The following is a 55,357-nucleotide window of genomic DNA, read 5'->3' on the forward strand; positions in this document are numbered from 1 at the left end:
TCCCCCCGAGGAGGACGCCCGACCCGGCGACGCGGGCGAGCGGCGTGAAATGGTTCACGACCAGCGGGACGACGCCGACGCCGGTCCAGAGCAGCGTGTACGCCCCGAGGAACGCGCCGACACGCGCCAGTCGCTCGTGTCTGTCCCGGCCGGCCAGCGTGCCGTGGTACATCCTCACCAGCGGAACCGACGACGGGTACATCATCGCGACCATCATGACTCCCCACATGAGGAGGTAGAGCACCCAGCCTGACACTCCCGCTCCCGTCGCCATCATCTCGGGCACGCCCGGATCGGCCATGTCCATCGTCATACCCATGCCGCCGCTCGTGCCGGGCATCGGGAGCAACTGACCGATCATCGCGAGCCAGGCAAGCAGGGCGACCACGTACACGACGAGTCCGACGAGACGCGTCTCGCGGAGGCCGAGCGTGCTTCGCCGTCTGCTGCCGACAGTTTCTCCCGACCCCATGGCCTCAGGCGTTCGTCAGCTCGAAGTCACAGACGAAGGCGTTGTTGCCGCCCAGGTCCCAGTCGAACCGGTCGTTGTACGACACCGTGGCGCTCGTCGACTTGGCGACATTCATCACACCACTCGACGTGAACGGGTGCGGCGAAATAGTCGCCGCTTCCTGGTTGAATCCGACCCTCTCGACTACCTCCATGGCGATGTCGTCGCCGAACGACACGCGGGTGGTGTCGCCGTCGCGCTCGAACTCGACCGGCCCTGTCGCCACCTCGGTCGACCGGAAGTGCGTATCGGCCACGGGGGCGAAGATTCCCCCTGTCCGGCCCAGATAGATATCCTCGAGGGCGGCCCGCTCCTCCTCGCTCGCCTCCTCGTCGACGAGCAATACCACGTCGTACTGCGTCGAAGGGTCGAAAAACACGCCCTCGTCGCTGGAGATGAGAAACGCCGCTTTCCGTCCACTCAGATCCACGTCACCGTACTTCCCGCTCGTGATGTTCCACGCCAGCGCGGCCGTACAGAAATCGTCGTCCGGCGGCTCTAACATGATGCACTGGCAGGCCACGTCGCAGTTGCAGGCCTCTGCGTACTCCCCGCTGAGTTTCCAGGTCTCCATACTTTTGCACCATGTTAGCCCATGACATATTAACTAATAAACATAACTATTATTGTATCTGTTTGTTTGCGGCTGAGAACAACTCCCCGCGGCTGCGTCGATCGGCGCGACCCACCGGCTTATATGCCCCGTGCACCCTCCGTACCGGTATGCGCGGACTCGGTGAACTCGCCGTCGTCTCCGGTCTCTCCCCCGTCGTCGTCGACCTCTTCGGCGTCCTCACCCGGCTCGGCGACCCGTGGCTCCTCCTCGGGGCGCTCGCCCTCCTCTACGCCGTTGCGGACCGTCTCGCCCTCGACCGGCGGCGAGTAGGGCTCGTCTTCGCGGCCGCCTTCCTCGCCCTCGGTGTGACACTGGCGCTGAAGGCGGCCTTCGCCCTCCCCCGCCCGCCCGGTGCCGCCGCCGAGGGGTACGGCTTCCCGAGCGGCCACGCGCTCGGGACGACGGTCGTCTGGGGGACTGCAGCCGTGGTCCTCGACGTCGGTCGCCGTCGCCTCTGGACGGCGGTCGCCGCCGCCGTCGTCCTCCTCGTCGCCGCCTCGCGCGTCGTCATCGGCGTCCACTACCTCGTCGACGTCGTCGTCGGCGTCGGCGTCGGTCTCGCCGTCGTCGGCGTCGCACTCGCCGTCGGCGTCGGTCGACTCCCCCGTCTCACGCGGTCCACACGTCAGGGGGTCGGCGGGGTCGCGGTCGAGCGGGTGTCACACGCGGACGTCGACCGCGTGTTCGCTCTCGCCGCGGGCGTCGGTCTCGTCGCCCTCCTGCTCCGTGCGTCGCCGGACACGCTCCTCACCGCGGGGGCGGCGCTCGGCGGCTGGTCGGGGTGGCGCGTCGCCGAGCCGACGGTCGACGTCGACACGCACAGATCGTCCGTCCCGCTCAGTGGGACTGCCGTCTCTGTCGCCGGCCTCCCGCTCGTTCTGGGTGGACTGCTCACTGCCGACGTCATCGCCGAGGCCGCCGCGACCCCCGGCCTCCTGACGATGGGGGTCGCAGGGGTGTTCGTCGCCCTCCTGTTCGCGTTGCCGCGGCTGGCCGTTCGCGTCGTCGGTTCGGTGTAGTCGTCGGCGTGTGGCCCGCTGGCCAGTGCCCGTGTGATCGCACGGCTTCGGCTGTCGGTGACGAGCCCGTCGAAAAAATTCGGTCGTGGTCGGCGAGCGTCAGAACGTCTCGAGGTACTGGTCGAGCTCCCACTGCGAGACGTCGACGCGGAACTCGTCGTACTCGTGGCTCTTGGCCTCGACGAATTTCTCGTAGACGTGGGCGCCGAGCGCCTCCTGGACGACCTCGTCGGCCTCGAGTGCGTCGAGTGCCTCGCCGAGGTTGCTCGGGAGCGTGGTGATGCCGCGCTCCTCGCGCATGGACTCGTCGAACTCGTAGATGTTCTCGCGGATCGGATCCGGCGCGTCGAGCCCCTGCTCGATGCCGTCGAGCCCGGCGTGGATGAGCGCGGCGAACGCGAGGTACGGGTTACACGACGGGTCGGGGAAGCGCGCTTCGATGCGCGAGGCGGCCGGGACGCGCGCGGCGGGCTTGCGGATGAGCGCCGAGCGGTTCCGGTCGGACCAGGCGACGTAGACGGGTGCCTCGTAACCCGGGACCAGGCGCTTGTAGCTGTTGACCGTCGGGTTCGTGACGGCGGCGAGCGCCGGGGCGTGTTCGAGGATGCCCGCGAGGAACGAGTGAGCGGTGTCACTCAGGTCGAACTCGTCGCTCTCGTCGTGGAACGCGTTCTCGCCGTCCTCCGTGAACAACGACATGTGCGTGTGCATCCCGGAGCCGTTGATGCGTGGGATGGGCTTCGGCATGAACGTCGCGTGGAGGTCGTGCTGGGCTGCGATCGCGCGGACGACCATCCGGAAGGTGGCGACGTTGTCCGCCGTCGAGAGCGCGTCGTCGTACTTGAAGTTGATCTCGTGCTGACCCTCGGCGACCTCGTGGTGGCTGGCTTCCATCTCGAAGCCCATGCTCTCGAGGCCGTAGATGATGTCGCGGCGGACGTCCGACGCGAGGTCCTTGGGGGCGACGTCGAAGTAGCCGCCGTGGTCGGCGGTGTTCGTCGTCGCGCGGCCGTCTTCGTCCTCCTCGAACAGGAAGAACTCGGGCTCGGGGGCCGCGTTGACCTGGTAGCCCATCTCCTCGGCGCGAGCGAGCACCTGCTTGAGGACGTAGCGCGGGTCTCCCGTGAAGGGTTCGCCGGTCGATGTGTCGATGACGTCGCACATGAGCCGCGCGGACCGGCCGTCGCGCCACGGGAGGACCGCGAACGTCGAGGGATCGGGCTTGAGACGCATGTCCGACTCCTGGATGCGGACGAACCCCTCGATCGAGGAGCCGTCGAAGTAGATTCCCTCCGTGAAGGCCTTCTCCGCCTGCGAAGCCGGGATCGCGACGTTCTTTACGGTTCCGAGGATGTCAGTGAACTGTAGTCTGAGGAAATCGACACCTTTCTCGTCGATCTCGTCGAGGACTGCCTGTGCTTCACCACTCAATCCACCGTCTGGTGCTGTATGTTCGTCCGTCATCTTCTGGACACACTACGCCAATACAGCCAGTATAAAGATCTTGTCGATTAACGCAAGGTGATTAATGGTGGGTGCTGAACTGGGCATTCGTAAAGTTCTAAACCCCCGGACGTGTGTTGAACTGTAATGACGTACGAAAACCTCGATGCCAAGCTGATCAACGCACTCCTCGGCGACGGTCGCGCCAGTCTTCGAAGTCTCGCCGAGGATCTCGACGTCTCGGTGACGACCGTCTCGAACCACCTCCGCGACCTCGAGGAGGAGGGTGTCGTCGAGGGGTACACCCCGATCGTCAACTACGACGCCCTCGGCTACGACGTCACCGCGATCATCCAGCTCAAGGTCGAGGGGAGCGCCCTCCCCGAGATCACCGAGCGACTCCAGGACCAACAGCAGATGATCTCCGTCTACGAGGTCACGGGCGACTACGACATCATCGCCATCGGCAAGTTCAAAGACACCGACGGGATGAACCGACAGATCAAGGAGCTCCTCACGGACGTGGACATCCGCGAGTCGAACACGTCCGTCGTGCTGAACGCCGTCGTCGAGAACCAGCAGTTCGAACTCGACATCGACGACTGAGGCGGCTGTCGTCGGTCACTGGCGGATCGATCGCGGAACCACGCGCGACCGAGCGGGAGGCAGTGACGACAGAACTCGTCGGACGCCGGGTCGACGCTCGACGACTCCGCTCCTCGAACCCGTCCTCGAACACGAACGTGCGCGTCCCAGCGTTTCCCTCGCTCGCTCACTCCGTTCGCTCGCTCGGCAAAACCTGGATCAAAACGACCTGGAATCGATCGACAGCAGAGACTACTCGAACCCGTCCTCGAACACGAACGTGCGCGTCCCAGCTTTTCCCTCGCTCGCTCACTCCGTTCGCTCGCTCGGCAAAACCTGGACCAAAACGACCTTGAATCGACCGACAGCAGAGACTACTCGAACCCGTCCTCGAACACGAACGTGCCGTCGCGCTGGACCACCTCACCGTCGACTTCGATCACCGAATCCTCGGCCATGTCGACGATCATGTCGACGTGTTCGGCCGACTCGTTCGCCTCGTTCTCCTCGCCGACGCACTCCTCGTACGCGGCACCGACGGCCATGTGGACCGTGTCGCCCATCTTCTCGTCGAACAGCATGTTGTACGTGAACTGGTCGATGTTGCGGTTCATCCCGATCCCCAGTTCCCCGAGGTAGCGTGCACCGTCGTCGGTGTCGAACACACCGTCGAGGACGTCCTCGTTCCGTTCCGCCGAGTACGACTCGACGCGACCCTCCTCGAACCGGACGCGGACCCCTTCGATCTCCCGGCCCTGGCGGTAGAGCGGCATGTCGAAGTGGACCTCGCCCTCCACGGAGTGTTTGACCGGTGCGGTGAACACTTCGCCGCCGGGCAGGTTCTTCTCGCCGTAGTCGTTCAACGTCGTGTTCCCGGCGATCGACATGGTCACGTCGGTCTCCTCGCCCGACCTGATGCGGACCTCGTCCGCGCCGTCGAGGATCTCGACCATCTCGGCCTGGTGTTCGCGCTGGGCGTCCCAGTCCAGCCCCACGGCGTCCCAGACGAAGTTCTCGTACGCCTCGGTGCTCATCCCCGCCAGCTGGGCGTGCCCGCTCGTGGGGAACTGCGTGAGACACCACCGCTTCGAGAGCCGTTCCTTCAGGACGGGCTGCATCGCCCGCCGGTACGCCGCCGTCGTCGCCGGCGCGACGTCGGACTGTTCGCTCACGTTCGCGCCGCCCCGGGCGACGACGACCACGTCGCTCTCCTCGTACAGCGCCAGCTGGTGCGAGGGCGTTTCGAACGCGCGCTCGTCTTCGCGCTCGCCGTCTGCCGTCTCCGTCTCACTGTCGTCGGCCCGCGCTCGCAGGAACGCCCGCGACGCGCGTTCGGAGTTGTTCAGGTAGACGGGGTTGGCGCCGCGGTCCCCGACCACCTCGTGGAGCGCGACGGCGAGTTCCTCGGCCTCCTTCGGCATCGCGATGACGACGTTCTCGCCCGCCTCGATCCCGGTCGAGTGGTCGGCGACGATCTCCGCGTGCTCGCGGATGCGTGGATCCATACGCCTCCCTGTTCGCCGTGATGTATGCCTCTTTCGACGGTCCTCTCCCCTCTATCGACACACGTTCCGCCTCCCCTGACAGACTCGTGGAGGAGAGAAACTGGTATATCATTATAGAACGTGTATGACCTCGCCCGCTCACGCGAGGCGGAGAGACCAATGGCCACGTACATCACGCTGGTAGACTGGACCGGAGAGGGGATCACGAACGCGAAACGGAGTCCCGAGCGCCTCCAGCAGGCGAAGGAGGTCTTCAGCAGACACGGCGGCGAGATAACCGACTTCTTCATGACGATGGGCGCACACGACATCGTCGTCGTCTCGAAGTTCCCGGACGACGAGTCCTACGCGAGGGCGACGCTACAGGTCGCCAGCGGGGGGTCGATCCGAACGGAGACGCTGAAGGCGTTCACCGAGGACGAATACCGCGACATCATCGACTCGCTCTGAGGCGTCACGGTCGCACGGTTTGCGCCGATTTTTCCGGATCGGGTTCCTCTCGCCGCGAGCCCACGCAACTCGATCGGGTGGCTCTCCCCTTGACCCGCGCCCCGTCGTTCGGCCACCGTCCCCCGCACCCGTCGACCACTACCGCTTTGTCGCTCGACCGATTCGTACGACCATGATCGACCTCCGCTCGGACACCGTCACTCGGCCCTCCGACGCGATGCGCGACGCCGCACGCGACGCCGAGGTGGGCGACGACGTCTACCGCGACGACCCCACAGTGAACGAACTCGAACGCCGTGCTGCCGACCTCCTGGGCATGGAGGCGGCGCTGTTCGTCCCGTCGGGCACCATGGGCAACCAGGTGGCCGTCCGCACCCACACGGACCGCGGACAGGAACTCGTCGTCGACGAACAGGCGCACGTCGTCAAGTGGGAACTCGGCGGCGTCGCCGATCTCTCGGGGGTTCAGGCTCGGATGGTCGACGCGGGGCCGAGCGCAGTCCCCTCGCCCGAGCAGGTCCGCGACGCCTACGTGGCGGAGTCGCTGCACCGCCCCGGAACCGGTCTCCTCTGTCTGGAGAACACCCACAACAGTCGGGGCGGAGTCGCGGTCCCGGCCGAGCGGATCGCGGCCGCGGCCGACGCCGCCCACGACCTCGACGTGCCGGTCCACCTCGACGGCGCGCGGCTGTTCAACGCCTGCGTCGCCCTCGACACCGACCCCTCGGAGATGGTCGCGCCCGTCGACAGCGTGCTGTTCTGTCTGTCGAAGGGGCTCGGCGCGCCCGTCGGCTCCGTGCTCGTCGGAAGTGAGGTGTTCGTCGAACGCGCGCGCCGGCTCCGCAAGCTGTTCGGCGGCGGGATGCGGCAGGCGGGGATGATCGCCGGGCCGGGTCTGCTCGCGCTGGAGAACGTCTCACGGCTCGCGGAAGACCACGCGAACGCCCGCGCGCTCGCAACGGGCCTGAACGACCTCCCGGGGCTCTCAGTCCCGGAGCCGGACACGAACATCGTGCTGCTCTCGACCGACGGGCTGTCGGCTCCCGGCCTCGAAGCGGCCGCGGGCGAGCGGGGCGTCGCGTTCAACGCGCGGGACGCAACCTCGGCCCGCCTCTGCACCCACCTCGACGTCTCCCGCGCCGACGTCGAGGAGGCGGTCCAGCGGATCGCGGCTGCTGCCGATTCGCTCGCCTGACACTGTCCCAGCGTGGTCCCGCACTGCTCGGCCTGTGGGCGGCTTTCGGCCGAAGACGTATCACGGATGCGACCCACCCGTCCGTGTGAACACGGCTCTCGTCGGCGTCGGTGTGCTGATGATCCTGCTCGGACTCTCCGGCGTCCTGCGGCCGATGAATCCGTACCTCCGGAACTTCTCGTCCGCCCGGTCGTGGCGGGAGAACCCCGCCGAGGCCGAACGGCGGCACCGACGACGCGCGAGGCGCTGGGGTGGGGTCATCGTCCTCTTGGGGATCGGGGTCGTCGTCGGCGTGGGCGACTGACCGGTCGTGGGCGACTGACCGGTCGTGGGTGACTAACTGCTCGTGGGCAGCGGACTGTTCGTGGATGAGGGATCGTCGCGCCGGACGTGTCCGGCGGAAGCGAGGACGCCCGAGCGACGGCACGCTCCGACCGCGGGTCGCTTCCCCGACGGGTCCCTGGCGACTCCCTGGTACCCGGCACCCCTCGGCACTCCCACCGCGTCCGTCACACCTCGGGTTCGATGAACACCATCCCGACCCGGCTGTCGAGGCCGCGGATCGTCTCCTCGATGGCCGAGATGTCGTCGTCGATGGTGCTCGTGTCGCGGTCGTCGGCGAAGCTCACGTCGGCCGTCACGACGACGTTCCCCGGGCCGAAGAACACCGTCCCGAAGCGGTCGACGTGGGTGACCCCTTCGTGACTCCGGATCGCCTCTCGTAGCCGTTCTTCGACCTCTTTCGGGAGGGATTCGCCGATGAGGAGGCGCTTGTTCTCCCACGCCAGTGCGAGAGCAAAGCCCATCAGGAGGAGCCCGATGATGACCGCCGAGACCGAGTCGTAGATGGGGTTGCCCGTCACTCGCGTGAGGACGATCCCCACGAGCGCGATCGCCGCACCGCCGAGGGCGATGGCGTCCTCGGTGAACGCCGTCAGGGTGGTGATGTCGCTGGTCTTCCTGAACGCCTCGGGGATCCCCGACCAGCCGTACTCCGTGATCTGTCGCTGGAGCTCCGCGTTGGCCTTCGCGAGCGCGTACGTCTCGAAGCCGATCGCGCCGACGAGGACGACGACGTTGACGAAGAACGGGTCGATCGTGGCTCCGAACAGGGTGAAGGGGTCGCCGCCACCGCCGTGAGCCGGGTGTAACACCGCGTCGTAGCCGTGTTTGAGCGACTCCCACCCCGCGATCCCGAACAGGAGGACGGCGACGAGGAACGCGTAGAAGAACTGCGCCTTGCCGTAGCCGAACGGGTGTCTGCGGTCGGCGTCCTGGCCGCTGTACTTGATGCCGACGAGCAGGAACACCTGGTTGCCCGTGTCGGAGACCGAGTGGTACGTCTCCGAGAGCATCGACGGGCTGCCCGTGAGGAGGAAGCCGACGAACTTCATGATCGCGATGGCACCGTTCGCGACGAGCGCGGCGAGGACGACGGAGGTGCTACTGCCCATACGATCCGGAGTCGCGGGCGCGTGTTACCTGTTTTGGGTCCCGGCCCTCCCGGTCGTGCCGACGACGCGGCTCAGGCCGGGCCCACTTTCGGCTCTCGCTCCGGTATCTTCCTGTACCGCCCACCCCTACCCCCGGTATGCTCGTCGTCGTCTCCGACACGCACGCCCGGACCGACCACCGACTCGCGGGGCGTACCCTGGAGGCCGTCCGCGCTGCCGACCTGGTCGTCCACGCCGGCGACTTCAACCGCGAGCCCGTCCTCGACGCCTTCCGGGACGTCTCGGCGGAGTTCCTGGGCGTGTACGGGAACACGGACGACGAGGCCATCCGCGACCGACTCCCACCCGCGCGGAACTTCACCTACCGCGGGGTCGAGTTCGCCGTCACTCACACCCGCGAGGGTGGACCGACCGCGCTGTCGCTGTTCGGTCGCGAACGTGACGCCGACGTCGTCGTCTTCGGTCACTCGCACCGACCGACGCTCGACGTCTCCGGCCCCGTGACGTTGCTCAACCCGGGGAGCCACGCGCAGCCGCGAGGGAACCGACCCGGCCACGCCGAGATCGACGCCGTCGCCGACGGCCTGCGCTGTCGACTCGTGACGCCGGACGGTGAGGTGTTCGAGGAGGCGACGCTGGGCGGCGATCGACGGTGAGCGGCGAGAACAGCGGCGGCGACGGAGACGACCCCACCGTCCGGGCGAGAGACAGGAGCTCGCACCCGGCCGGTCGTTGTGGAGCGTGAGCGCACGGGAGGGCTGAGCCGAACGGGCAGAGTTTGGGGGACCGGACCGGGCGCACCTTCGGATAGGGCGGCCGGGAACAAGAAGACACCCAATCCTCAAAGAAGCGTTTGAGCCTCCCGAGGACCGGGACCACGCGCGTGGACGACGGTGGTCCCGACGTGCCGTCGGCTGCCCGCGGCGGGCGACTCCCGGAATGATCAGTGCCAGTCGGAGGAGCCGGTCGGCCCGGTCGGACTCGTGGTGACGAGTCGCGGCGGTCGAGGGGGGATCGATGCGGCCCGGTCGGAGGCCACGAGGCCGAGGAGAGAGATCAGTACCGGTCGAGGTCGCGACTGGTGCGAATCGTGGTGACGACGGAGACGGACGTTCGCACCCGGTCGGTCGTCGACAGCGGTGGGGAGGGCACGTGGTGGAGGGCGGAATCGTCAGCGGGGACCGAACCGGGCGCACTCCCTACTACGACCTTCCGTCTCAAGAGGGCATCTAAGACTCAAACAGTCGTTTTACTCTCCGCTCCACGACACGTGCTACCGCGTGACCCACCAGACGGCGAACCCGCCGAGCAGCACTGTCGTCCCACCGAGGAAGAAGAGCAGCCCCGGAGACGTCGCCATGCCGTCGAGGAGCGACGGCTGTGTCGCGGCCACCGTCTCGACCGTCTCCACGGTGAGGTCGGCGGTCGGTGACGGCTCGGTCGGTGTCGACGCCGGCGTGGACGTCGGCGCCACCGCCGAGGTCGGCTCTTCGGTCGGGACCGCCGTCGGTGCCGGGGTCGCCGTCTCGGTCAGCGTTGTAGCCGCGGTCTCCGTCGCGCTCGGTGCCGGCGTCGCGGTCTCGACTGGCGTTCCGGTCCCGCTCGGTGCCGGCGTCGCCGTCGCCGCGTCCGTCGGACCCGTCGTGGTCGTGGTCGCCTCGGCGATGTCGAAGCCGCCGCCGTCCGTCGCGGTCTCGGTCGTCGTCTCGGGTTCGGCCTCGGTCACGATCGCCGTCTCTGTCGGCGTCCGCGTCGCCGCGGCACCCCCGTCCCCTCCCGCTTGCGCCTCGGGCGTCGGCGTGTCCCCGTCGGTCGTGGCCGCGCCACCGCCCGCGCCGCCTCCCTCCGCTGTTTCTCCGCCGGCACCGAGGCCGACCGAGAGCCCGCGCCGGGCGAGCCGGTCGACGACGACGCTCGCGAGACCGAGGACGCCGATCCCGCCGATGAGACGCGAGAGCGCCGCCTTCAGCCCCGTCGTCTCCTCCTCGCGTCCGGCGACGACGACGAGGGCGCGGTCGGCAGGGACGTACACGTTCATCTCCCGTCCCTTCTCGGAGTAGACCGTGTCGCCTACCTCGACGAGACCGGCGTCCTCGAGTTTGCGGAGGTGGTACTGGGCGTTCTGTATCGAGGTGTCGACACGCTCGGCCAGGGCGGAGGCGGAGGCGGGCTCCTCGTGGAGGGCGGCGAGGATCTTCCGAGTGGTCGTCGACGAGAGGGCGTCGATCAGTTCGTCGGCGGCGTCCGAGTCGAGGCCGACGACCCGCGGTTCTTCGTTCGGGTCGATGTCGGGTTTGGAGGGCAACAGACCGGCCATCGTCGACACCGTTTCGACCCCGCACCTATGAGTTTTGTCTCTCCCCTGCAGTCGATCGATTTCGCCGCTCTCGGGGCCGTTCCCCGGAGCGCCCCTCGGCCGGTCTTCCGTCCGGTGCCCGGTCCCCCGTGAGTCCCGGCGGAGTCCCGAAACGGCTTTACCTCCGCCGAGGAAAGCGCCGTACATGCTCCCCGTCGCGCCTGCGGCTGGAGTCGTCGACACGATCACGGGAGACCCCGTTCTGGCCGTTCTCGTGGTTTCGCTCCTCCTGATCGTGCTCTTCGGCTACCTCTACCTCCGCCGGACGCTCATGAACCTGCGCGACGGTTACGAAGACGCCTACCGCGGGAAGTAGATGGTCGCGACAGCGACCCTCGCGACGTTCCTGCTCGCCGCGCTGGCTTCGCTGTTCATGGCGTGGGCCATCGGCGCGGGATCGTCGGGCTCGACCCCGTTCGCCGCCGCCGTCGGCGCGAACGCCATCTCCGTGATGCGGGCGGGTTTCGTCGTCGGCGTCCTCGGCTTTCTCGGGGCCGTCCTCCAGGGTGCGAACGTCACGGAGGCGGTCGGCACCCAGCTCGTCGCGAACGCGACGCTCACCGCGACCGCCGCGATCGTCGCGCTCCTCGTCGCCGCCGCGCTCGTCGCTCTCGGCGTCTTCGCCGGCTACCCCATCGCCACCGCCTTCACCGTCACCGGTGCCGTGGTGGGGGTCGGCCTCGCGCTCGGCGGCGACCCCGCGTGGGCCAAGTACCGGGAGATCGGCGCGCTCTGGGTGCTCACGCCGTTCGTCGGCGGTGGCGTCGCCTACGCCACCGCGAGGCTCCTGCGCAACGACGACGTCCCCGAACGTCTCGCCGTTCCGTTCCTCGCCGGCCTCGTCGGAGCCATCGTCGCCAATGTCGAGTTCGCGATCCTCCCCGGACCGGACGGGGCCGGATCCATCGCCGGCACGGTCACGCGTGCCGCCGCTCTCCCGGGGTCGCCGCTCGTCGGCCGGCTCGCCGTCACGCTCGTCCTGTCGGTGCTCGTCGTCGTCGTACTCGCCCGCGAGATGGCCGACAGCCAGGAGCGCGGTCAGCGCCGTTTCCTCCTCGTCCTCGGCGCGCTGGTCGCCTTCTCGGCCGGCGGCTCGCAGGTCGGCCTCGCCATCGGCCCGCTCGTCCCGCTGCTGGACGTCGTCGCCCTCCCCCTCCCCGCCGTGCTGGCCGGCGGCGGACTCGGTCTCCTCGTCGGATCGTGGACGGGCGCACCCCGGATGATCAAGGCGCTCGCGCAGGACTACTCCTCGCTCGGACCGCGGCGGTCGATCGCCGCGATGATCCCCTCGTTCGCGATCGCCCAGGCCGCCGTCGCGTTCGGCATCCCCGTCTCGTTCAACGAGATCATCGTCAGCGCGATCATCGGCTCGGGCTACGCCGCCGCCGACGAGAGCGGTGGCGGCGTCAGCGCGGCCAAGATGGGGTACACCGTGCTGGCGTGGCTCGGCTCGCTCGTACTCGCCTTCGGACTCGGCTACGGCTCGTTCACGATCGTCGACTCACTCCTCGGTTGAGTCGGTCGCTTCGTCGTCTATCGGCGGCGTCCCGGCTGCGGTTCCGCTCCTCGTCTCCGTCCCCCTCCCCGTCGCCTCGGCCGGCTCCCGCCGCCCGGCGGTCGCCATCGTCTCCGCGGCGGCGGCGATCCGTTCGTGTGCGCGGACGAACCGCCAGGCGAGGTAGATGCCGAACACCCACACGAGGAGGGCGACGGCCGCGAGGATCTGCTGGGCGACGACGACGCTGTAGAGGAGGACGAACGCGCCGAGCACGACGGCGACGATTCGCAGGCGGCGGTCACGTCGCTCGTCACTGGCTCTGGCGGTGGAGGACTCCGTCATCGACCGGGGTTGGCCGGGCGAGCGACAAAAACGTTGAGTTTCCGCGCGTTCAGCTCTCGACTTCGGCTTCGGTCTCGTCGTCGACGTCACCCTGGGAGTCGATCTCGTCCCCGGACGGACGGGTGATGCGTGCCTTCATGATGCGGGTGTTGTCGACCTGTTCGATCCGGATGACGACGCCGTCGTACTCGATCTCCTCGCCCTCCTCGACGAGGCGGCCGGCCCGGTTGAAGATGAAGCCGGCGAGCGTCTCGAACTCCTCGCCCTCGGGGAGGTCGAGGTCGAGCACGTCGTTCACCTCGTCGATGTTCACCTCACCGCGGACGAGACAGATACCGTCGTCGAGGAACTCGAACGGCTCCTCCTCGTCGCCCTCGAGGATGTCGCCGACGATCTCCTCGACCATGTCCTCCATGGTGATCAGCCCCTCGGTGGTGCCGAACTCGTCGATGACGACGACCATCTGCATCCGTTCGTTCTGGATCTCCTGGAGCAGTTCGTCGACGTTCTTCGACTCGGGGACGTGCAGCGTCGGCTGGACGATGTCGGTCAGCCGCGCCGTCCCCTCGCCGTAATGTTTCTCGCGGACGAGGTCGCGGATGTTGACGATGCCGATGACGTTGTCGAGGTTGCCGTCGTAGACGGGGACGCGCTCGTGGTCGGACTGGACGCACGTCTCGATGGCCTCGTCGAGGGTGGCGTCCTTCGGGACGGCGGTCATGTCGAGTCGAGGCGTCATCACCTCCTTGGCGATCGTATTGTTGAACCGGAAGATGCGGTCGAGCATCTCGCGTTCGTCCTCCTCGATGACGCCCTCGCGCTCGCCCGTCTGGATCATGTTCTGGATCTCGTCGCGGGTGACGTACGTCGTCTCGATCGCGGACCGTCCCCCGGTAACGCGGTTGATGACCCGCGTGAGGTAGTCGAAGACGACGATGAGCGGGAAGAGGACGTACTCCGAGAGTTTGAGCGGGCGGGCGATGCGGAGCGCCCACGACTCGGTGTTCTCGACGGCGTACGATTTGGGGGCGGACTCGCCGAACAGTAAGACGAGCGCGGTGATGCCGAACGTCGCCGCGACGACGGCCTGTCCCTGCGAGAGATAGAGGGCGAACAGCCCCGTCGCGACCGAGGACATCGCGATGTTGGCGATGTTGTTCCCGACGAGGATCGTCACCAGGAGGCGGTGGGGGTCCTCCTTCAGGTCCTTCACCGCCGCGGCACCCGGCACGCCCTCCTCGACCATGTTGTCGACGCGGTGTTTCGCGAGCGAGAACATCGCGATCTCCGACGAGGAGAAGAACGCCGAGAGTCCGATGAGGAGCACGATAGCCACGACTCCGCCGACGGTGACGGTCGTGTCGTTGATCGGTAGCGCGTCAGCCAGCCCACCGGGGCCGGTCTGTGCGATGATGACCGTTGAGAGCAGCGACAAACCCATGCAACACCTCTCATTGCTCCGGCGTGAAATTAAGAGTTGTCCATCCGGGACCGCCGTGCAGCGGGCCCGTTCGGTTGCGACACGCTTAGGCCGTTCACGTTCGAAACTCGACTCATGAGCGAGCCACAGATCACCCTGTACCGGCTCCAGGCGTGTCCGTTCTGCGAGCGCGTCGTCCGCACACTCGACGAGTACGACCTCGACTACCGGTCGCGATTCGTCGAACCGATGCACGGCGACCGGAACGTCGTCAAGCGCGTCTCGGGCAAACGCACCGTCCCCGCAATCGTCGACGAGCGCACGGGCGTGACGATGTCCGAGTCGGCGAACATCGTCGACTACCTCACGAAGACCTACGGGGAGGGTGCCTGAGATGGTCGACTTCGATGTGGTCGACCTCCCCGAGACCGACCACGTCGACGTCGGCGACACCGCTCCCGACTTCACCCGTCCACTGGTGAACGACGAGTACTGGGAGGACGTCTCGCTCTCGGATCTCACCGCCGAGGGCCCCGTCTGTCTCGTCTTCTACCCGATGGACGGCGCGTTCCCCGCGACGTACATCTGGAACGAGCTCCGCGACCGCGCCTGGGGCGACCGCCTCACGGTCGTCGGCGTCTCGATCTCCACGCCGTACGAACACAAGACGTTCGTCGACGAGCGGGAGATGGACTACCAGCTCTTCTCGGACCCCGCGAACGGCGTCGGGACGGCGTACGGTATCGAGAACCCGCTGGACGGGATGACGGGCGTCGAGGAACCGCGCCCCGCCGTGTTCCTGCTCGACGGCGACTGCATGGTCACGTACGCCTGGGTCGCCAGCGAGTGGCCCGACTTCCCCGACTACGACGCGGTCGAAGACGCCATCGAGGCGCTCGTCTGACCTTCCGCTTCGTTCCCGACCGTGACCCACACTTCAGCCGACGACGACCGACTCGACCGGGCGGCCAGCGCCATCGCCGACGGCGACCTGGTCGTCTATCCGACGGAGACCGTCTACGGTCTCGGTGCCGACGCCACCAGCCCCGCGGCGATCGAGCGCGTCTTCGACTGCAAGGGTCGCTCCCGCGAGAAACCACTCTCGCTCGGCGTCCCCGACGTCGAGACGGCCCGGCGGTACACGCGACTCACCGACCGTGACGAGCGGTTCGTCGACGCGTTCCTCCCCGGCCCCGTGACCGTCGTCGTCGCCGCCGACCCGTCGCTCCCGCGCGAACTCACTGCGGGGCGCGACCGCGTCGGCGTCCGCATCCCGGACCACGACCTCGCGCTCGCGCTCCTCCGGCGGGTCGCCCCGACGCCCGTGACGGCGACCAGTGCCAACGTCTCGGGGAGCGGGAGCGTCCGCCGGGTCGCAGAGCTCTCCCCGCAGGTCCGCGACGCGTGCGCCGTCGTCCTCGACGGCGGCGAGACGCCGGGGACCGAGAGCACCGTCGTCGACCCCTCGCGGGGTATCGTCCACCGGCGCGGGGCCCACGCCGACGCCGTCGAGGCGTGGCTGGCCGAGACGGCCGGCGAACGCGACGTGGAGTGACGGGGCGGCCTCCCACCTCCATCTCCGTCTCGGTCCGCCTCTCGGTCTCGTGTCCTCGTTTCACAGGCCGAGCAGCGATCGCATCGACCGCGTCCGGACGCCGCACTGCGTTCGAAAGTCACAGGCACGGCACTTCGACGTGTCGCGCAGCCGTGGTGGCGGCCCGTCGAGTGCCCGGACCGCGCGGAGTGCTCGGCGGTAGGTCGCCTTCGCGCGCGTCGTCAGCCGGACGGTTCGGACGACCGCGTGTGCCGGATACTCGACGAGTGCGCGGGGGACGGACTCGCCTCGCTCCCACGATAGCGCCTTCGCAGCCGCGACCGCCCGGACCTGCTGCGGTTCCCACACTCCGTGCTCCGGTGGACTGCCGGGCGAGACGAGCGTCGGCACCACGCCGTCGGCCGTGTCGATCAGCTTGTGGACCCGCCCGTGGCAGTCCTTTCCCTCCAGCGCGACGTGTGTCGAACGCGGTTCGCAGAGCGCGCTCCAGTCGTCGCGGCCGGCCAGTCGATCCAGCGCTGTCCGGTAGTCGCTCGGCGCGAGATCGATCGGCTCGGCGCGGAGCCGTGCGTCGCTCGCCTCGCGGAGGCTGGCGTACTCGAACGCGAGCCGCTGCCGTGCTCGCGCCGTCTCCGGGGGGCCGTCGTCCCCGTCGCGCCGGGCGTAGTACAGCTGTCGCGGGCAGAACGCCGCCCGCGAGAGGTCGGTGAACGTCGGCATCCACGGACGGGTGGCCGCCTCTTCACGTTTGAACCCTCGGTCGACCGGAAACGGTCCCGACACGGGTGTGTTCGCACACACCATTCGGTGCACGGGCTGCGTGTTTCGGCCGCTCTCGTCCGAGGTTCGCGGAATCGACGACCCCCTCCTTTCGACTGCACGCCCGCGTCGGTCGACCGACGACGGAGACGGGATCGCACCGACTCGTCGTCTCGCTCCGTCGCTCAGTTCGCGTCGGTCGCGGACGTGGTGGTCGTCCCGCCGTCGGAGAGATCGAAGCGACTCCGGGTCGCGGTCGCCTTCTCGTCCGCCAGGCCGCGCAGGTCGCGCGCGATCGGAGCCAGGGCGTCCGCCGGCGTGTCGAGTCCCTCGGCGAACGCGGCCAACGACTCTTCGGCCGCCTCGAACCGTTCGACCGCCGTCTCGGCCCGGTCCTCGGCCGTCTCCGTCGATCCGTTCTGCGCTAACGCGGCCGCGGCTTCGAGCGTACTCACCGCACCGAGGAACTGGTCGAGCGGTCCGCGCAGGTCGCCGAACGCGCGCATCTCGGCGTCGAACTGTTCGCGCTTCGCGCGGTACGTCGACGCGTCGAGCGCGGAGAGGGCGGCCATCGCCTCGGCGTTCGTCTCCTCGACGAGCGTCGTGTACGGTGCCTGCGCGATCCGTCGCTCCGTGTCCATCCTGGTCAGCGACGCCTCGGCCGCCTCGCTGCTCTCGTTCGCGAGCGCGGCGCGGGTCTCCCGCAGGTGGCGGTGCGCCCCGACGAGCGCGACCTGCGTCTCCGCGGCCGCCCGCAGGAACCGGCGGACCGTCACGAGTCGCTCGAGGGTCCGCTCCTGTCCCTCCGTCACCACCCGATCGCGTGCCCGCTCCGTCTCGCGTTTCGCCTCGGCGGCACCGTCCAGCACGTTCCCCTCCTCGAAGCCGACGGTCGACGCGTCCACCGCGAGCATCGTCTCCGCGTTGCCACGGTACTGTTCGACCACCGCCCCGAGGGTCGACTGCACCTCGTCGATTGCCTCGCGTGCCTCCGCTTCGGCCGCCGTCGGCGTCTCTGTCGGTTCGGGCGTCGCAGTCGGTGTCTCCGTCGGCGTCTCGGTCGGTTCGGGCGTCGCTGTCGCCGTTCGCGTCTCCCGCGATGTCGACATCTCCGTCGGCCGGTCGGTGGCGCTGCACCCGGCGACCGCTGCCGTGAGGAGTGCGAGAAACGGTCGACGTTCCATGGGCGGCGGTCGTGTAGCCCGACATACATATCTTGTGTCTCGATCGGTTCGGAGACCCGCCCAGCCCTGTGCAGGGCCCGAGAGGGAGCAACGAAAGCGCTTTACACCTGCGCAGGCCCACGTACGAACGCGGGACCGTGGGTTAGCCTGGTATACTTCGGGCCTTGGGTGCCCGTGACCCCGGTTCGAATCCGGGCGGTCCCACTTCTACGCGAACTCTCCAGCGAGCGCCGCGAAGCGTGCGCGAGCCCCACGAGTTCGCGGTGCGTGGAAGACCCCGCGATTCGAACCAGACCAGTCGCGCGCAGCGAACGGAGTGAGCGAGCACGTCTGGGCGAGGTTCGAATCCGGGCGGTCCCATCCCACTTTTTGTTCGGTCGCTTCGCTCCCTCGCAAAAACTTGGGGAAAAACCGCAGTGGTGGATTCGAACTCGACGAGGCCGAACGGAGTGAGGTCTCGGCCCAGTTCGAATCCGGGCGGTCTCACTCCATCTTTTTACTTCGTCGGGTCGCGCTCCGCGCGACCGCTCCTCGCAAAAAGCGGGGACAAAAACGTGCCGCGACTCGCGATGCTCGTCGCGGTGCCCACATGATTCACCCATGTGCGCTTAGTTCTCTGCGTCGTTCTGTGAACCCGTTATGTCGGCCCGCGCTCACAACCCGAAGAAGAAGACGATGCCGAGCGTCGTCGTCACGACGAACAGCAACTGCATCGGTCCGCCGACGCGGATGTAGTCCGTGAACTTGTAGCCGCCCGGCCCGTAGACGAAGAGGTTCGTCTGGTAGCCCACGGGCGTCATGAACGCCGTAGAGGCGGCGAACGTCACCGCGAGGACGAACGAGAAGGCGTTGGCGCCGAGCGTCGTGGCGGCCTCGACGGCGACGGGCACCATCAGGACGACCGAGGCGTTGTTGGAGATGACGTTGGTCAACAGCGCCGTCACGACGTAGAAGAGTGCGAGCACGCCGACGAGCGGGAGCAGGGTCGAGCTCAGCACGACGAACTCGGCGAGGAGCGCGGCAGCCCCCGTCCGTTCCATGGCGATGCCCAGGGGGATGACGCCCGCGAGGAGGAAGACGACGTCCCACTGGACGGCGTCGTAGATCTCGGTGGGGCGGAGACAGCGGGTCGCGACCATCGCCACCGCGCCGGCGAGCGCCGAGACGACGATGGGGACGAAGTCGAGCGCCGCGAGCGCGACGACGACGGCGACGATGCCGACCGCGACGGGGATCTTCGACTCGCGGTAGTCGTGGCGTTCGACCTCCTGAGCCACGATGAAGTTGCGGTTCCGGTCGAGCTGTTCGATGCTGTCGGCCGAGGCCTGCACGAGCAGGGTGTCGCCGACGCGGAAGCGGACGTCGTCGAGCCGCCGCCGAACGAGTTCGCCCCCGCGTCGGAGCGCGAGGACGGTCGCGTCGTACCGCTGGCGGAACCGCGAGGTGACGAGCGACTCCCCGACGAGCGTCGAGCCGGGCGCGACGACGACCTCGACGAGGTTCTGGCCGCCCTCTGCCGTCTCGAGCTCGGCCTCGTCGACGGTGACCGGCACGAGATCGAGCCCCTCGGCGTCGAGCAGTTCGACGAGGGTGTCGCGGTCGGTCCTCAGTGCGAAGACGTCGCCGACCTGGATCTCCTTCGGGCCGAGCGGTTCGAGGAACACCTCGTTGTGGCGGACGAGCTGCAAGAGGTCGACGTCGAAGTCGGTCTCGACGAGCGCGTCGCGCACCCGCATCCCCACGAGCGGCGAGTCCTCGCGGACCATCACCTCCGTGAGGTAGTCGGCCATCTCGAACTCCTCGGTCAGGTCGCTCCGCGGCTTGATGCGTTCGGGGGTCAGGTAGCGCCCGAGGGTGAGGAGGTACACCGTGCCGACGACCGAGACGACGATCCCCAGCTGCGTGAACTCGAACATCCCGAACGGCTGCCCCAGCAGACGGTCGGACAGCTCCGACGCGAGGATGTTCGTCGAGGTGCCGATGAGTGTGAGCATCCCGCCGAACATCGACGCGTACGACAGTGGCAAGAGCAGCTTCGACGGCGAGGTGCCGCCGCGCTCGGCGAGGTCGGTCACCATCGGCAGGAGGATCGCGACGGCGGCTGTGTTGTTGATGAAGCCGGAGATCGGCCCGACGACGCTGATCGTCGCCCCGAGCTGTCGGCTCTCGCTGTCGGCGGTGTACTGCGAGATGAACGCGCCGAGTTTCTGGACGATCCCCGTCCGCTGGACGCCCTCCGAGAGGATGAACATCGACAGCACGGTGAGCGTCGCGGCGTTGGCGAACCCCGACAGCCCCTCCTCGGGCGAGACCATGGGGATCGGCGCGCCGAGGACACCGACGTCGACGAAGAGTCCCGACACCGGCTCGACGAGCATCAGCGTCACCATCACGGCGATCGCCGTCACGTCGACCGGGACCGGCTCGGTCGCGAAGAGGACCAGCGCCACGAGGATGAGGACGGAGACGACGACGATGCCGGGCGTGAGCGCGACCACGACCGCACGTTGTAACCGCGGGTCAAAAGCGTGCTGGACTGGTTCGGTCGCAGTGTCTCGGTTCCGTGCGGTGACCTTGATCGGTGAAGCGACCGACCGCTCCGGAGCGCCGAACCCGTCGAAGGGACGAGCGGCGCTCGACAGGTTCGCCACGAAGAAAATCGACGGACGTGTGGGGAGGTGACCAAGCCGAGGTCGACGGTGTGGGCCGGTCCCCGGCCGACCGCGCGTTCAGTTCGTCTCCGATCCCCCCTCGGTGTCGCGCGCCCGGACGGACGCCGGGTCCACCCCGACCGCTGCCGGTCGTCCAGGCGCCGTCGGTCGTCCGCGTGCGTGATGATGCGTCATGCGGTCAGTCGTCGTCGCTCTCGCTCGTCAGCGGATCGCTCTGTTCTCCGGTGAACCCCTCCGATCCCTCGATCCGGTCGCGGGCGAGGGGGTCGAACTCCATCTCGATGTCCTGGTAGCGCGAGACGAACGACAGCTCGTGGTGGGACTCGGTCGGGTGGCCCAGATAGCGCTCTTCGAGGTCGAACTGCGCTCGTTCGTCCATCTCTGCCAGCTCCCTGAAATCCTCGTACACCGCGTGAGCGCCCGAGTGGAGTCCGAAGAGCGTGATGAAGATGTACTTGTACCCCAGCTCGCCCAGTTCGGCGAACGTGAGCGGGTCGTCCTCCTCGGACCACGCGAACGACGACGAGTAGTTGAACGCGAGATCGAGCTCCGGGTGCGTCTCGTGGATGGCCTCGGCGTACCGGCGCGCGTCCTCGCGCGAGGGGTCGGGCATCTCCGGCCAGACGAGGTCGACGCCGGCGTCAGCGTAGATCCGCCCCCGTTCGAGATGCTCTTCCCAGTCGCCGTTCGCGGAACCGTAGGCGTCGGTCCGGGCGATGATCACGGTGTCCTCGGACTGTCTGGCGTCGACGGCGGCCTCGAACCGCGACCGGGCCTCCTCGCGGGAGATGATCTGCTTGCCCGCGATGTGGCCACACCGCTTGGGCGACGTCTGGTCCTCGATGTGCACGGCAGCGACACCCGCCTTCTCGTACTCGCGGACCGCGCGACGGACGTTGTGGACGCCGCCGTAGCCGGTGTCGCAGTCGGCGATCACGGGGATGTTACACGCGTCGACGATCCGCTTGGCGTTCTCGACCATCTCGGTCATCGTCACCATCTCCAGGTCGGGGAAGCCGAACTGGCCGAGTACGGTCGAGTAGCCCGACATATACGCGGCGTCGTGGCCGGTCATCTCGGCGAGGCGGGCGTCGAGCGCGTGGTAGAGCCCGGGCGCGAAGACGAACGGCTCCTCGTCGAATTTCCGACGGAGCTCCCGCCCCATCGGGTTATCGATGTCGCGGGTGACTGTGTCCGACTCCATCGCCGTCGGCTCGAGCGGGGCGTCGGTCATCGCTCCGTCTCCAGCCGCTGTTCGATGCGGTCGAGCTGTTCGCGTATCGTCCGGAGCTCGCGCCGGAGCTGGGCGGTAGAATCCCTTCCGCTCGTCCCCAGATCGGGACAGAGCGGTGCCTCCGTCTCTCGTTCCTCGCGGTCGGTCCGGGCGTCGGTTCGGCGATCGGTGCGTCGAGTCGAGTCGGGTCGTGTGCTCATGTCAGGGTCGTGTGGGCGGTGTCGGTGGGTAGGTCGATCCGGTCGTCGGGCGCTCGGTCGCGTCGGATACGTGTTCGGTCTTCATCGCAGTTCGGCACACTCGAGTCCGGGAGATAAAGTTTATGAATTATAATGATAATATTCTATAATGCGGTTAAATAGTTCGACCGAGTCTTAGGTGTATAAATGTCTGTCATTGTCTATCACGATCTGGACGATAGAACGGTTTTCCCCGGACGTACACCCACGAGATGGATCTTCTCGGGATCTATCGGTGATAAGTGACCAGACGAACACGGCAGACGGAGAGACTGTCGGGGATACCAAGAACTACGTGCCCCGTCCATCCGTGGCTCTCACGCGTGGTCGCGACGGACTGCCCGCGTCGACGGTGCCTGCCGAGCGACGTGTTCACAGTCGACAGCTGTCGATCGATGTCGTCGGTCTTAATCGGCTCGCGCCCCTCCACCGAAGCAGTGACACCTGCCATCGAGGTGGAGAACCTCCAGAAGCAGTACGACGACGTGCAGGCGCTGACGGGCATCGATCTGACCGTCCCCGCGGGCTCGTTCTTCGGTCTCCTCGGGCCGAACGGCGCGGGCAAGACGACGTTCATCAACATCCTCGTCGGGCTCGTCCGGAAGTCGGGCGGGCGCGCCGAGGTGTTCGGCCACGACGTCGAGGCCGACTACCGCGAGGTGCGCGACCGGATCGGACTCGCCCCACAGGAGTTCAACGTCGATCGGTTCTTCCCGATCCGTGAAGTCCTCGAACACAAGGCGGGTTACCACGGTATCCCCCGTTCTGAGGCCCGCGACCGTGCCGAGACGGCGCTGAAACGCGTCGGCATCTGGGAGAAGCGCGACACGCGCTTCGACTGGCTCTCGGGGGGGATGAAGCGCCGGTTCGTCCTCGCCCGCGCACTCGTCACCGAACCCGACCTGCTCATCCTCGACGAGCCCACCGCGGGGGTGGACGTCCAGCTCCGTCGTGACCTCTGGGAGCTCATCACCGAACTCAACGACCGCGGGACGACGATCCTCCTCACCACGCACTACATCGAGGAGGCCGAGCGCCTCTGTGACGAGGTCGCCATCATGGACGAGGGACGGATCGTCGAGGTGGCGACCCCCGACGAACTGATGAACCGCGGCACCGACCGGGTCCGCGTCACGCTCCGCAATCCACCGACCGATGTTCCCGACATCGTCGCCGGCAACGGACAGGTCGAGGCCGTCGAACTCGTCGACTCCGACCTCGTCGTCACGGCCCGACAGGGCGGTCTGCTCGCACCCGATCTGCTCCGCGAACTCGACCGCAAGGGGTTCGAGATCGTCGATATCGACATCTCGCGCACCTCGCTCGAGGAAGTGTTCGTCGAGATGACTCACTCCCAGGAGACGATCCCCGCCGGGGGTGTCGAGTAGATGTCCGCCCTGTCGGTCGTCCTCGCGCTCGTCTCGCGCGTGACGTCGGTCGGCTTTCGGACCGTCGCTCGCCGCGAGATCGAACGCTTCCTCCGCCGACCGAAGAACACCTTCGCCCCGCCGCTGATCACGAACATCCTCTACTTCTCCGTGTTCGGCGTCATCCTCGGCGAGCGCATCGACACGATCAACGGCGTCCCCTACATCCTCTTCATCCTCCCCGGGCTCGTGGTGCTGGGCACTATCTCGAACGCGTTCGAGAACGCCTCCTTCTCCATCTTCCACGGTCGGTGGAACCGCTACATCGAGGAGGCGCTCACCTCGCCGCTGTCGTACTCGACGATGGTCGCCGGCTACACGGTCGCCGGCGCCGTCCGGGGGCTGCTCGTCGGCGTCCTCATCGCGATCGTCGGCGCGGTGTTCACGAGCGTCGGCGTCGCTCGACCGTTCTACCTGCTCTCGTTCGGCCTCGTGATCACGCTGCTGTTCGCCTCGATCGGCATCGTCGGCGGGCTGTGGGCCGACGACTGGGACGACCTCACCATGATGAATCAGTTCATTATCCGACCGCTGGTCTTCTTCGGGGCCGTCTTCTACTCGCTGGCCGAACTCCCGCCGCTCCTGCGGACCGTCTCGCTGTTGAACCCGATGGTGTACATGGTGAACGGGGTCCGCTACGGCTTCCTCGGCCAGGCGGAGGTCGATCCCAACGTCTCCCTCGCCGTGCTGTCGCTGCTGACCGCGGCGCTCGTCGGCGTCAACGTCACGCTGTTCAGGCGGGGCTACGGACTCACCGAGTGACCGCGGCTCCCGGCTCTGCTCGCTCTGTCGTCCCGACACGTGAGAGGGGTTACCCGCCGTGACGACTCTGTCCCCCATGACGACCCCGTTCCTCGGTGTGCGACCTCGACCCCTGTCCGTGACTCCCCGTGACTCCCCGTGTGCGGAGTGACTGAAACCGCTCTTTGACCCAGGCGTGCTCCTTTCCGTCCGGCCTCCCGGGGTCAGCACGCATGGCATCCGACACGGATCCGAAGACGGCCGCGTACGTCGTGGCCGTCGTCGCAGCAGTCCTCCTGAGTGCAGTCCTCGCGCCCGTGATCTGGGACTACGGCACCCGCTCCGACGGGAACGTCGCCGTCGTCTCGATCACCGGCTTCGTCTCCTCCTCCTCGGTCGACCGCGTCGCCGAGGACCTCCGCGAGGCCCGCGAGAACGAGAGTATCGACGCCGTGGTCCTCGAGGTCGACAGCCCCGGGGGCTCGGCTGCCGCGAGCGAACAGCTGTATCTCGCGGTCAGGCGCACGGCGCAGGAACTCCCGGTCGTCGCCAGCGTCCGATCCATGGGCGCCTCCGGCGCGTACTACGGGATGCTCCCGGCCGAGCGCATCTACGTCACGCCCGCGTCGATGGTCGGGAGCGTCGGCGTCCGCGGAACCGTCCCTCCGCCGGCCCCGAACTACGAGGTCCGCTCCGGCCCCGACAAGGCGTCGGGGACGCTGGAGCAGCGCCGCGAACAGATCGGGACGCTCCAGCGCGCGTTCGTCGGGAGCGTGATGGAACACCGCGGTGACGACCTCGCCATCTCCCGCGAAGAGGTCGCCCACGCCAAGGTCTACACCGGCGCCCGGGCAGTCGACAACGGGATGGCCGATCGCATCGGCGACCGGACCGCGGCGATCGACGCCGCCGCCGAGATGGCGGGCCTGTCAGACTACGGCGTCGTCGAGAAGGAGCCGCCCCGACGCCGCGGCATCGTCCTCGCGTCGACGACGAACGGGACGGTCGTGGTCGACCCCGGGGTCGGCTACCGGCACGTCGACACGACCCGGTTCCTGATGGTCCACGGTGAGGTCGACCTCGACGGGGAGGTGATCGCGAATGCGAGCGCGTGACAGCCTCCGCGTCGTCGGCGTCTTCGTCCTCGTCGTCGCGCTCGTCGTCGGTGGCACGGGAATCGCGTCCGTCGTCGCCGATCCCGACGGGCGGACGTACACGTCCGTCGAGGCCGACCAGTTCCAGCCGTCGGCGCTCCTCCCCACCGGGGACGACACTACCGGGACCGTCGAGATGAGTGTTCAGGGCGAGAAGACGGTCGTCGTCGACATGGCCCACGACAACGCCGTCGACGAGTCCGATCTCGAACCGCTGACGTCGGCGCTCGTCCGCAACGGGCACGAGGTGCGAGTCCACAGCCGTGGCGAGTTGAACGCGTCGCTCCGCCGCGCGGACGCCTACGTGATCGCCACGCCGCGGCAGCCGTTCACCGCCGACGAGGTGGCGGGCCTCCGCTCGTTCGTCGACGCCGGCGGTCGCCTTCTGCTCCTCTCGGAGCCGCCGAAGACGACGGTCCAGGGCGGCTTCTTCAGCGTCACGTTCAACACGGTCGGCGACACGCACACGACCGTCTCCTCCGGCTACGGGCTCTCGTTCGGGGACGGCTACCTCTACGAACTCTCCGAGGAACGGCACTTCAAGTCGATCTCCGTCGAACCGACGGGTGAGGCCGACCTCGTCGACGGCGTCGACCGCCTCGTGTTCCGCGAGGCGGTGCCCGTCACCGCCAGCGACGAGGCGACGGTCGTCGCGAGCGACACCGGGGAGACCACTCTCTCGACGACGCGCCGTGCCGGCGACCACGCCGTCGTCGCCCGGAACGACGGCGTCGTCGCCGTCGGTGACACCGACTTCCTCCGGAGCGAGAACGCCGTCGTCGCCGACAACGAGGTGTTCGTCGGTAACCTCGCCGACTTCCTCGTGAGCGGCGAGAAGACGCCCGGCGCACCGCAGCCACCCGAGGAGGGCGAACGCGGCCCGGGCGGCCCCGGAGCGGGCCCGCGTCCCGCACCGCCGTCTGGTGGGAGCGGTGAGTCGACGCCGGCACCGACGCCAGCGCCGGCCTGAGTCGGCCTGCGTCGGTCCGAGGTGAGCCGCCCTTCGTCGGAACCGCCTCGTACGCCTCCACAGAGCCGACCCACTCCCGGACACGCTTTTTTGACTCCCCTGGCGGTCGACACAGCTTTGCGTTCGTGGCCGATCGCGGACGTATGTCGACCGTTCTCGTCACCGGTGCCGCCTCGGGCATCGGGCGTGCGACTGCGCTCCGCCTCGCCGGTCGCGGCCACCGCGTCCTCGCGTACGACGTCGACGCCGACGGCCTCGGGTCGCTCCCCTCGACGGTCGAGACGCACGCCGGCGACGTCACCGACGAGGCGCGCGTCCGCGAGGTCGTCCCCGCGGACCTCGACGCGCTCGTCAACTGCGCCGCGGCGTACGAACTCGGCGCAGTCGAGGACGTCGACTGGGAGCGCGTGGAAGCACAGTTCCGGGTCAACGTCTTCGGGACGCTCGCGGTCACGCGGGCGGCCCTCCCGACGCTCCGGGCGAACGGGGGGTGCGTCGTCACGCTCTCGTCCGTCCTCGGGCGGACGTCGCTCCCACTCCACGGTATCTACGCCGGGACCAAACACGCCCTCGAGGGACTGTTCGACGCCCTCCGGGCCGAACAGTCCGCCGTCGACGTCGTCCTCGTCGAACCCGGCCCGGTCGACACGGGACTGAACGAACGGGCGAAGGCCGGCCTCGCCCGGGACGACGACTCCGCCCACCGCGACCTGTACGACCGCGTTCTCGCGGCGTACGATCCCGGCGGTGTCCCACCCGACCGGGTCGCCCGGGTGGTCGTCCGGGCGATCGAGACCGCCGACCCGGACGCCCGGTACGTCGTGACCGGACAGGCACGGCTCCTCCTCGTCTCCCGACTACTGCTCCCCGAGCGCGTCTACGACCGCGTCGCGCTCGCGCGCGTCCGCAACCGAACCGTCGTCGGGGCGTCGCTGGAACTCGCCGGCGACGCCCTCCACGCGGTCGTCGGTCGCACGCTCGGCCGGCGGTAGCGGTCGCGGAGGGGGAGAGGAGAACGAAGAGCGGGAAGAGAGTCGTGGGCTCTTTTTTCACACCCCGTTCCCAAGGGACGGTATGCCTGCTCCGGACCTCGACCGCTTCACCTCCCGCCGCTCGACCGTCTACGGCTCCCGGGGGGTGGTCGCCACCAGCCAGCCGCTCGCCGCCGAGGCAGGGGTCGAGCTGCTCCGGCGCGGCGGCAACGCCTTCGACGCCGCGGTCGCGACCGCCGCGGCGCTGAACGTCGTCGAACCGACGAGCACCGGGCTGGGCGGCGACGTGTTCGCGTGTTACCGGACCGCCGACGGTGAGGTCGGCGCCCTCCGCTCGTGCGGGGGCGCGCCCGCTGCGGCGACCGTCGACGCGGTCCGCGAGGCGGTCGCCGCCGGCGACGACGAGGCTCCCTCGATGCCGTTCCGCGGCCCGCACACGGTGACCGTCCCCGGCACGGCACGGGGCTGGGAGACGACGGTGACGGAGCTCGGCCGGTTGACGCTCGCCGAATGCCTGGCCCCGGCCGTCGAGTACGCCACCGAAGGGTACCCCGTGAGCGAGGTCGTCGCCGACCAGTGGACTCACGCCGAGGAACTGTTCACCGACGACGTCGCCCGCGACACCTACCTGTTCGACGGTCGGTCGCCCCGTGTGGGGGAGACGGTCCAGCTCCCCGCCCTGGGTCGGACGCTCGAACGCGTCGGTGAGGTGGGTGCGGACGTCGTCTACGAGGGCGCGGTCGGCGAGGCGATCGTCGACGCGGTCCGGTCGCGGGGGGGCTTCCTCTCGATGGACGACCTCGCCGCGTTCGAGCCGGAGTTCCTCGAGCCGATCTCGACAACGTACGGCGGGAGCGAAGTGTACGAACTCCCGCCGAACAACCAGGGGCTCGTCGCGCTGGAGGCGCTGAACATCGCCAGCGAGGTGGGTGCCCCCGACGCCACGGGCACCGAGCGGCTCCACCTCCTCGCCGAGGCCACGAAGTTCGCGTTCCACGACGGTCACCGGTACATCACTGATCCCGCCTACGAGACGATCCCCCCGCTGAACTCGCGGGCGTGGGCGGCACGCCGCGCGGCCGAGATCGGCGACGAGGCGGCCCGCGACGTCTCGTTCGGCGTGCTCGACGCCAACGCCGAGGACGCGGACACCGTCTTGCTCTGTGTGGCCGACGACGCGGGTAACGTCGTCTCGTACATCAACTCCCGGTTCGCCGGCTTCGGCTCCGGCATCGTCGCGGGCGAGACGGGTATCGCCCTGCAGAACCGCGGAGCGTCGTTCTCGCTCCAGCCCACGCACCCGAACCGACTCGAACCGGGCAAGAAGCCGTTCCACACCCTGATCCCCGCGCTCCTCGACTTCGCGCCCGACGACGACACCGACGACTGGGCCGCCTTCGGCGTCATGGGCGGCTACATGCAGCCGCAGGGCCACGTCCAGGTCGTCTCGAACCTGGTCGACCGCGACCTGCCGATCCAGCGCGCCCTCGACGAGCCGCGCTGGCGCTACCGCGAGGACGGCACGCTCGCGGTCGAAGCGCGCCTGCCCGGGGCGACGAAACTCGCCCGCCACGGCCACGACGTCCGGGTGCTCCCGCCGTCGTCGTTCGGCGGGGCACAGCTCGCGCGCAACTGCGAGGGAACGCTCTCGGGGGCGACCGAACCCCGGAAGGACGGGGCCGTCACACCGTACTGAGCAGTGGGGAGTGCTCCGCGTGCTCCGATCGTCGGTCCGGTCCGTCGCACCCCTCGGGTCGCGTCGGTTTCTCTCGTGACGACGTCTGTGACGAACCGTCACCCGCGACCGTGCCCGCCGGCTGTCGCGCCACGTGTGTCGGCCCCGCAATCGGGCGGATCGACCGCGAAACGGTCCCGCGTCGGACATCGGTCAATCGCCCCACATCGAGCAGCCGTTACTCGCCCCACATCGAGCAGCCGTTACTCGCCCCACATCGAGCAGCCGCTACTCGCCCCGTATCGGGCAGCCGTTCCACGCTCACGTGCGCGGCGTCAACCGGTGATCGAGTCGTCGGTCAGAAAGTCGACGAGCAGGTCGTTCACCTCGACGGGGCGGTCGAGCATCACCCAGTGGCTGGCCCCCTCGATCCGTTCGTACCGCCACGGCCCGTCGACTTTCTCCGTGGACTCCGTCATATACCCCTCGGTGAGATAGTTGTCGCCGTCGCTCCACACGCCGAGCACTGGACACGTCACGTTCGGATACTCGACCCCGTTCTCTTCGGGGGACTGAGGATGGAGATTGGCCCGGTACCAGTTCAGCGCGGCCGTGAGTGCCCCCGGCCGGGAGAGCTCTTCGACGTACCGCTCCGTATCGCCGTCGCCTCGGCTCCACTCGCGGAAGAGCCGCCAGTCGTCGTGCCGGAGCCACGCCTCGGCGGCTCCCTCGAACTGGAAGAAGTAGACGTACCAGGAACGCTCGCGCTGCTCGATCGTTCGCGTCCCCGAGTTCCCCGGTGCGCCGACCGAGATGGCGACCAGTCGCTCGACGAGGTCGGGCCGGGTCGCCGCCAGTAACCACCCGACGCCCGCGCCCCAGTCGTGTCCAACGAGACGGACGGTCGAGACTCCCATCGCGTCCACGAGTCCGGTGACGTCCCCGATCGCGTTCGGGAGCGCGTACGCATCGATCCCCTCCGGTCGCGGCGCGTCGCCGAACCCGCGCATGTCGGGTGCGACCACGCGGAAGCCCGCGTCGGCGAGCGCCGGGATCTGGTGGCGCCAGAGGTGCCGAGAGTCCGGCATCCCGTGGAGCAGGAGAACGGCCGGTCCCTCGCCGTGGTCGATCACGGGAAACGACCCGCTCTCGATCTCGACGATCCTGGTGGTGCTCTCGACGTCGGCCGTCGGTGGTGCCCTCCCCGTTCGCTCTGATGCGGTCATGACGTGTGCTCCCCCACAGTATTGTAGGCGCAATGTCATAACTGTGCGTCTCGTGGGGATCGCGTCGTCACTGCACACCGATCGTCTCGCTCTCACGGCCGTCGCTCCACGCCCCCGGCTGCTTCCGTTGGGTCACCGCACCCGGAACGCGACCGCGTCGGACTCGGCTTCGAGACTCGTCACGCGGTCGGTGACACGCGCGGTCGCCGCGTACCGTCCCGGGCTGAGACCGGGTTCGCCGAACCGCACCGGCAGTTCGGCGAGTGTCGCGTCGGTGTCGAGAAACAGCTGGACGCTGCGTTCGTTCCGGGCCACCCGCTGGCCGTCGGCGTCGGTCACCGTCACGGCGAGTCCGACGTCTACCCGCCCGGTTCCGCTGTCGCCCCGGATCGGATACGTGAAGCTCACTGCGACCGCCAGCGGGTCGCCCGCGGCGACGTCGTCGACGCGCCGGACGACGACGTCACCGGTGCGCTCCCACGATTCGACGACCGAGACGGCGTTGATCCGTGGTCCCGAGAGGCGTCGCCGAAGCCGTTCGACCTCGCGTTCGAGGTCGGCGATCCGCTCGTCGCGCGCCTCGACCGTGGCCTCGAGTTCGGCGATGCGGACGCGGCGGTCGGCGACGGTCTCCTCGTCGACCACCTCGTAGCCGAGACAGCCGGCGAGCGCGGCCACGGTGCCGACCGCGAGCAGGTCTCGTCTGTTCATACCACGGAGACGGGACGGGTCGTCATGAATCGTCGACCCCGTCGCGGCGGGTTTCCCCGGTACGACCCCGGCGCACCTCGGACGAGTCCTCTCGACACCGACAGACCGAAACCGCCGACGTCCCTACGCGACGGCGATGGCCGCGTCCGACCGGATCGACGACCCGTTCGGCTTCGACGAGAACCGGAACGTGCTCACCGAGGCGCTCGGGAAGCTCGTCCCGCAGTCGGTGGCCCGACGGGCGCTCACGATCGACGTCGAGGTCGGCCACACGCCCTACGAGGTGGGCGACGACGTCCCGTTCCGCGTCACGTTCCGCAACCGACTGCCGCTCCCGATCGTCGTGCAGACGCCCGACAGACGGCTCTGGGGCTGGACGGTCGACGGCGAACTGGAGGCGTCCGACGAGTCGCGATTCGCCGATCCCGATCGCGAGACGCCGGGGAGTTTCGCGTTCCGCGGGGGCGAACGACGGGTGATCTCGCGGACGTGGCACGGCCGGTTCCGGCGTGTCGGCGACGACGAGCCGACGCGGTGGGTCGACGTCGAACCCGGCCGACACGAACTCGAGGTCTTCCTCGCTTACGACGGCGGCGCGCGCGCGACGGCGACGTTCGAGGTGACCGCGTCCGATGGGGCGTCCGCGTCCGACCGACCCGACTGACGCGGGCGACGCCGGCCGTCCCCGGCGGTCACACCCACGCCCAGAGGACCTCGCCGTGGCCGTCGGCGGGCACGCCGATGTCGAGTTTGGCGCCGACGAACCAGATGGGGTCGGCGAGGCTGATCTCGGCGGTGTTGACGACGACTCGCTCGACGGCGTGGACGCGCGTGTCGCCGTCCTTGCGCCGGACCTCGACCGAGTAGTGGTCGGGTGCCTCGGGCCTGATGACCGTCTGGACGTCCGTGTAGGTCGTCATTCCGGTCGTGACTTCGCTGGACGGGGGGGCTGGTGTGGTGTTTGGCATCGTGTTTCCGCGGGCGTGGCCGGTCGTCGACCGCCACCCGTCTCCCTGTGTGAGTGTCCGTGGTATGTGACTTTACTATGCGGCGCTTGCACCTGCACTAACTGGACGTTTAGGTCGAGCACGCCGACCTTGTCGGTCTCTATCCAGATCGGTCCACCGCGCCGCTGTCGTCCACTAATGGGCGATTATGCGCCGCCGACCCGACGCTCAGCGGTGCAGGTGGCAGGCCGCGAAGTGACGGCCGTCGCCGTTCTCGGTGTCGACCTCGTACGCCGGCTGTTCGCGGGCGCAGATGCTCCGATCGGCGAACGTCTCGGTCAGTATCTTGTCGGCACGCTCGACGTCGTCGTCGAGCAGCGCGTCGATGGCCGTCTCGACCGCGTCGCCGGCCTCACCCGTCGGCGTTCCGTCGACGAAGTACTCCGAGCGGATCGCCCGCTCCCCGCCGCCGTCGACGGTGATCGTCCGGCGATGCACGGCGCGCATGAACGCCCGGACCGACTCCCACTCCGAGTCGGTAACCGGCACGTCGTCCGGCGCGATGAGCTTCGGACACCGCGTCCGGAACCGGCAGCCAGAGGGCGGTTCGATCGGCGAGGGGACGTCACCCTCGAGGACACCGCGCGCTCCCGTCGCGCGCGGATCGGGAACCGGGATCGACCGCAACAGCGCGTCCGTGTAGGGGTGCTGTGGGTTGTCGAACAACTCGTCGGTCCCGGCGAGTTCGACCAGTTGCCCCAGATACATGACGGCGACGCGGTCGGAGATGTGCCTGATGACCGAGAGGTCGTGACTGATGAACAGGTAGGTGAGCCCGAACTCCCGCTGCAGCTCCTTCATCGTGTTGAGCACCTGCGCCTGGATGGAGGCGTCGAGCGCGCTCGTCGGCTCGTCACAGACGATGAAATCCGGGTTCACCGCCAGCGCGCGTGCGAGGTTCACCCGCTGGCGCTGCCCCCCCGAGAACTGGTGCGGGAAGCGGTTGTAGTGCTGGGGGTCGAGTCCGACCTTGTTCAGGAGCATCCGCGCGCGCTCTTCGCGCTCGCCCTCGTAGAGGCCGTGGGCCCGCATGGGCTCCTCGACGATCGGCCCCACCTTCATGCGCGGGTCGAGCGACGACTGCGGGTCCTGGAAGATCATCTGCATGTCCTCGCGCTCGCGTCTGAGCCGCTCGCCCGAGAGCCCCGCGAGGTCCTTCCCTTTGAAGTAGACCGACCCCTCCGTGGGGTCCAGCAGCCGCAGGACGGTCCGCGCGAGCGTCGACTTCCCGCAGCCGGACTCGCCGACCAGCCCGAGCGTCTCGCCCCGCTCGATGTCGAACGTGACGTCCTCGACGGCCTTCACCGTCTCCGTCCCGAAGACGCTCGCGAGGAGGCCACTGCCCTGGGTGAAGTGTTTGGTCAACCCCTCGACTCGCAACAGCGGGTCGTCGGTGTCGGTGCCGCTGTCGGTTCTCGTGCGGCGTTCGACCGCCTCGCTCATGGCTCCCCCCCGTCCGTCTCGGCCTCGTCCACGAACCCGCCCGCCCCGAACGCGCTCGTCGCCTCCGTGTCGAGTGGCGGGGCGTCGTCGTAGCCGACGTCCTCGTACTTGACGCAGGAGACGTAGTGGTCTCTCTCCTCGCCGTCGCCGACGGCCTGGTGGGTCGGTTCGACGCGGGGACAGACCTCTCGCGCCTCCGGACACCGGGTGTGAAACCGACAGCCAGAGGGCGGATCGATCGCCTCGGGCATCACGCCCGTGATCGGCTCGAGTTCGTCGACGCGCTGGTCGGGTCGCGGGATCGACCGCAACAGCGCCTCCGTGTAGGGGTGTTTCGTCTCGTAGAAGAGGTCGTCGACGGGTGCCTGTTCGATGATCTCGCCGAGGTACATCACGTTGACGCGGTCGCAGACCTCGGCGACGACGCCCATGTCGTGGGTCACCCAGATGAACGAGGTGTCGTACTTGTCCTGGAGGGCGTCGACGAGGTCGAGGATCTGTCCCTCGACGGTGACGTCGAGCGCCGTCGTCGGCTCGTCGGCGACGATCAACGAGGGTTCGCACGACAGGGCCATCGCGATGAGGACGCGCTGGCGCATCCCTCCGGAGAACTGGTGCGGGTAGCTGTCGTACCGGCTCTCGGGTTCGGGGATCCCCACCTCGTGGAGCATCTCGATGGCGATCTCCTTCGCCTCCTCCTTCGAGACGTCGCGGTTGATCTCGATGAACTCCCTGAGCTGTGACCCGACGGTGAAGACGGGGTTGAGCGCCTCCATCGGGTCCTGGAAGATGATGGCGATTTCGCGCCCTCTGATGCGGGTGCGCATCTCGCGGTCCGAGAGCATCGCGTCGGAGCGACGGCGCTCGCCGTCCTCCTCGACGATGTCGACGATGGGCTCGCCCTTGAACTCGACGCGCCCACCGACGATCTCGCCGGGTTCCTCGACGAGACGCATGATCGACGTGGTGGCGACGGATTTGCCGGCGCCGCTTTCGCCGACGAGACCGACGATCTCGCCCTCTTCGACGTCGAACGAGACGCCGTCGACGGCGCGGACGACGCCCTCCTCGGTGTAAAAGCGGGTCTCCAGGTTCTCGACGCGGAGTAGTGGCTCTGACATATCAGTTGTTGATTCGGGGGTCGAGTGCGTCTCGCAGGCCGTCGCCGAGGAGGTTGAACCCGACCACCGTCACGAGGATGGCGAGGCCGGGCCAGATGCTGAACCACGGGTTCGGCAGCATGTAGTTGCGCGAACTCGACAGCATCTGTCCCCACGACGGGGTCGGGGGCTGCGCGCCGTAGCCCAGGAACGAGAGGCCAGCGATGATGAGGATGTTGATCCCCACCTGAAGGGTGGCCTGGACGAGGACGGGCGCGAAACTGTTCGGGATGACGTGTCTGAGGATGATGTTCCGGTCCCTGACACCGGCGGCGCGAGCGGCCTCGACGAAGGCCTCCTCTCGCACGCTGAGCACGCGCGAGCGGATCAGGCGGGCGAACGTCGGGATGGTGGCGATGCCGACGCCAACCATCGCGAACGTGAGGTTGCGGCCGAACGCCGTCATGAACGCGATGACCAGCACGAGGAACGGGATGGCGAACAGCACCTCGGCACCGCGCATGAGCGCGTCGTCGATGCGACCGCCGTAGTAGCCGGCGACCGCGCCGACGAGCGTCCCCAGCGCCATCGCGATGCCCGTCGAGACGATGCCGACGGTGATCGCGATACGCGTCCCGTAGAAGAGGCGGGCGAGGATGTCGCGCCCGCGGTGATCGGTTCCGAGAGGGTGTGCGAGCGTTCCGGCCTGTTCGGGGTGGATCTCGTTCGTCAGCCCGACGGGGGGGAGCAGGATCTCCGCGTTGTCCGGATCGTTCACCGGGTTGATCCAGACGGCCTCGACGAGCGCGTACTGCCGGATGCCGAGGTCGGCGAAGAAGGCCACGTCGCCGAGCACGTCGAAGACGATACTGTCGACGAACGCGATCAGGGCGACGGCCGTCATGAAGCCGATGATGCCGAGACCCAAGAGCGCCGTCGGATCGCGTCTGACCTGCGTCAGCGTGTACTTGAGACCGACACGCGCTTCGGGCTGTCCCTCCGAATCGAAGCCATCCTCGCTCGTGGAACCCCGCCACGACTGCTGCGTTCTGTTCGCCGTCGACGTCGAAGATGAGGTGTCCTGTGCCATCGTCAATCACTCTCGTCGAACGAGACGCGCGGGTCGACGTACGCGTACGACAGGTCGGTGATGATGACGCCGATGACGAACACGAGCCCGAACATCAGCGTCGTCCCCATCACGAGCTGGAAGTCCTGGTTCTGGATGGCCGTGATGATGAGTCGGCCCATCCCGTTGATCGAGAACACGGTCTCGGTCAGCACGGCCCCACCGAGCGCCTGCGTCAGCTGGAGGCCCACGATAGTGATGAGGGGGAGCTGCGCGTTGCGGAACGCGTGTTTGCGTACGATGGTCGACTCCTTGACGCCGTACGCGCGGGCGAGCTTCACGTACTCCTGGTTGAGCACCTCGAGCATCGACGACCGCTCGATCCGCGTGAACGCGGCCATCTGGAGCGTTCCGAGCGTGATCGTGGGCAAGATGAGGTGTTCGATGGCGGTCACCACCACCTCCAGTTGCGTCTCGGCTCCTTCGACGTTCGACGGTGCGGCCCACGGCATCACGAGGTTCGTCGCCGGGAGGAGGTTCAGCTGGAAGGCGAAGATGATGATGAGCATCAGCCCGATCCAGAACGACGGCGTCGAGACGCCGAGCAGGGCGACGACGCGCGAGACGTGGTCCGTGGGCTTGTTCCGCCGCTTGGCCGAGACGATCCCGAGCGGGACCGCCGTCACGAGCGCGAACGTGAAACTCGAAACCAGGAGGAGCAAGGTCACTGGCAGCCGTTCGATGATCTTCTGCGTCACCGGGACACCGTAGTAGAGGCTGGTTCCGAGGTCGCCACGGACGACGTCGAAGAGGTAGTTGATGTAGCGGATGTGGAGCGGCTGGTCGAGGCCGAACTTCGCACGGATCGCCGCGGCCTGCTGTGCGCTCGGCGACGGCCCGAGCATGATCGAGACCGGATCGCCGGGGATGGCGTCCGTCAGCAGGAACGTGATCGTGATGATCCCGACGACGACCGGAATCGACTGTAGCAGCCGATTGACGGTGTACCGGAGTCGGCTCACGGCTCGCTCACCCGCGTGCGTCGCTGCCGGTTCATACGTCTCTGACGCGTGTGTGTGACCGGTTCGTACATAAATGTGGGTTCGGTCGCGCCGACTACTTGTCGACGGAGACGTTGTTGTGGTTGGTCGTGATGTGGAAGCTGTCGACCGGGTGGGAGGTGAAGTCGTTGACGTACTCCTTCACCCCGAAGCTGTTCTTGAGGTTGTACGCGGGCAGGTGCGCGCGCTCTTCGAGCATCGTGGTGATGGCCTCCTGGTAGAGCTGCTGGCGCTCGCTGCGACTCGCGGACTCACGCGCCTGGACGAACTGCTGGGCCGCCTGCGTGCCGGCCTCGCTGTTCGCCCCCCAGTAGGTCCCGTTGGTGACACCCAGCGTGTCCTCGGTCCGGCCCAGGAGGAAGTACGTGAACGAGTCGGGGTCGGGCGTCCCGGACCAGCCGAGCGTGTACATGTTGTAGTCGTCCTCGTTGCCGGTGACGTACTTATCCAGGAACGCCCCCCAGTCGAGCCGCTGGACGGAGACGTTCTGGAAGCCGGCCTCCTTGAGGCCGTTCGACACCGTGATGCCGATCTGTTCGCGCTTGTCGTCCGGCGGGACGATGATGTTCCACGAGTAGTCCATCGGGACACCGGCCTCCTCGAACAGTGCCTGCGCCTCCTCGATGTTCTTGTCGTGGGGGATCTGACTCCACTGGTCGACCGGCATGTCCCAGTCCTCGGCGACCGACGCCGGGAGTGGGCTGTACTGCCGGACGCCGGTGGGCTCGACGTAGCTGGAGACCGCCTGGTCCATGCTGAAGCAGTAGTCGACCGCCTCGCGGACTCGCGCGTCGGCCGTCGGGCCCTCGTTACAGTTGAACGCGAGGTAGAAGTAGCCGATGCCGGCCACCTCGTCGATGCTCGCGTCCGAGATGCCCCGAACGGTGGAGTACAGCTTCGGCGGAATCTCCTCGATGACGTCGTTCTCGCCGTTGCGGAGGGTGGTCACCCGCGTGGTGGCCTCCTCGACCGGGACGAGCTCCAGTTCTGCCAGGTTCGGCTTCGTCCCCCAGTAGTCGTCGTTGCGCTGGAGGCGGACGAAGTTCCCTTCCTGCCACTCGACGAACTCGAACGGGCCGGAGCCGACCGGGTTCTGCGTGTTGAACGCATCCTTGTCCTCTTCGCGGACGGACATCGGGACGATGTCCCAGACGAGGTTGTGGTTGAACGCTCCGTAGGGGAACTTGAGGTCGAACTGCACCGTCGTCTCGTCGACGACGGTGACGGTGTCGATCATGTTCAGTTCGCTGGCGTTCTCGGTCTCCTCGGCGACCGGCGCCTCGTAGGAGTACTTCACGTCCTCGGCGGTCACCGGGTCGCCGTTGTGGAACGTCGCGTCGCCGGTCATCTCGACGACCCAGCGCGTCCCGTCGTTCGAGACTTCGGGTTCGCCCGTCGCGAGCGACGGGGCCAGCCCGGTCGACTGGTCGTACTCGTAAAGCCCGTCGTAGATGTTCTGTGCCACCTGGTCCGAGGGAACGTCGTTCAGGACGATGGGGTCGAACTCGAGCGGGCTCTTGACGAGCGCGATGCGGAGCTTCCCGCCGGACATCCCGCCCGACGAGGAGCTCGAATCCGATCCGGACGAGTCCGAACCGTCCGACTCCATGTCGGAGTCGGAGTCGGAGCCCGAACTCCCGCCCGAGTCGCCCGATCCGGAGGAGTCGTCGTCACCGCCTGTACATCCGGCGAGGCCCGCGAGCCCGGCCGCGCCGAGTCCGAGCACTCGCCGCCGGTTCAGTACGTTCCAATCAGGGCTGTCGTCTTGCATGGAGTTGACACCTCGCGTCGGAGGATATCGGAACCAGCGTTTCGCACACTAAATACCTGACGAAGGAACAGTCGACCACAGATACGATACACAGAGCGGCTGTAGCCGGTGATCTGGACAATTTACATAGAGTGAGAGAGCTAATATTAGAACGGGAAGTTCAGTTTCGTCGCCGACTTGATGACGCTTGGGCATACAACGCGCACTTTCACCAACGTATGGACAATTATGGTGACTTCGGCGACCCCCCGTGACAGCCGGACAATTATCATGGTCGTTGATTATACATTGTCGCACAGGACCGGCGACAGCCGAACGAGTGGACAGAGCGAAGGTACCCGGACTGGAGGGGGGTACCATGCGACAGTTCGTGATCACGGGCCACGACGCGCCCACGACGGACCAGTTCTCGCTCGACGACCTCCCGGGCGGTGCCGGCCGGCTCGACGTCCTCTGTCGGTGTGTCAACTCGGCGTTCTTCCTCTCGCACGCCATCCGCGAGGACGTCCGGGTTCACCTCGTCCTCGCCGACGCGTTCACCGTCACGTTCGACGGCCGTGAGGTCCGGCGACTGAACCCCGACGAACGGAGCACGGCCGCGCTCGTGCGCGGGGCGCTCGCCGAGCGAGACGAGGCGATCGGTCACGTTCCCGTCGAGACGAGCCCCGGCGTCGCCATCCGGCGTGTCGGCTTCGAGCAGACGGTGCGGGACGTCGCGAGCGAGTCGACCGTCGTCGAACTCCACGAGGACGGCACGCCGGTCGTCGACGCCTCGCCCCCCAGCGATCCGGCGTTCGTCCTCTCCGACCACCACGACTTCTCCGAGGCCGAGGCTGCGCTGCTCGCCGAGGTCGCCGACGACCGCGTCCGACTGGGTCCGCACGCGCTGCACGCCGACCACGCGATCACCGTCGCACACAACTATCTCGACACCGACGGCTACACCGAATACTGACCGACTGCGCCGGGGAGGTGGGTAATCACAACTGTTAAACGCCGGCCTGTCTTGAGTGCGAGGTGCGGGCCGGTGGGGTAGCTTGGTATCCTTCGGCCTTCGGGTGGCCGTAACCGCAGTTCGAATCTGCGCCGGCCCACTTCTCCCGCATTTCTCCCGGCGAGTGACGCGGAGCGTTCACGAGCCACGACGAAATGCGGCTGTGTGGGAGACGCGAAGATTCGAATCAGGGAGTGGAGCGAGCACTGCGAGCGGAACGACCGTGGTTCGAATCTGCGCTGTCGCCGCGAACATCGTGAGCGGCGGCTCGTGACGAGCGAAGCGAGTCACGGTGGCCCACTTCTCCCGCACACGTTCCGAATTCGCACGACGGCAGTACGGCGGTTATCAATCATCCCAGACAGCCGACTGGAGAGTTCACCTGCGCTGCGGGCGCATTCCCGCGCCGTCACGGGCTTCACTAGAGTCGACGCGGACCAGACGGTTACAGCTCGTCACTATCAAGAAGACTCGGGGAGCGACCGATGTCCGACCGACCAGCACTGTCCTCTCTGAGACCACCAGCACCCCTTCCACGGACCGTCAGTCCATTTCGGGCAGCCTCGGTGGAGATCCATCGGGCCGTGTGATGGGATCGTCGCGACGGCCGTCCCCGGCAGACACGGCGTCCGCTCTGCCCGTTCGTGTCGGAGTGGTTATGCGCTTCCGTCCCCTCACTCGTCCAGTGACCGACTCCCTCGACCTCTCGCTTCTCCCCACGACGGACGTCGCCGCACGCCGCGACGAGGTGGTCGCGCTCGTTGAGGCCCACGCGGGCGAGATCGCCCGCGAACTCGCACGTCTCCGCGGTGGCGACTTCGGCAGCCACGATTTCGACACCGCTCGCGGCACGTGGACGGTCAAGTACGAGGGGGGTGACGTGCAGTACCTCCGGTACGACGACGGGGCGAACGAGGTGTACGTCGTCTCGACGCACCAGCCACCGGATCCGGCGGCGCTCGCGGCAGCGATAGACGACTACCCGGCGCTCGTTCGCGCGTACAACGACCACGTCGCGAGCCTCGACGGCGTCCTCGACGGCATCGAGATGGACGTGCCAGACGTCGCGTCCACCGAGGCGGTCGTCGCCGAGCGCGACCGTATCCTCACGCAGATCCGTGACGTCTGCACCGAGATGGCCGGACAGCTCCACCGTGCCGAGGGGACCGACTACGGGACGTTCACCGCTCGCGTCTCCGGGACGCGGTGGGAGCTGAAACGCGAGCGCGATCGGGTGTCGTACCTCCGGGTCGGCGGCGAGGGCGGACGCTATCTCCTCTCACAGTACCGAAGCCCCGCCGCGGTCGACGTGCGCGAACTCGTCACGGACGTGCCCGCGTTCGTCACGGCGTTCAACGACCACGTCGCCGCCCTCCAGTCGGACCTGGAGGGCGTCAGTGGCTGAACGACGCCGGCGTCGACGGGTGAACACAGCGAGCGACTCGCCTGCCAGTACGACTGGGACGGGATCGCCGGGACGACCACCTGTCTGTACTTTCAGATTCGATAGCGTAACTGGTGCGTGACCCATTCGACGACGTGGCCGCCCAGATCCGACCGACGACACGGTTTTATCGGTTTTCTTTCCCGTCACGTGCTCGACACTGTGACCTCGAATTATTTTACATGATATCCAATATCGTCGAACTACGGCCGAAACCAGTTCTCGATAGCCGCCGATCGAACACGTATGGTGACCGAGATCCCCGACGACGTCGCGCCCCAGTGGTGTCCCGACTGCGGCTCGGAGCTCTCGTTCGGCGGGGTGCAACTCGCCGGCATCGGTCAGTTCTTCTGCGAGAACTGCCGGTGTCGGCACGACCGGTACGTTGGACAGTTCGATCGAGTCGAAGCGAGCGCATGAGCGGGCGAACCGAACACACGAGGGAGTTCGTCCGTGTCGCGACGGCTCGACAGTCGAGTCGGCTCGACACCGGGTTCACAGTCGGTTCCGTCCCCGCGTCGGACGAGCGACGCGCACGCGACGCCAGAGCCGGACCACGAGGACGGCCCCGACGGCGCCCACGGTGTTGACGACGACGTCGACCGCCGTATCCCAGGCGTAGAACTGCAGCGACCAGCGGTACCAGAAGTCCTTGAGGACGAACTCGTACACCTCGAAGCCGGCACCGACGGCGGCCGCAGCGCCGACGGCCCACCACGGCGTCGCCCGGATGGGTGTCCGATCCCGCAGACCGAGCACCAGCGCGGCCGCGACGCCGGCTCCGCCCATGAAGTGCGTGAGCAGGTCCCACCAGACCAGCCGGCTGTAGACGCCCAGCGCGAGCCCGCCGAAGTGCAACGCGGTCACGAGCGCGGACCAGAGACCGACCACAACCCAGGCACCCGCTGCCGGTCCGTCGCCGGCGACGTCGGCCCGGAACCGGATGAGTATCGCCCGCGGCCACGACCTCATCCTCGAGGGTGCGTTCGGCATCGCCCGCGTCGCCGCCAGCGCGACGACGGTCACCACCAGCGATCCGACTCCGACGAGTGCCCGCGGGGAGGCGTGGGGGAGCGGTGCCATCGTGTCGACTGTTCACCACGGACGGGTAGCTCTTGTGAGACGCGACCGTCAGCCACCGCTCGGCGTTCGTGAACTCGACGGCGGCGGTGTCGACCTCGACTCCCCGCCCGTATCCCGGACAGAACTGCACGATCGATGCACTCCCTGGGAACGCTTAACACGGCACAACCGTACCTCGATGCGTGAGTACCACGACGCTCTCCACGACGACGAGCCTCTGTCCGACCTGTCTCGAACGCGTCCCCGGCACGTACGAGGCCCGCGACGAGGCGGTGTATCTGACCCGCGAGTGTGCCGACCACGGCGTCGCCACTCGAAAAGTGTGGGACTCGCTGGATCACTGGGAGTGGGCGAGCGGGTTCAGCCCCGCCGCGCCGGACCGCGACCACGACGTCGATCCGGCGGCGGACGACGGCCACGACCTGGTCGTCGACAACGACCACGCCTGTCTCGCCGTCGTCGAGGTGACCCAGGCGTGCAACCTCTCGTGTTCGTACTGTTTCGCGAGCTCCGGTCCTGGTGGCAGAGAACTGGCCGTCGGCGAGGTGGTCCACCTCCTCGACGTGATCCTCGAGAGCGGCGGGCCACGGCCGATCCAGTTCTCGGGCGGCGAACCGACGATTCGCGACGACCTGCCCGAACTGGTCGAGACGGCGGTCGAGATGGGGTTCGACCACGTCGAGGTGAACACGAACGGGATCGTCCTCGCCCGCGAGGACGGCTACGCCGAACGGCTTGTCGAGGCGGGCGTCACCGCCGTCTACATCCAGTTCGACGGGCTGGAGGCCGACACCTACCGCGAGATCCGCGAGGCCGACATCCTCGCGTTCAAACACGAGGCGATCGAGGCCTGCCGGCGCGCCGACCTCCCGGTGATCCTCGTGCCGACGGTGGTGCCGGGCGTCAACGACCACGAGATGGGAGCGATCGTCGACTTCGCCCTCGAGAACCGCGACGTGGTGCGCTCGGTCAACTTCCAGCCCGTCTCGCACTTCGGCCGCTACGCCGAGAACGAGGGGCGGTTCTCGCTCGATGCCGCAGCGGAACGCCTGGCGGAACAGGTCGACGCGCTCGAACCGCGAGACCTCTTGCCCGCGCCCTGCTGTTCGGCGTACTGTCAGTCCGGAACGGCGCTGGTCCCGACGGGCGACGACGGCGTCGTCCCCCTGACGCGCTTTCTCGACGGGGACCTCTGGCGGTCCGTCCTCGGGGGCGTCGACGAGTCCGACTGGATGGAGTTCCTGGCGAAGACGGACGTCGGCCGGGACCGCGCCTGCGGAACGAGCGGTTGCTGTGGCTCCCCGGCCCCCTCTCCCGAGGAGACGAGCGACCTGTTCGACGACGTCCTGCCGGTGACGCTCACGGGGTTCATGGACGCCGACGCGGCCGACGTCGACCGACTCGGCAACTGCTGCATCTCCGTCCCGACGCCGAACGGCGACCTCGTCCCGTTCTGCGGCTACAACATGACGACGGACGACGGCGCGTACGCCCTTCGCAACCGGTACGGGTGGGGTGGTCGCGAGCGGGTCGCCCCCGATCCCGATCCGAGTCCCAACCCCGACCCTGCGGCGGCAGATGCCCCGCTGGAGAGCGACGATGACTGAGACGTTCGCCCCACGACGCGGCCACCTCCGGAGGTCGCCCCCGTGTTGAACCTCATCGACGCGGCCATGGCGAACCCCTGGGGGACGCTCAGGACGGTCCTGGGTGAGCCGTTACACCCCGGCGGCGAGGCGGCGACGCGGGCGTTGCTCGACCGGGCCGACGTCGGGGCCGGGACGCGACTCCTCGACGTGGGCTGTGGCGCAGGGGGATCGCTCGCGCTCGCCCGGGAGCGTGGTGCCGACGCCGTCGGCATCGACCGCGAACCCCGCGGTCCCGGGACCGTCCGTGGCGACCTCCGGCATCTCCCGTTCCGCGACGCGGCTGTCGACGTCGTGCTCACCGAGTGCGTGCTCTGTCTCGCCGACCTCGACCGCGGACTGGCCGAGACGCGGCGCGTCCTCGACGCCGGCGGGCGACTCGCGCTCTCGGACGTCGTCGTCGACGGCGATCTCCCGGACCTCCCGGCGTCGCTCGCGGAGGCACTCTGTCTCACCGGCCAGCGCGAACGCGACCGACTCATCGATCGCGTCGAACACGCCGGCTTCGCGGTCGACGACGTCGCCGACCATCGCGACGACCTCCTCGCGATGCGCGACCGTGCCCGGAGTCGCGTCGACTACGCCGGACTCCTCGGTGCGTTCGGCGACCGCGGCCAGCGCCTCCTCGCCGGCGTCGAGGCGCTCGAACGCGCCGTCGACGACGGGCGCGTGGGCTACGTCTCGGTCGTCGCGACGGCCGACTGAGCCGGGTGCGGAGTGACGCGGGGCTCGTCGCAGTGAGCCGTTTCTCACCGCGCTGGAGCCGCCGAAGCGGTCAAGCATCTCGTGGGCCGACGTTCGTCCGACATGACGCGTATCCTCGTCGCCCTCGACGGTTCGGATCCCTCGGAGAAGGCGCTCTCGTTCGTCCTCGACCACCACGCCGACGCCGAACTGACGGTACTCACGGTGCTCGACCCCGCGGCGTTCGTCCAGGGATCCGCCGACGTGATCCCACCGACGATCGACAGCTGGCGCGACGAGGCCGAGGCGGAGGCCCGAGCGACCCTCGACGCGGCCGTCGACCGGGCCGAGGCGGTCGGGGTCGACCTCGACACCGATCTCGTCTACGGGTCGCCCGCGCGGGCTATCGTCCGCTACGCCGACGACCACGACGTCGACCAGATCGTCGTCGGCTGTCACGGACGGGACGGCGTCTCGCGGATTCTCCTCGGGAGCGTCGCCGAGACCGTCGTCCGGCGGTCGTCCGTCCCCGTGACGGTCGTCCGCTGACTCTCGTCCGCGTTCTCGCCCCCGCTCGACCACACGCCACTCAGCCGTGCCGTTCGATCTCGATGCGCTCCTCGAACGTCTCGCGCGTGAGGTCACCGGCGACGAACGCGTCGAAGTCTGCCATCCGGACGTTCCACGACTGTAGCGGCTCTTCCCCGTCGTACTGGACGACCACGATCCGGTCGGCGGTCGGAGCCGTGTCGGCTGCCGCCCCGACGACGAACCGCTGGAGTTCGGTCGCGGCCGTCTCGTCGACCCCGCCCGACTCGTCGTACGCGAACGCCGGGAGACTGTACGCGACGTACACCCGTTCGTCGGTGACGTCCACGAGCGAGGCGTCGACGTCGGCCGCCGCGAGCGTGTTCGTGAGGAGCGTGTTCCCCGCCCGCGATGCCGCGTCGACCGGCTCGTCGGTCGGAATCACGTCCGGGGTCGAGCCACCGAGCCACAGCCCGGCTCCCACGAGGGCGACGACGAGCACGACGAGGGCGACGACGGCGACCTTCGCGACATCCGAACGTCGTCCCCACCACCCCACGTCGGACGCCATCGTCAGCGCACCCCCGTCGAGAAGTAACTCGGGGTCGACGCGATCGTGGCCCCGTAGTTGGTTCCCCGCTGGAGCCCCTGTGTCGCCTGCGTCGCTTGCGTGGCCTGCGTCACTTGCGTGGCCTGCGTCGCTTGCGTGGCCTGACGAGCGTACGTGCTGGCTGCCAGCCCGACCGCGTAGCTGCCCCCACCTGCCTGCAGCAGGCGGTTCGTCCCCGCCGTGTACGCGGCCCTGTCCGTCGAACCCTGCAGAGGCGCGCTGCGGACGTACTCCATGCGGCTCCCGACCGCGGTGCCATCGAGTGCCGGTGCAGCGTTCGTGAGTGAGCGCCCCTCGCGCTGTCCGGCCAGCAGGAGCGGTGCGACTCGCGTGCTCGTCGTCGTCGCCGACGGTCCCACGAGGACGCCCGGCGGCCGGTCGAACTGTACGTCGACGCCGGCCGGTGGCGTCGTGAAGCGCTGGGTACTCGATGGGATCCATCCGGCGGGAGTGCCGAGGTCGTTCAGGACCCAGGCACCACCGTCGACGGGGACGCGGTGGAGGTTCGTGTAGCCCGGATACCGCTCGACAGTTCCGGTCGTCCCGGCGATCGACATCGTGGTGCCGACGCCGTCGGTCGATCCCCGCTGGCGTTCGAGCACGCCGAGCCGGTAGGCGTTCCACGCCACCTGTCGTCCGGCGTCGGCGAACGTCACCACGATCCGTCCGTCGGCGAGCGCCTGGCGGATCGTCCTCCGCGGCGTCGCGCTGTTGAGGACGGCCCGCCCGGTCGACGGCGACAGACTGACCGTGACGTCGGTCGACGGGAGGCTCACGCCGGACGCGTAGAACCGCGCGTCCAGGCGCTCCGGGTCCAGTACGTTCGTGACGACGACGTTCGGCGGCGCGTCCGCTTCTCCGCCGGTCCACACGACGGCGAGCGTGTCGTCAGCGTCGACGAACCGGTCGACCCCCTCCAGTTCGCCCACCGATCCGGTCAGGACGCCGACGTGTTCCCCGCAGACGTCGACCACGAGGTCGCCGACACAGACCCGTGAGACGTCGCTGAACGAGAGTGGAGCGGTTCCCTGGCCCGAGTAGCCGATCTCGACGCCCCAGTCGTGTACGACGGACGGGGGATCTGCGATCCGCACGGTCCAGTTCCAGAGGGAGGTCGGTGGGAACGGCCCGACGTTCCCGGCCGCGTAGAAACAGGTCAGCGTCTGCCCACGGTCCAGCGAGAACAGTGCTGGCCCCCCTGCTGCACCACCGTTCGGGTCGGGACACTTGACGGCTGGCGCGGGTCCCCCACCGCCCGGGGGGAGCATGGGTCCACCCACTGCACCCGGTGGGTTCAACACCCCCGGAGCCGCTTTCGCCATATCGTCGTCGACCGGGACGTTCCCGCGCTCCCGTTGCAGGGTCGCACTGTACTCGGTCCGGTCGTACGAGCCGACGTTCTTGACGGCACACCAGAACGTGACCGACGGCTCGCTACGGAAGTCGTAGTGGTACTTCTCACACCAGGTCTGGAGTCCCTTCGCCTCCGGGTACGCCACGATGTGGTCCTCGATCTCGCCGTCGCCGAACTCGCCCGACCCGTCCCAGTCGGCCCCGTCGACGGGCGTGTCCGTCAGCGCGACGCGCATCCACGCCCCGTCCGGGATCCGGTTGCCGTTCCCGTACGGGAATCGGGGCGGGGTCACTTCGATCGGCTCAGTCCCCTGGATCTCGACTGGGTGGTTCTGGACCGCCCACTCGGGCTCGTTTCCGATGCCCGTCCCACCCCAGTTCCCGTCCATGTCCATGTCGACGAGGACGTTGAGGTAGTAGGTCGCCCCCTGTGGCGCGCCCGCGGTCGGCGTCACGTCGACCGTCAGCTCCGTCGTCGATGGGATGCCCGACAGGACGAGATTGAACCCTCGTATCCCGTCGTCGGTGTCGCCGTTGACGACCCGCGCGTCGGGTTCGGTGTCCGCGGTCCGTCCGAGCACGACGAGCGACTCGTCGGTCCGCGCCCCGTCGGAACTCAGCAACGTCGGGAAGTTCCCCGTGGTCGCGAACAGCGAGGGGTAGCCCGTCGACTCGCCGTCGGGCGCGTCGCCGAACTCCCATGGCGACGAGGTGTGGCTACTGGCGGCCGCGTGTGGGACGGTCGAGAGGACCAGAACGACCGCGAACAGGACGGCACCGACTCGCCGCACCGCGTCCCGGTGGTCGTCGGTCGTCTCGACCGTCACCCCGAGCACCGATCTCGCCACGTGGCACGCTCTCGAACGCAACCGACTCGTGACCGGTGTCCGAGCGTGTTCGGTTCCTCGACTGTCGGTACGCTCCGGGCCGGTGCTGCCGCTGCTGACGTCTTCTACTCCCATATCCCCCATCCCGGTTTCGGCGCGACCGTCGGCGGTCTCCTTCGGCCTCGTGCCGCGGCTGACTTCCTCCAGACCCCTCGCTCCGCGAGATCATAAATCTTGCGAGATATTAACTAGCACTATCTTGTCGACGTCACGGGTCCCCACGTCGGCCACCGTCGTTTCCGGCCGCTCTCGCCTTCACGTCCAGTGATGGGCCGCACGCGTCCGCGATGGTTCGGACTCAGATCGGCACGACGAACCGGAACAGCCAGAGGGTGACCATGCCGACGACGATCGTCGCGGTGACGTCCTCGGTCCGCCAGGCGACGCCCGCTGCGACCGCCCCGGCGAGCAGCCGGTCGGTCGTGAGCGTCCCCACGACGGTCGCTTCGATGGAGACGACCGCGGGGACGACCAGTGCGGCGAGGACCGCCGCCGGGACGTATCGCAGTGCGCGCGTCACGCGCGGCGGCACGTCGTCGATGCGACCGAACAGGTAGATGAACGACAGGCGGATGAGGTACGTGGCGACGCCGACGGCGACGATCACGGCCCAGACGGCCGCCGTCCCGTGCGTCGTCTGTGCGAGGAACGGAGCCGTCATCGGCCGCGAGTCCCCTCCACGACGAGCGCGACGCCGACGCCGACCACGGCGGCGACTGGCAGCCCCAGGTGGTACGGCAACCCGGTCCCCGCGAGCGCGACGACGCCCGCCACGGCACCAGCGACGAGCGTCGACCCGTCTTCGAGCTGTGGCACGAGGAGCGCGAGGAAGACGAGGGGGACGGCGAAGTCGAGTCCCCAGGCGTCCGGGATCCCCCGCCCGAGCCCGACGCCGACGGCGGTGGTGACGACCCAGACCACCCAGAGACAGCCGCTGACGCCGAGGAAGAACCAGTCGCGATCTCTCGCGTCGGCTGTCTCCAGGGCACCGTCGCCGTCGGGGACCGCCTCCGTGCCCTTCGTCGGGTCGTCCGTCGCGTCACCGCCCGTGGGCGCGTCCGTCCCGTTGCTGTCCGTGGACTCACCCGCCCCGTCGGTCTCCGCCGGGTCGGTCGTGTACCGTGCGATCGAGAGCGCGTACGCCTGGTCCGTGAGGAAGTACGCGAGGACGGCTTTCCAGCGCGAGCCGTACCGCTGGAAGTACGGGGCGATCGAGGCCGAGTACATCAGGATGCGGAGGTTGACGACGACGCCGGTGAGCACCACGACGACCAGGTTAGCGTCGGTCCGCAGCAGGTCGACGACCGCGAGCTGGGCGGCACCGGCGAAGACGACGACGGACATCCCGACCGCGGCGACGGGCGAGAGGCCGGCGTCGACCGCCGCGACGCCGGCGACGAGACCGAACGGGATCAGACCGACCGTGAGGGGCAGCGCCGCCCGGATTCCCTCTCGGGCGGCGGTCGGGATGCGGGGCATTACTCGTGGGAGACACCCGGTCGAAGAAACCGCTTTCCGTTCGTCGCGACCGCCGTCCAGCCGGCTGTCGAGCAGCCTGACGGTCCACGTGACTCCGCGTTCGAGCGCCCGGAGCCACGCTTGGTCCGTGACCCCCCGAGCCGAGCCACGCGTGACCGATCCACTGGACCCATCGGGTCGGTCAGGCCCCGCGGGCTGCCGACCGCCACGGTAGCCACCGGTGTATTCAACCAAATGACAATAGCTATAGTTCGGGGTGACGTAGCTGGACTGCGCGTCCTCGGGGCTCTCGCGTGGTGGCGCTCCATCCGGACGAACGCTGGCGTAACGAGTTCAGCCCGATCCGACGCGTCTACACCATGAGAGACCCTACTCTTCTTCCGCACCAGTCACACCTGTCGCTCTCCCGTCGCTCCTGCCTGCTGGTGGTCGGCGCAGTCGTCACCGGCTTCGGTTCGAATCCCGCGGCGGCCACCGGTTCCGAGCGTCCGTTCGAGGCGACCGTCTCGTGTGACGTCCACCAGCCGGCACGTGTCACCGTCACGAACGTCAGCGACGAGACATACCAGCTCCGCGACATCGACTCCGAGGGGGTCGACGCCGTCGACGGACGGCCCGTCCTCGGACCCGGTGACTCGTACACGAACCACGGGGTGTCGAACGGAACCGCCGTGCTCCGAGCGTTCGACCCCGAAAGTGGCACGCCTGTTGGTGGGACACTGCGGGTGGAAATCGACTGCCGAGTACCGACGAAACAACCGCTCGAGGCGACGAGTAGCGGCGGGACGGTCAGGATTCGGAACGTCTCCGACGGGCCCGTCGAAGTGCGTGATCTCGACCGCGAGGGCGGTGACCTCCTGTCCGGTCGCCCCGTGGTGGGACCGGACGAGGTCCTGGAGATAACGGGAGTCGACGGCGGTACGTACTACGTCCAGGCGTGGGACACCGACGACGACTCCCCGCTGGCTCCCCCGGTAGAACTCGTCGTCGATGGCGTGGAACGAGCGTTCTTCGACGTCACGAGCGTCGGAACCGGGTCGAGCACCACCGCGGGAGATCCGTTCGACGTGTCCGCGTCCCTCACTAACACCGGGAGCGGCGCCGGCACGCGGACCGTTGAACTCCGCTTCGACGACGAGACGGTCGCGACGATGGAGGTGACGCTCGACCCCGACGAATCGGCCGACATCGAGTTCGTTCTCCCGGGTGAGCGGACCATCGACTTCGAACCCAACCGTTCGTACACGGTGACCGTCGACACAGGTGACGACGCCGCGTCCACCGAGAAGTACGTCCTCCCACCGTAGGCGGTCGACGTCGCTCCCGGCGCCACGGTCACTCCGCGTCTCTGTGTCCCGCTGTCCCGGTCCCGACCATCACCGCGCTCCGGATCTCGAGCGCGTTCTCGAACTCGTCGCGACGTTCCAGCCGGCTCCCGAGCCGCCGGAGCTGTTCCTCGTGGGCCCGGCGGACCGCCTCCTGTTCCCGTCGCGTGAGGTCGAGCCGGTCGCCGACCGTCTCCCAGTGGTCGAGCGGCACGAGGAACAGCCACCGTTCTGGCGACTCGTAGACGGCCTCGTACGCGCGGCGGTACTCCTCGAACCGCGGTCCGAGGTCGGCCTGGACGCGGTCGACGAGCCGCGGGAGCTCCGTCGTCGGGACGCTGGCTTTCGCCGCCGCGAGCAACAGCACCTGTCCGTCGAGTGGATCGCCGCGCGCCATCTCAGCCGCCGGCGCGCATCGCCTTCTGCGCGAACCGTTCGACGAGCGTCTCGAGCGTCTCGTCGTCCCCCTCGAAGACGACCTCGACCTCGTTGAGGCTGAGCGTCGGCCCGACCGTCGCCTTCGACTCCGAGAGCGTCGCCTCCCAGCCGTCGCCGACGACGTGTCCCGTGTCGACCTCCTCCCCGCCCAGATTCGTCAGGTAGTGGACCGCGAGCCGCCGCGAGATGCCCCGGAACGACCGCTCTACTCTCATCTCCCTCCCCCGGCGACGGGGGGGAAGATGCTCACCGTGTCGCCGTCGTCGACCCTCGTGTCGATCCCCTCCATGTGGAGCACCTCCCGTCCGTTCTTCAGCACGTTGATCTGCGGCTTGAGGTCGCCGTCGATGATGAGTTCGCCGCCGAGTTCTTCGTACTCCGCCTCCAGCCTCTCCAGCACCTCGCCGATCGTCGTCCCGTCCGCGTAGTCGCGGTCGATGGTTTTCGAGCCGACGATCTCTCGAAACGTCGCGAAGAACTTCAGCGTGATCTGCATGGTGAGAGAGAACGCTGCCACGGATAAAAACGTACGCCGGGTCTGGCGCTCGTGGTGGACGGCCGTCGACGCCGGTCTCAGCGGTTCCCGAACCGGATCCCGTCCTCGACGATCCGGTGGTTCCGCTCGCGGTCGACGTGGTCGGCGAGCCACTCGTGTTCGTGTATCTGGAGCACGAGGTCGGCCTGGAGGTTGCGCCAGGCGATGGCGTAGATGGGCGACTGTCCCCACGCGCGGAGTTCGGGGACGAACTCGTCGTAGCGCTCCAGATGTTCCTCGAGGCGTTCCAGCGCGTCGACGACGTGGCTCGCCGCCTCGGCCTCCGAGTCGGCCGCCTCGATCGCCCGGTTCAGCTGCGACTCCATCCCCGCTACCGCCCGTTTCATGTCCTGCGCCGGGTCGCCCTCGCTGTCCGGCAGCGACTCCAGTATCTGCTGTGGAACCCCGATTTCGACGTGTTCGTCGACCATACCGCCCGGGAAGGGAGAGAGCGACAAAAAGCTGGTCACCCGTCCCGCCCCCGTCTCCGACCACGGATGACCCGTCACTCGTCGGCGTTCGGCTGCCGCTCGTCCCGACGTTCCTCCACGTCGTCGCCTCCCGCTCGCTCGTCGGTGTCGTCGCTGTCTCTCTCGTGTTCGCCAGTGTCGTCGCTGTCTCTCCCGTGTTCGCCAGTGTCGTCGCCGTCGTGTCGCGCCGGATCGTTCTCGCAGCCGTCGGTGTCGTGCCCGTCGACGAACGCCCGCAGTTCCGTCGCACAGGAGCGACAGAGCAACACACGGAGCCGCCCCTCCGCGTCGAGCACGTCGACCGCGGCGTAGACGTCGCCGGGATCGATGGCCGCGTCACAACGTCGGCAGTGGTGAGTACGACGGACCACAGCCTGCGGCACGCTCCCGAGTGCGAAAAACGGCGGGGTCGAGGGGTACCGTCTCACCTGACGCGCTCTCTTCCGGCTCGTTCCGACACCGAACCCCGACTCACCGTTCGAACTGGCGGCGGAACACGACGACGCCCGCGAGTGCGAGCAGGTTCAGTCCCGCGAGCGTGAAGAAGCCGGCACCGTACGCGCCGGTGAGGTCGCGTGCGGCGCCGGTGACGGCGGGGAGGACGATCGAGCCGGCGTTCCCCGCGCCGACGACGACCGCGAGCGCGGCCCCGTCGCGCGGCGTCGCCCGGGCCGCGACGGCGTAGACGGCACCGAACGGGAGCGACACCGCGAACATCGCCAGCGGTGGCAGGACGGCGACGACCGCCGTGGGTAGATCCAGCGTGAGGGCACCGAAGCCGACGACTGCTAGCCCGGTGCCCCCTGCGATGAGCGTCGCGTCGCGTAGCCACCCGTTGGCGACGGCGACCCCACCGAGCGACCGGCCGACCGTGGCCACGACGAGGACGAACACGCTCAGCGGGCCGACCAGCCCGAGATCCGTGTAGTACGCCGTCACGAACGTCGACAGCGTCACGAACGAGCCGATGACTGCGACGTACGACAGCGCCGCAAGCAGGACGACCGGGTGCCGGACGACCGACACGCGGTCGGCTCCCCTCTCCGAGCCCTCGGAACCGTCACCCCGCGAGCGCGAGGGTGCCGGCGGTCGCGTCGTCCGGTCCCCACGCGTCCGGACACAGAGCGCCACCGCAGGGAGCGCCAGCAGCGCGCCCGGGGCGTGGATCGGCCCGACGCCCGGCGTCGCCGCGGCGACGTCGGCGAGCAGCGGCGTGACGAGAAAGCCCGTGGCGCCGCCGAGCGTGAGGAGCCCGCCGTACACGCCCTGCTGTCGCGTCGTCGCCGCCCCGGTGTGGAGCCGCGCGAGTTGCGTCGCGCCGACGCTCAGGATGAACCCGCCGACGACGCCCCACACGCCCCGCAGCACGAGCAACGCCGGAAACGACGAGACGAGGTCGAGCCCGACCGCGAGCACGGCGTGGCAGGCCGTCGCCCACAGGAGGAGCCGCGCGGTCGGGTAGCGGTTCGTGAGCCGCGAGGCGAGCGGCTGTGCGACGACGAACGCGCCGAGCGCCGCGCTCGTCAGGAGGCCGAACGACGCGAAGTCGATCCCGAGTCGCGTCGTGAGCGAGACGGGCACCGCCGCGTACGCGAAGATGACGTAGCCGACGGAGACGACGGCCGCGTGTGGCGTGAGTCGGAGTGCTCGCGTCGCGTTCATCCCCGGGAACCGTTCGACCGGCTCGGCCCGCTGGCGCGTTCCGGCTTCGCCCCTGGACGACCGATCTCGTGTCGCACCTACCGCTCCTCGACGTGGCGCACCTCGACGGCGATTCCCCGCGTCGAACCGCGCATCTCCGGGCCCGACATCTCCGCCCGCCCCGCGGCGAACGCCTTCGGTCCCTCCACCACGACCTCGTCGCCGACCCGTATCTCCTCGTCGGCGTCGACGACGCCCGGTGCGAGCACCGAGCCGTGCGGGACGAAGCCGTCGATCTCGACGACCTTCGTCGGCGCGTCGCTCTCCCGCCACCGCCGCGCCCCCGCGAGCGTGAACGCGAGCACGCCGTACTGCGGCACCATCGTCGCCAGCTGTTCGCCGTCGGTGTCGCGGACCTGGAGCTTGGGGTAGCGGGCCGTCGTCTGGATCGTCCCCGGCTCGAACAGCTCGTCGCCCGCGCCGTCACCGAACTGGTAGTCGGCGATGGCGCGGACGGTGTTGTGTTCTCGCGTCCGTTTTCGGTAGCTCATCTCCCCGTCGAGCGCGTCGCGGAGGTTCGACAGCGACGCCGTGGTGGTCGGATGGTCGACGACCGTGTACGCGAAGTCGAGATCGAGCGCCGCCTCCACGCGCTCGCAGACGTCGCGGTAGCCCTCCTCCGGGACGTGGGCGACGATCTTGGGATAGTCGTTCCGCTCGAGGTACCGCTCCAGCACCCGGGCGACGAACCCGATCTCGTCCTCGCTCCACCGCCCCGTGACGACCGAGTCGTACTGCTGGGCGGGGTAGGTCAGTTCGAGCTCCTGCGGGACGACGCCGATGGGCGACGTCATCGAGACGAGGTGGGCGCGGAAGCCGATGGCGTCGTGGAACTGCGCGTGCGACTGCGACTCGCTGTACGGTTTCCGGGCCGAACACGGCACCAGTACCAGCGGGCGGTCGAAGCGGTTTCGGTACCTGGTGGTGACGCGCTCGGCGAACCGCTGGATCTCGACCCGGCGGAGGGTGTCCTCGGTCGCCGACAGGAGCTCGGCGTCGCGGATCACGGGCGTGCGCTCTTCGAGGAACGCGTACTGCTGGTCCAGGGTTCGAAAGACGGCCGTACACCACGCCTCGTGGCGAGCCTGTCCCTCGACGTAGTCGCGGAGGCGACCGTCGCGGATCCGCCGCCGCACCCGGGCGAGTTCGGCGGCGAGCGCGTTGACGTTGTGCGTCGCACAGTCCGCGCGGGAGAAGCCGTCGCGGTCTCCCTGACACGCCGGGCAGGCACAGGGGAGTTCGTCGAGGTCCTCGAGGAAGTACTCGCCGTCGGTCGTGAGGTACCGCCCCTGTCGGCCCTTCACGCGGGCGCGCTTGCCGTCGACCAGGTCCACGCCCGCGTAGACGAGCGTGGCGACGTTCGCGGGTGTGACGACCCCGGCGAGGTAGAGGGCGGTGTCGGCGGGCGTCGACTCACGGACGTTCCTGATCGCATCGACGAACGCCGCGGCGTGCCCCACGACGCCGGTCGCGTCCGCGAGGACGTACGCGTCGGCTCCGACGTCGGTCGCGGTGGTGGCCGTCACGACGGCGGCGCTCGGGAAGCCGACGTCGGGGTAGTCGACTGCGAACGATGTCTGGACCTCCTCGCGAGTACCGGCGGGGAACGCCCGGTGGGGGAGCACCGTGAGCGCGTCCTCGCTTCCCTCGGGCGTCGGACGCGCGGCGCTCCAGAGACTCCCGGCGTCCTCGACGACGTCGTCGGCGAGGGCGGGCGTCGTGACTGGGGAGGAGAGGCGGAGTTCGCCGATGCGCGCGGCCCCGTCGCGCGCGTGGACCTCGAAGTAGTCGGTCAT

Annotated in this window: 58 protein-coding genes and 2 tRNA genes (1 of these 60 only partly in view); 27 read left to right on the forward strand and 33 right to left on the reverse strand. The window is 68.4% G+C overall.

Features of this window, described 5'->3' with window-relative positions:
• Positions 1-472: the 5' portion of a DUF2182 domain-containing protein gene (locus FZP69_RS01860; RefSeq protein WP_152039693.1), read on the reverse strand. Its footprint begins 347 nt before the window's first position; only the first 472 of its 819 coding nucleotides appear in the window; the start codon lies at positions 470-472; its stop codon lies beyond the left edge, outside the window.
• 4 nt (positions 473-476) lie between these two features.
• Entirely contained in the window at positions 477-1,085 is a 609-nt protein-coding gene (locus FZP69_RS01865) for a DUF1326 domain-containing protein (protein ID WP_152039694.1), read from the reverse strand.
• 149 nt (positions 1,086-1,234) lie between these two features.
• Between FZP69_RS01865 and FZP69_RS01870 the strand changes: the two genes are divergently transcribed.
• Positions 1,235-2,146 carry a phosphatase PAP2 family protein gene (locus FZP69_RS01870; RefSeq protein ID WP_192918422.1) on the forward strand — a complete coding sequence of 304 codons (912 nt, stop codon included), beginning with the start codon at positions 1,235-1,237 and terminating at the stop codon, positions 2,144-2,146.
• A gap of 99 nt (positions 2,147-2,245) precedes the next feature.
• Here the strand turns inward: FZP69_RS01870 and glnA are convergent, their stop codons facing one another.
• The gene (gene glnA / locus FZP69_RS01875; protein WP_152039696.1) at positions 2,246-3,610 is read right to left on the reverse strand and encodes a type I glutamate--ammonia ligase; all 1,365 of its coding nucleotides are present in this window, start codon (positions 3,608-3,610) and stop codon (positions 2,246-2,248) included.
• 126 nt (positions 3,611-3,736) lie between these two features.
• Here glnA and lrp point away from each other — a divergent pair, with 126 nt between their 5' ends.
• Positions 3,737-4,195, forward strand: coding sequence for an HTH-type transcriptional regulator Lrp (lrp, locus tag FZP69_RS01880; protein ID WP_152039697.1), 459 nt, complete (start codon positions 3,737-3,739; stop codon positions 4,193-4,195).
• Between the two features lie 353 nt (positions 4,196-4,548).
• Here the strand turns inward: lrp and FZP69_RS01885 are convergent, their stop codons facing one another.
• A complete protein-coding gene (locus FZP69_RS01885; protein ID WP_152039698.1) occupies positions 4,549-5,679 on the reverse strand; it encodes an aminopeptidase in 1,131 nt (376 codons plus the stop codon).
• Positions 5,680-5,838: 159 nt separating this feature from the next.
• Between FZP69_RS01885 and FZP69_RS01890 the strand changes: the two genes are divergently transcribed.
• From FZP69_RS01890 to FZP69_RS01900, 3 genes are all read left to right on the forward strand, one after another.
• Complete coding sequence (locus tag FZP69_RS01890) at positions 5,839-6,129, forward strand: GYD domain-containing protein (protein ID WP_152039699.1); 291 nt, start codon at positions 5,839-5,841, stop codon at positions 6,127-6,129.
• Between the two features lie 172 nt (positions 6,130-6,301).
• Positions 6,302-7,324, forward strand: a complete 1,023-nt coding sequence (gene ltaE, locus FZP69_RS01895) for a low-specificity L-threonine aldolase (RefSeq protein ID WP_152039700.1) — start codon at positions 6,302-6,304, stop codon at positions 7,322-7,324.
• A gap of 85 nt (positions 7,325-7,409) precedes the next feature.
• Entirely contained in the window at positions 7,410-7,628 is a 219-nt protein-coding gene (locus FZP69_RS01900) for a hypothetical protein (RefSeq protein WP_152039701.1), read from the forward strand.
• Positions 7,629-7,833: 205 nt separating this feature from the next.
• On the opposite strand, the gene FZP69_RS01905 is transcribed toward FZP69_RS01900, so the two are convergent.
• On the reverse strand, positions 7,834-8,778 hold the full coding sequence (locus tag FZP69_RS01905; protein ID WP_152039702.1) for a cation diffusion facilitator family transporter: 945 nt from the start codon (positions 8,776-8,778) through the stop codon (positions 7,834-7,836).
• A gap of 137 nt (positions 8,779-8,915) precedes the next feature.
• On the opposite strand from FZP69_RS01905, the gene FZP69_RS01910 reads away from it, so the two are divergent.
• Positions 8,916-9,434, forward strand: a complete 519-nt coding sequence (locus tag FZP69_RS01910; RefSeq protein ID WP_152039703.1) for a metallophosphoesterase — start codon at positions 8,916-8,918, stop codon at positions 9,432-9,434.
• Positions 9,435-10,051: 617 nt separating this feature from the next.
• Here FZP69_RS01910 and FZP69_RS01915 read toward each other — a convergent pair.
• A complete protein-coding gene (locus tag FZP69_RS01915) occupies positions 10,052-11,095 on the reverse strand; it encodes an ArsR/SmtB family transcription factor (protein ID WP_152039704.1) in 1,044 nt (347 codons plus the stop codon).
• 184 nt (positions 11,096-11,279) lie between these two features.
• Between FZP69_RS01915 and FZP69_RS22270 the strand changes: the two genes are divergently transcribed.
• Positions 11,280-11,450, forward strand: coding sequence for a DUF7859 family protein (locus FZP69_RS22270; RefSeq protein ID WP_192918423.1), 171 nt, complete (start codon positions 11,280-11,282; stop codon positions 11,448-11,450).
• Positions 11,451-12,650, forward strand: coding sequence for an inorganic phosphate transporter (locus FZP69_RS01920; RefSeq protein WP_152039705.1), 1,200 nt, complete (start codon positions 11,451-11,453; stop codon positions 12,648-12,650).
• Here the strand turns inward: FZP69_RS01920 and FZP69_RS22275 are convergent.
• Together FZP69_RS22275 and FZP69_RS01930 are read right to left on the reverse strand one after the other, a co-directional pair.
• Positions 12,636-12,974: a hypothetical protein gene (locus tag FZP69_RS22275; protein ID WP_192918424.1), complete on the reverse strand. Its 339-nt coding sequence runs from the start codon at positions 12,972-12,974 to the stop codon at positions 12,636-12,638. The genes FZP69_RS01920 and FZP69_RS22275 overlap by 15 nt on opposite strands.
• 49 nt (positions 12,975-13,023) lie before the next feature.
• Complete coding sequence (locus FZP69_RS01930; RefSeq protein ID WP_152039706.1) at positions 13,024-14,415, reverse strand: hemolysin family protein; 1,392 nt, start codon at positions 14,413-14,415, stop codon at positions 13,024-13,026.
• A 114-nt stretch (positions 14,416-14,529) separates the two neighbouring features.
• Between FZP69_RS01930 and FZP69_RS01935 the strand changes: the two genes are divergently transcribed.
• From FZP69_RS01935 to FZP69_RS01945, 3 genes are read left to right on the forward strand one after another with little or no spacing between them, the layout of a single operon-like run.
• Positions 14,530-14,787, forward strand: coding sequence for a glutathione S-transferase N-terminal domain-containing protein (locus FZP69_RS01935; RefSeq protein ID WP_152039707.1), 258 nt, complete (start codon positions 14,530-14,532; stop codon positions 14,785-14,787).
• A 1-nt stretch (position 14,788) separates the two neighbouring features.
• On the forward strand, positions 14,789-15,298 hold the full coding sequence (locus tag FZP69_RS01940) for a redoxin domain-containing protein (protein WP_152039708.1): 510 nt from the start codon (positions 14,789-14,791) through the stop codon (positions 15,296-15,298).
• Between the two features lie 21 nt (positions 15,299-15,319).
• Positions 15,320-15,949: an L-threonylcarbamoyladenylate synthase gene (locus tag FZP69_RS01945; protein WP_152039709.1), complete on the forward strand. Its 630-nt coding sequence runs from the start codon at positions 15,320-15,322 to the stop codon at positions 15,947-15,949.
• A gap of 60 nt (positions 15,950-16,009) precedes the next feature.
• On the opposite strand, the gene FZP69_RS01950 is transcribed toward FZP69_RS01945, so the two are convergent.
• Both FZP69_RS01950 and FZP69_RS01955 read right to left on the reverse strand, forming a co-directional pair.
• Positions 16,010-16,669, reverse strand: coding sequence for a CRISPR-associated protein Cas4 (locus tag FZP69_RS01950; RefSeq protein ID WP_152039710.1), 660 nt, complete (start codon positions 16,667-16,669; stop codon positions 16,010-16,012).
• A gap of 224 nt (positions 16,670-16,893) precedes the next feature.
• On the reverse strand, positions 16,894-17,892 hold the full coding sequence (locus tag FZP69_RS01955) for a hypothetical protein (RefSeq protein WP_152039711.1): 999 nt from the start codon (positions 17,890-17,892) through the stop codon (positions 16,894-16,896).
• A gap of 131 nt (positions 17,893-18,023) precedes the next feature.
• Between FZP69_RS01955 and FZP69_RS01960 the strand changes: the two genes are divergently transcribed.
• Positions 18,024-18,096: transfer RNA gene (locus FZP69_RS01960), tRNA-Pro, on the forward strand.
• Between the two features lie 449 nt (positions 18,097-18,545).
• Here the strand turns inward: FZP69_RS01960 and FZP69_RS01965 are convergent.
• The 3 genes from FZP69_RS01965 to FZP69_RS01975 all read right to left on the reverse strand — a co-directional run bounded on the left by FZP69_RS01965 (position 18,546) and on the right by FZP69_RS01975 (position 21,998).
• Positions 18,546-20,390: an SLC13 family permease gene (locus FZP69_RS01965; protein ID WP_152039712.1), complete on the reverse strand. Its 1,845-nt coding sequence runs from the start codon at positions 20,388-20,390 to the stop codon at positions 18,546-18,548.
• Between the two features lie 352 nt (positions 20,391-20,742).
• Positions 20,743-21,768: an isocitrate lyase gene (aceA, locus tag FZP69_RS01970; protein WP_394350152.1), complete on the reverse strand. Its 1,026-nt coding sequence runs from the start codon at positions 21,766-21,768 to the stop codon at positions 20,743-20,745.
• A gap of 26 nt (positions 21,769-21,794) precedes the next feature.
• Positions 21,795-21,998, reverse strand: coding sequence for a hypothetical protein (locus FZP69_RS01975; protein WP_152039714.1), 204 nt, complete (start codon positions 21,996-21,998; stop codon positions 21,795-21,797).
• Between the two features lie 476 nt (positions 21,999-22,474).
• Between FZP69_RS01975 and FZP69_RS01980 the strand changes: the two genes are divergently transcribed.
• The 6 genes from FZP69_RS01980 (at position 22,475) to FZP69_RS02005 (ending at position 29,017) form a co-directional block, all read left to right on the forward strand.
• A complete protein-coding gene (locus FZP69_RS01980) occupies positions 22,475-23,425 on the forward strand; it encodes an ABC transporter ATP-binding protein (protein ID WP_152039715.1) in 951 nt (316 codons plus the stop codon).
• Positions 23,426-24,226: an ABC transporter permease gene (locus FZP69_RS01985; RefSeq protein ID WP_152039716.1), complete on the forward strand. Its 801-nt coding sequence runs from the start codon at positions 23,426-23,428 to the stop codon at positions 24,224-24,226.
• 212 nt (positions 24,227-24,438) lie between these two features.
• Complete coding sequence (locus FZP69_RS01990) at positions 24,439-25,320, forward strand: S49 family peptidase (RefSeq protein WP_152039717.1); 882 nt, start codon at positions 24,439-24,441, stop codon at positions 25,318-25,320.
• Positions 25,307-26,329, forward strand: coding sequence for a DUF4350 domain-containing protein (locus FZP69_RS01995; protein WP_152039718.1), 1,023 nt, complete (start codon positions 25,307-25,309; stop codon positions 26,327-26,329). The genes FZP69_RS01990 and FZP69_RS01995 overlap by 14 nt, the downstream gene beginning before the upstream one ends.
• A 143-nt stretch (positions 26,330-26,472) precedes the next feature.
• Positions 26,473-27,321 (forward strand): SDR family NAD(P)-dependent oxidoreductase, encoded by an 849-nt coding sequence (locus FZP69_RS02000; protein ID WP_152039719.1) that lies wholly within the window; start codon positions 26,473-26,475, stop codon positions 27,319-27,321.
• 82 nt (positions 27,322-27,403) lie between these two features.
• A complete protein-coding gene (locus FZP69_RS02005) occupies positions 27,404-29,017 on the forward strand; it encodes a gamma-glutamyltransferase family protein (RefSeq protein ID WP_152039720.1) in 1,614 nt (537 codons plus the stop codon).
• Positions 29,018-29,331: 314 nt separating this feature from the next.
• On the opposite strand, the gene FZP69_RS02010 is transcribed toward FZP69_RS02005, so the two are convergent.
• Positions 29,332-30,222, reverse strand: a complete 891-nt coding sequence (locus tag FZP69_RS02010; protein WP_152039721.1) for an alpha/beta fold hydrolase — start codon at positions 30,220-30,222, stop codon at positions 29,332-29,334.
• 132 nt (positions 30,223-30,354) lie between these two features.
• Entirely contained in the window at positions 30,355-30,933 is a 579-nt protein-coding gene (locus FZP69_RS02015) for a hypothetical protein (protein WP_152039722.1), read from the reverse strand.
• A 136-nt stretch (positions 30,934-31,069) separates the two neighbouring features.
• Between FZP69_RS02015 and FZP69_RS02020 the strand changes: the two genes are divergently transcribed.
• Positions 31,070-31,597: a hypothetical protein gene (locus FZP69_RS02020; RefSeq protein WP_192918425.1), complete on the forward strand. Its 528-nt coding sequence runs from the start codon at positions 31,070-31,072 to the stop codon at positions 31,595-31,597.
• A gap of 28 nt (positions 31,598-31,625) precedes the next feature.
• On the opposite strand, the gene FZP69_RS02025 is transcribed toward FZP69_RS02020, so the two are convergent.
• The 6 genes from FZP69_RS02025 to FZP69_RS02050 all read right to left on the reverse strand — a co-directional run bounded on the left by FZP69_RS02025 (position 31,626) and on the right by FZP69_RS02050 (position 38,384).
• On the reverse strand, positions 31,626-31,901 hold the full coding sequence (locus FZP69_RS02025; RefSeq protein WP_192918426.1) for a hypothetical protein: 276 nt from the start codon (positions 31,899-31,901) through the stop codon (positions 31,626-31,628).
• Positions 31,902-32,108: 207 nt separating this feature from the next.
• On the reverse strand, positions 32,109-33,383 hold the full coding sequence (locus FZP69_RS02030; protein ID WP_152039724.1) for an ABC transporter ATP-binding protein: 1,275 nt from the start codon (positions 33,381-33,383) through the stop codon (positions 32,109-32,111).
• Positions 33,380-34,504, reverse strand: a complete 1,125-nt coding sequence (locus tag FZP69_RS02035; protein ID WP_152039725.1) for an ABC transporter ATP-binding protein — start codon at positions 34,502-34,504, stop codon at positions 33,380-33,382. Before FZP69_RS02035 ends, FZP69_RS02030 begins: the two co-directional genes overlap by 4 nt.
• A gap of 1 nt (position 34,505) precedes the next feature.
• Positions 34,506-35,573 (reverse strand): ABC transporter permease, encoded by a 1,068-nt coding sequence (locus FZP69_RS02040; RefSeq protein WP_152039726.1) that lies wholly within the window; start codon positions 35,571-35,573, stop codon positions 34,506-34,508.
• A gap of 2 nt (positions 35,574-35,575) precedes the next feature.
• Positions 35,576-36,574: an ABC transporter permease gene (locus FZP69_RS02045; protein WP_152039727.1), complete on the reverse strand. Its 999-nt coding sequence runs from the start codon at positions 36,572-36,574 to the stop codon at positions 35,576-35,578.
• A 94-nt stretch (positions 36,575-36,668) separates the two neighbouring features.
• Entirely contained in the window at positions 36,669-38,384 is a 1,716-nt protein-coding gene (locus FZP69_RS02050) for an ABC transporter substrate-binding protein (RefSeq protein ID WP_152039728.1), read from the reverse strand.
• A gap of 358 nt (positions 38,385-38,742) precedes the next feature.
• On the opposite strand from FZP69_RS02050, the gene trmY reads away from it, so the two are divergent.
• The 4 genes from trmY to FZP69_RS22280 all read left to right on the forward strand — a co-directional run bounded on the left by trmY (position 38,743) and on the right by FZP69_RS22280 (position 41,242).
• Positions 38,743-39,339, forward strand: a complete 597-nt coding sequence (trmY, locus tag FZP69_RS02055) for a tRNA (pseudouridine(54)-N(1))-methyltransferase TrmY (protein ID WP_152039729.1) — start codon at positions 38,743-38,745, stop codon at positions 39,337-39,339.
• 66 nt (positions 39,340-39,405) lie between these two features.
• Positions 39,406-39,478, forward strand: a tRNA-Pro gene (locus tag FZP69_RS02060).
• Between the two features lie 585 nt (positions 39,479-40,063).
• Positions 40,064-40,783: a hypothetical protein gene (locus FZP69_RS02065; protein WP_152039730.1), complete on the forward strand. Its 720-nt coding sequence runs from the start codon at positions 40,064-40,066 to the stop codon at positions 40,781-40,783.
• Between the two features lie 285 nt (positions 40,784-41,068).
• The gene (locus FZP69_RS22280; RefSeq protein WP_192918427.1) at positions 41,069-41,242 is read left to right on the forward strand and encodes an HVO_2142 family zinc finger protein; all 174 of its coding nucleotides are present in this window, start codon (positions 41,069-41,071) and stop codon (positions 41,240-41,242) included.
• A gap of 75 nt (positions 41,243-41,317) precedes the next feature.
• Here FZP69_RS22280 and FZP69_RS02070 read toward each other — a convergent pair whose 3' ends face one another.
• The gene (locus tag FZP69_RS02070; RefSeq protein WP_152039731.1) at positions 41,318-41,905 is read right to left on the reverse strand and encodes a hypothetical protein; all 588 of its coding nucleotides are present in this window, start codon (positions 41,903-41,905) and stop codon (positions 41,318-41,320) included.
• Between the two features lie 182 nt (positions 41,906-42,087).
• Between FZP69_RS02070 and FZP69_RS02075 the strand changes: the two genes are divergently transcribed.
• From FZP69_RS02075 to FZP69_RS02085, 3 genes are all read left to right on the forward strand, one after another.
• Positions 42,088-43,512, forward strand: coding sequence for a radical SAM protein (locus FZP69_RS02075; protein ID WP_152039732.1), 1,425 nt, complete (start codon positions 42,088-42,090; stop codon positions 43,510-43,512).
• A gap of 42 nt (positions 43,513-43,554) precedes the next feature.
• Positions 43,555-44,256, forward strand: coding sequence for a class I SAM-dependent methyltransferase (locus FZP69_RS02080; RefSeq protein ID WP_152039733.1), 702 nt, complete (start codon positions 43,555-43,557; stop codon positions 44,254-44,256).
• A gap of 102 nt (positions 44,257-44,358) precedes the next feature.
• Complete coding sequence (locus FZP69_RS02085; RefSeq protein ID WP_152039734.1) at positions 44,359-44,784, forward strand: universal stress protein; 426 nt, start codon at positions 44,359-44,361, stop codon at positions 44,782-44,784.
• Positions 44,785-44,824: 40 nt separating this feature from the next.
• On the opposite strand, the gene FZP69_RS02090 is transcribed toward FZP69_RS02085, so the two are convergent.
• The 4 genes from FZP69_RS02090 to FZP69_RS02105 form a co-directional block, all read right to left on the reverse strand.
• Entirely contained in the window at positions 44,825-45,334 is a 510-nt protein-coding gene (locus FZP69_RS02090) for a hypothetical protein (RefSeq protein ID WP_152039735.1), read from the reverse strand.
• Positions 45,335-45,336: 2 nt separating this feature from the next.
• Entirely contained in the window at positions 45,337-47,574 is a 2,238-nt protein-coding gene (locus FZP69_RS02095) for a GEVED domain-containing protein (RefSeq protein WP_152039736.1), read from the reverse strand.
• A gap of 337 nt (positions 47,575-47,911) precedes the next feature.
• Positions 47,912-48,274: an AzlD domain-containing protein gene (locus FZP69_RS02100; RefSeq protein WP_152039737.1), complete on the reverse strand. Its 363-nt coding sequence runs from the start codon at positions 48,272-48,274 to the stop codon at positions 47,912-47,914.
• Positions 48,271-49,092, reverse strand: coding sequence for an AzlC family ABC transporter permease (locus tag FZP69_RS02105; protein WP_152039738.1), 822 nt, complete (start codon positions 49,090-49,092; stop codon positions 48,271-48,273). The genes FZP69_RS02100 and FZP69_RS02105 overlap by 4 nt, the downstream gene beginning before the upstream one ends.
• Positions 49,093-49,451: 359 nt before the next feature.
• Here FZP69_RS02105 and FZP69_RS02110 point away from each other — a divergent pair, with 359 nt between their 5' ends.
• Complete coding sequence (locus FZP69_RS02110; protein WP_152039739.1) at positions 49,452-50,399, forward strand: hypothetical protein; 948 nt, start codon at positions 49,452-49,454, stop codon at positions 50,397-50,399.
• Between the two features lie 28 nt (positions 50,400-50,427).
• Here the strand turns inward: FZP69_RS02110 and FZP69_RS02115 are convergent, their stop codons facing one another.
• From FZP69_RS02115 to arcS, 7 genes are all read right to left on the reverse strand, one after another.
• Positions 50,428-50,814 (reverse strand): hypothetical protein, encoded by a 387-nt coding sequence (locus FZP69_RS02115; RefSeq protein ID WP_152039740.1) that lies wholly within the window; start codon positions 50,812-50,814, stop codon positions 50,428-50,430.
• Between the two features lies 1 nt (position 50,815).
• On the reverse strand, positions 50,816-51,070 hold the full coding sequence (locus tag FZP69_RS02120) for a hypothetical protein (protein WP_152039741.1): 255 nt from the start codon (positions 51,068-51,070) through the stop codon (positions 50,816-50,818).
• Positions 51,067-51,351 (reverse strand): ubiquitin-like small modifier protein 1, encoded by a 285-nt coding sequence (locus tag FZP69_RS02125; RefSeq protein WP_152039742.1) that lies wholly within the window; start codon positions 51,349-51,351, stop codon positions 51,067-51,069. Before FZP69_RS02125 ends, FZP69_RS02120 begins: the two co-directional genes overlap by 4 nt.
• Positions 51,352-51,428: 77 nt before the next feature.
• Positions 51,429-51,821 (reverse strand): hypothetical protein, encoded by a 393-nt coding sequence (locus FZP69_RS02130; RefSeq protein WP_152039743.1) that lies wholly within the window; start codon positions 51,819-51,821, stop codon positions 51,429-51,431.
• A 74-nt stretch (positions 51,822-51,895) separates the two neighbouring features.
• Positions 51,896-52,231 carry a hypothetical protein gene (locus FZP69_RS02135; protein WP_152039744.1) on the reverse strand — a complete coding sequence of 112 codons (336 nt, stop codon included), beginning with the start codon at positions 52,229-52,231 and terminating at the stop codon, positions 51,896-51,898.
• 100 nt (positions 52,232-52,331) lie between these two features.
• Positions 52,332-53,522, reverse strand: coding sequence for an MFS transporter (locus tag FZP69_RS02140; protein ID WP_152039745.1), 1,191 nt, complete (start codon positions 53,520-53,522; stop codon positions 52,332-52,334).
• Between the two features lie 77 nt (positions 53,523-53,599).
• Positions 53,600-55,357 (reverse strand): archaeosine synthase subunit alpha, encoded by a 1,758-nt coding sequence (gene arcS / locus FZP69_RS02145; RefSeq protein WP_152039746.1) that lies wholly within the window; start codon positions 55,355-55,357, stop codon positions 53,600-53,602.

The organism is Salinigranum salinum (assembly GCF_009176545.1).
In the GTDB taxonomy this organism is placed as follows: domain Archaea; phylum Halobacteriota; class Halobacteria; order Halobacteriales; family Haloferacaceae; genus Salinigranum; species Salinigranum salinum.

Coding starts and splice junctions, on each gene's coding strand:
- FZP69_RS01865 (WP_152039694.1), bottom strand. CDS start 1,085: ATGGAGACCTGGAAACTCAGCGGGGAGTACGCAGAGGCCTGCAACTGC.
- aceA (WP_394350152.1), bottom strand. CDS start 21,768: ATGGAGTCGGACACAGTCACCCGCGACATCGATAACCCGATGGGGCGG.
- FZP69_RS02105 (WP_152039738.1), bottom strand. CDS start 49,092: ATGCCCCGCATCCCGACCGCCGCCCGAGAGGGAATCCGGGCGGCGCTG.
- FZP69_RS22275 (WP_192918424.1), bottom strand. CDS start 12,974: ATGACGGAGTCCTCCACCGCCAGAGCCAGTGACGAGCGACGTGACCGC.
- FZP69_RS01935 (WP_152039707.1), top strand. CDS start 14,530: ATGAGCGAGCCACAGATCACCCTGTACCGGCTCCAGGCGTGTCCGTTC.
- glnA (WP_152039696.1), bottom strand. CDS start 3,610: ATGACGGACGAACATACAGCACCAGACGGTGGATTGAGTGGTGAAGCA.
- FZP69_RS02115 (WP_152039740.1), bottom strand. CDS start 50,814: ATGGCGCGCGGCGATCCACTCGACGGACAGGTGCTGTTGCTCGCGGCG.
- ltaE (WP_152039700.1), top strand. CDS start 6,302: ATGATCGACCTCCGCTCGGACACCGTCACTCGGCCCTCCGACGCGATG.
- trmY (WP_152039729.1), top strand. CDS start 38,743: ATGCGACAGTTCGTGATCACGGGCCACGACGCGCCCACGACGGACCAG.
- FZP69_RS01930 (WP_152039706.1), bottom strand. CDS start 14,415: ATGGGTTTGTCGCTGCTCTCAACGGTCATCATCGCACAGACCGGCCCC.
- FZP69_RS02110 (WP_152039739.1), top strand. CDS start 49,452: ATGAGAGACCCTACTCTTCTTCCGCACCAGTCACACCTGTCGCTCTCC.
- FZP69_RS01885 (WP_152039698.1), bottom strand. CDS start 5,679: ATGGATCCACGCATCCGCGAGCACGCGGAGATCGTCGCCGACCACTCG.
- FZP69_RS01950 (WP_152039710.1), bottom strand. CDS start 16,669: ATGCCGACGTTCACCGACCTCTCGCGGGCGGCGTTCTGCCCGCGACAG.
- FZP69_RS22270 (WP_192918423.1), top strand. CDS start 11,280: ATGCTCCCCGTCGCGCCTGCGGCTGGAGTCGTCGACACGATCACGGGA.
- FZP69_RS01890 (WP_152039699.1), top strand. CDS start 5,839: ATGGCCACGTACATCACGCTGGTAGACTGGACCGGAGAGGGGATCACG.
- FZP69_RS01870 (WP_192918422.1), top strand. CDS start 1,235: ATGCGCGGACTCGGTGAACTCGCCGTCGTCTCCGGTCTCTCCCCCGTC.
- FZP69_RS02020 (WP_192918425.1), top strand. CDS start 31,070: ATGGCCGCGTCCGACCGGATCGACGACCCGTTCGGCTTCGACGAGAAC.
- FZP69_RS02140 (WP_152039745.1), bottom strand. CDS start 53,522: ATGAACGCGACGCGAGCACTCCGACTCACGCCACACGCGGCCGTCGTC.
- FZP69_RS01920 (WP_152039705.1), top strand. CDS start 11,451: ATGGTCGCGACAGCGACCCTCGCGACGTTCCTGCTCGCCGCGCTGGCT.
- FZP69_RS02000 (WP_152039719.1), top strand. CDS start 26,473: ATGTCGACCGTTCTCGTCACCGGTGCCGCCTCGGGCATCGGGCGTGCG.
- FZP69_RS02035 (WP_152039725.1), bottom strand. CDS start 34,504: ATGTCAGAGCCACTACTCCGCGTCGAGAACCTGGAGACCCGCTTTTAC.
- FZP69_RS01975 (WP_152039714.1), bottom strand. CDS start 21,998: ATGAGCACACGACCCGACTCGACTCGACGCACCGATCGCCGAACCGAC.
- FZP69_RS01915 (WP_152039704.1), bottom strand. CDS start 11,095: ATGGCCGGTCTGTTGCCCTCCAAACCCGACATCGACCCGAACGAAGAA.
- FZP69_RS02005 (WP_152039720.1), top strand. CDS start 27,404: ATGCCTGCTCCGGACCTCGACCGCTTCACCTCCCGCCGCTCGACCGTC.
- FZP69_RS01910 (WP_152039703.1), top strand. CDS start 8,916: ATGCTCGTCGTCGTCTCCGACACGCACGCCCGGACCGACCACCGACTC.
- FZP69_RS22280 (WP_192918427.1), top strand. CDS start 41,069: ATGGTGACCGAGATCCCCGACGACGTCGCGCCCCAGTGGTGTCCCGAC.
- FZP69_RS01940 (WP_152039708.1), top strand. CDS start 14,789: ATGGTCGACTTCGATGTGGTCGACCTCCCCGAGACCGACCACGTCGAC.
- FZP69_RS01955 (WP_152039711.1), bottom strand. CDS start 17,892: ATGGAACGTCGACCGTTTCTCGCACTCCTCACGGCAGCGGTCGCCGGG.
- FZP69_RS02085 (WP_152039734.1), top strand. CDS start 44,359: ATGACGCGTATCCTCGTCGCCCTCGACGGTTCGGATCCCTCGGAGAAG.
- FZP69_RS02040 (WP_152039726.1), bottom strand. CDS start 35,573: ATGGCACAGGACACCTCATCTTCGACGTCGACGGCGAACAGAACGCAG.
- FZP69_RS01990 (WP_152039717.1), top strand. CDS start 24,439: ATGGCATCCGACACGGATCCGAAGACGGCCGCGTACGTCGTGGCCGTC.
- lrp (WP_152039697.1), top strand. CDS start 3,737: ATGACGTACGAAAACCTCGATGCCAAGCTGATCAACGCACTCCTCGGC.
- FZP69_RS02125 (WP_152039742.1), bottom strand. CDS start 51,351: ATGCAGATCACGCTGAAGTTCTTCGCGACGTTTCGAGAGATCGTCGGC.
- FZP69_RS01995 (WP_152039718.1), top strand. CDS start 25,307: ATGCGAGCGCGTGACAGCCTCCGCGTCGTCGGCGTCTTCGTCCTCGTC.
- FZP69_RS02025 (WP_192918426.1), bottom strand. CDS start 31,901: ATGCCAAACACCACACCAGCCCCCCCGTCCAGCGAAGTCACGACCGGA.
- FZP69_RS02120 (WP_152039741.1), bottom strand. CDS start 51,070: ATGAGAGTAGAGCGGTCGTTCCGGGGCATCTCGCGGCGGCTCGCGGTC.
- FZP69_RS02015 (WP_152039722.1), bottom strand. CDS start 30,933: ATGAACAGACGAGACCTGCTCGCGGTCGGCACCGTGGCCGCGCTCGCC.
- FZP69_RS02090 (WP_152039735.1), bottom strand. CDS start 45,334: ATGGCGTCCGACGTGGGGTGGTGGGGACGACGTTCGGATGTCGCGAAG.
- FZP69_RS02070 (WP_152039731.1), bottom strand. CDS start 41,905: ATGGCACCGCTCCCCCACGCCTCCCCGCGGGCACTCGTCGGAGTCGGA.
- FZP69_RS01985 (WP_152039716.1), top strand. CDS start 23,426: ATGTCCGCCCTGTCGGTCGTCCTCGCGCTCGTCTCGCGCGTGACGTCG.
- FZP69_RS02030 (WP_152039724.1), bottom strand. CDS start 33,383: ATGAGCGAGGCGGTCGAACGCCGCACGAGAACCGACAGCGGCACCGAC.
- FZP69_RS02130 (WP_152039743.1), bottom strand. CDS start 51,821: ATGGTCGACGAACACGTCGAAATCGGGGTTCCACAGCAGATACTGGAG.
- FZP69_RS01905 (WP_152039702.1), bottom strand. CDS start 8,778: ATGGGCAGTAGCACCTCCGTCGTCCTCGCCGCGCTCGTCGCGAACGGT.
- FZP69_RS02100 (WP_152039737.1), bottom strand. CDS start 48,274: ATGACGGCTCCGTTCCTCGCACAGACGACGCACGGGACGGCGGCCGTC.
- arcS (WP_152039746.1), bottom strand. CDS start 55,357: ATGACCGACTACTTCGAGGTCCACGCGCGCGACGGGGCCGCGCGCATC.
- FZP69_RS02010 (WP_152039721.1), bottom strand. CDS start 30,222: ATGACCGCATCAGAGCGAACGGGGAGGGCACCACCGACGGCCGACGTC.
- FZP69_RS02050 (WP_152039728.1), bottom strand. CDS start 38,384: ATGCAAGACGACAGCCCTGATTGGAACGTACTGAACCGGCGGCGAGTG.